Below are 57,671 nucleotides of genomic sequence, written 5' to 3' on the forward strand. Positions count from 1 at the left end.
TAATTTCGCCATTTTCATCTGGGTCTGTGGAAGTTAAACCACTAAGAGTTACAGTATCCTTATAAACTGAGGGCAAGTTTGCAGGAGCAACTTGAGTAACAACAGCAAGAGGAAGCTGATTATTAGAGGCAATGAAAACACTCAAGTCGTCATTCACTAAACTGCCATCTGAGGTTTGATAGCTAACTCTTAATACCAGTTCACTGTCAGACTTTACATCTGGTGCAGTAATGGTTTGTTCAGCCCCTTCAAGCGGAAACACATCTATAATAGGGCCACTTACACGCTGCCAAGTAAATGTACCATCTGCAGGAGAGCCTTTTGCAGAAATAGTAAACTCTGATTTTTCTACAACTTGAAGATCGTTACCTGCAAATACTGATGTTTTTATATCACTGTTATCAGCACCGCCTCCCCCTCCGCATGCAGCCAAAAGCAAACATGACATAAGTGGTATTAACGAAATTGCTTTCATACTCAGCACCTTTTTGTCTTAAAATTATCTAATAAAACTATTAAGCAAAAAAAATGCCATTATAAATTATAAATAACTATCTTGATGAATACGAACAAATAATTTAGTGCCAACTTTACTGTAATCTACTTTATATTCGCGGCCATCTAAGGATTGAATAAACAACAATTGTTTTTCTTCGCTAAATACATCAGCACTAGTAATATAAATAACATCGAGGTAACGCTCTTTTGCATCTCGGCGGTTTTTTGGCAGTTCTTCTTTAAATGGCTCAAGACCATTGCTTGTTACTTTAATTTTAGGGTGAGTCTCACCATTAACAATCACTAAATCTAGTTTTCTGTCTTTATGTATTATGGTGTTTCGACCACTTTTAATGAAAGATCTGTTTTGGCTCATAGTTATTCCTAATCCCGCAGTGAGTGCTTATATTATTATTCACACTGCGACTTTATAAACTGAGAGGGATCGCGCTTCCATTTATTTAAATTTGCGCTAAATTCCCAAATATCACTTTCTATTACACTCGCTGGTAACAGTAAGTCATACCCTGTTAAAAGCTGAAGATGCTTAGCCCTATTAGCAAACATCGCTATGAGCCCATTATAGTCAATTCCTTTTTTTGACCTATATTTATTATCTTCAACTAACCATTCTGATGGGCAATGCCCATTTTTGCAATTTTTTTGAACAACTTGCATAAAGAAATGTCGCTGCTCTATCAACAATTTACCCGCAATTCTTGGAGCTAAAGCAGACAAGAATGAATCTATATCATTTAACTTAATACCAATCGCATTAAGCTCAAGGTAATCAATGCCATTATCAACCTTAGGTATACCACAATGGTGCAAATTCTCTGGATGTAAATGCCATTGTCCATACTTATGCTGATATATTAATTGCTGCTCAGTTAAAATAATACTATAAAAAGGTTCTTGTGTTTTAAAAAAGCCAATTAAAATTGCAGCAATACATAAACTTACTAAAAAAATTTCGATAATACTTATTTCGCCTGGGCGTAATAAATTAAACAGCATGATAATAATCAAGCCAATGCTGCCGACCACTAATATTTCAATTCCATTTTTAGCGCCTTGCGCTCGGTATTTTAGTATTTGTTTATTTATATTAGCCATACTGAAAAAACGCCATATAAAATATAAACATAATAATAGCCCACAATACTAACTTTCTCAGCGTTAAACAGCGTTTGCATGATGTTTTAAAGCTCATCAATTAACTCCCATTATTACTGTTAAATATGCGCAATGACTAAGTATCAGTTATTTTTACGCTTAACGCACAAATTAATGAGATACATAACCGCCTTTTTTTGTCCTGATTTCGTACAATACTTATAATCTATTTTCAGGTATGAAAACAATGCACTCTAAACAATCAGGTAAAGCCTTATTTCCATTTATTATTTCGTTACTAATAATTTTTAGCGTTTATTTGTATTTTCCTGCATCACAGGGCGAGCAAGCCAATTACTCGGCAATGACAACGCAAGTCTCTGCCCACACGGTAAGATCGCAAGAAAACGCAATTATGATTGAAGCCATTGGCAGTGCTCGTGCTAATCAGGCTATCTACATTAAAAGCGCCCAAAACGATTATGTCACTAGCATTTACTTTGAAGATGGCGACTTGGTCAGCAAAGGACAAAAATTAGTACAACTGCAAAACCAACAAGAACAATTTGCAGTAAAAGAACTTAGCATTAATTTACAAGAAGAAAAACGTCAATTAGCCAGGCTAACCGAGCTTTCTCGCTCACAAGCGACGGCCAAGACATTACTTGAAGAACAACTCGCTCGCGTTGATGCCAGCGAAGCCCAACTTGAAAGTGCCAAAACCAAACTGAATGAAATGGCTATTACCGCGCCTTTTTCTGGGTTACTGGGTAAACGCGAAATATCGGTGGGTGCTTATGTCAATAACAGTACCGTGATCACAACCCTCGATGACATTAGTATTATAAAAGTTGATTTTAAAGTGCCTGAAAAGTATTTAGCTCAATTGAAAAACGGAATGATTGTTCGCACTCAAAACGATGCTTATCCTGATCAAACCTTCAGCGGTAAAGTAACCCATATAAGCTCACGTATCGACTCAATCACTCGCAGTGTAGAAGTAACAGCCAGTTTTGCTAATAAATCGGGTTTACTTCGCCCAGGTATGTTGCTTAATACCGCTTTAGAACTGAGCAGTAACCAAGCGCTGATGGTGCCTGAAAAGGCCATTATTCCTCTGCAAGATAAGCATTACGTTTTTCAAATTGAAGATGGCATAGCAAACCGTAAAGAAGTACATGTTGCAAGTAGAAATAATGGCTGGGTTGCGATAGACAAAGGGTTAAGTAATGGCGAGCAAATTGTTACCGAGGGAATAATTAAAATTCGCTCAGGTAGTAAAGTAAGCGTTAAGGGGTAACACGTGAAAATTACCGATACTAGCGTCAAACGCCCCGTTTTTGCGATTGTTATTAACTTACTGTTACTCACTTTTGGCTTAGTTGCTTTTAGCATGTTGCCTTTGCGTGAGTATCCAGATATTGAAACACCGATTGTAAATATTAGTACTGAATATACCGGTGCATCTGCCGAAATTATTGAAACAAAAATAACGCAAGTTATTGAAAACCGTATTTCGGGCATTGAAGGTATTAAAAGTATTAACTCATCGAGTCGTAATGGCCGCTCAAACATTACCATTGAGTTTAATATTAGCCGCGACATAGATGATGCCTCCAACGATGTGCGTGAACGTGTAGCGCGTGCACTTGATAGCCTACCCGAACAAGTGCGTCCTCCTGAAGTATCAAAATCAAATAGTGACGAAAGCCCTATCGCGTGGTTTGTACTTAACAGCGAAACCATGGATTCATTGCAACTTTCTGATTATGCACAGCGTTTTATTGTAGACCGATTAGCCGTTGTTGATGGCGTATCGAACGTGCGCATTGGGGGGGAGCGAAAGTATGCCATGAAAGTATGGCTTAACCGCCAAGCGATGGCCGCCCGTGGCATTACCTCCAGTGATATTGAGCAAACACTGCGTAGTGAAAATGTAGAACTTCCGGCCGGTGAAATTGAATCAGTTGATCGTGATTTTACCGTTCGCACTGCCCGCAGCTATAAAAACCAACGTGATTTTCAAAACCTAGTTATTAAACGAGGTGAAGATGGTTATTTAGTGCGTCTAGGCGAAGTGGCTGACGTAAAACTAGAAGCCGCCGATGATGAAAGTTTATTCCGAGGAAATGGCCGTAATATGATTGGTATGGGTATTGTTAAACAAGCCAAAGCCAATACCCTAACTGTGGTTGATAACGCCCGCAGTGAACTGGAAAAAATAAAACGTAATTTACCTGAAGGCACCACCATAGAAGACAGTTATGATTCTTCGGTATTTATTAAAGAGTCAATTAATGAGGTTTATAAAACTTTAGCAATTTCTATGGGGTTAGTCGTGCTTATTATCTTTATATTTTTAGGTAACATTCGCGCCACTCTTATTCCCGCGGTCACCGTACCGGTCGCCCTAGTCAGTAGTTTTATGTTTTTATTAGCAATGGGTTATTCAATTAACTTATTAACTCTACTAGCACTGGTGTTAGCAATAGGCTTAGTGGTCGATGATGCCATTGTAATGCTAGAGAACATTCACCGCCGCATAGAACTTGGGGAGCCGCCTTTATTGGCAGCTTACCGCGGCGCACGTGAGGTGGGCTTTGCAATTATAGCCACCACCTTAGTGCTTATATCCGTGTTTGTACCATTAGTGTTTATGGAAGGACGAATTGGCGCACTATTTACAGAGTTTGCTATGGCGGTAAGTGCTGCCGTGTTTTTCTCCAGCATTACTGCGTTGACACTCTCTCCGGCGCTGTGTTCAAAAGTGTTAAAGGCCTCTGAAAAAGAAAGTAAGTTTAGCCAAGTTATGGACCGTTTTTTTACTAAATTAGAAAATGGATACCGTAACGCTTTAGCGTCAAACATGACCCGTAAATGGGGCTTAATGCTGAGCTTAGTTTTGGCTGGGTTTGTTAGTTATTCATTATTTTTACAAATACCCTCAGAGCTCACGCCAAAAGAAGATCGTGGCACCTTCTTTGTGCTTATGAATGGCCCTGAAGGGGCAAGTTATGAAAATAACGCAGCTAATATGGCAAAAATTGAAGAGCGCTTAATGCCTTATTCTGAATCTGGCGAACTAAGTCGAGTGCTTGTTCGAGTCCCAGGTTGGGGGGGCAGTGGCGGCGTGGCTATTGTTGGCATGGCTGATTGGGATAAGCGCAAACGCTCAACATGGGAAGTCATGGATGAAATAAGCGGCAAAATGCAAGAGGTCACCGACGTACGTGCATTTGCTATTATGCGCCGTGGTATTGGCGGAGGTGGTTCATCTCGCCCTATTGAATTTGTTTTGCAAGGTAATGATTATGCTCAGCTAGCTGATTGGCGCGATAGAATTATTAAACGCGCTGAGAAAAACCCTGGATTAGTGCGTATTGATCATGATTATAAAGAAACCTTCCCTCAGTTTTTAGTCAGTATTGATAAAAATAAAGCCGCTGATTTAGGCGTATCAGTCTCTGATGTGGGTCGTACACTTGAAACCATGCTTGGCCAACGCCGTGTAACCACCTTTATTGACCGCGGTGAAGAATACGATGTAATTTTAAAGGGCACAAAACAAGACTTTGCCAACCCGACTGATATTTCAAATATATACCTAAAATCACGTAGCGGAGAACTTATTCCTCTCGATAGCCTTATTAGCTTAAAAGAAGAAGCCACCGCCTCGCGTTTAAACCGCTATAACCGAATGCGTGCAATTACTTTAAGTGCCAACCTCGCTGATGGTTACACGTTAGAACAAGCACTAAACTTTTTAAACAAGGTTGCCACAGAGGAAAACGACATTGATGGTGCCATTGACTATAAAGGTGAGTCGCAATTGTTTTATGAAGGTGCCTCAGCCATGACCTATGTGTTTGTGTTGGCATTGACCGTGACCTTTTTAGTACTGGCAGCTCAGTTTGAAAGTTTTATGCATCCATTTGTTATTATGTTAACTGTGCCACTTGGTTTAATGGGTGCCATGTTTGGGCTGTGGAGTATGGGGTTAACGCTTAATATATACAGCCAAATAGGTATTGTTATGCTCATAGGGTTAAGTGCTAAAAACGGTATACTGATTGTTGAATTTACCAACCAGTTACGTGATAAAGGCGTAGAATTTAGTGAGGCCATTTTACAAGCGGCTACACAGCGTTTGCGCCCTATTATTATGACTTCCCTAACAACGGTTATGAGTGCCGTACCTTTGGTGTTGGCTTCCGGTCCAGGCTCGGAAAGTAGAATGGTAATTGGTGTGGTGGTATTTACTGGCGTAACGGTGGCAACCATACTAACTCTGTTTGTAGTGCCAGCGGCCTATTACGCACTAGCGCGAAACACACAATCACCTGAGTTTTTACAACAAAAACTTGATAAGCAAGCCGCTGAAAAACCGCTTAAAGAGATCTAAGTCACTTAGAGCGTCGTAACTAGCTGTTACGGCGCTTTATTCAGTGCGCATATCCCTAACAATTGAGGAAGTACTTATGAGTTCGACCACACAAGTAGCAACACTTGGCGGCGGCTGTTTTTGGTGTATTGATGCAGCATTTAGGCGTGTAAAAGGTGTACTCAGTGTTTGCTCTGGTTATACTGGTGGACATACTGATAACCCAACCTACAAAACTATTTGCACTGGCAACAGTGGCCATGCAGAGGTAATTAAGGTTGAATTTGATGCCAGTGTTATCGGCTTTAAAACCTTACTCGCGATGTTTTTTACCCTACACGATGCCACCCAGTTAAATCGCCAAGGTAACGATATAGGCACTCAATACCGCAGCGTTGTGTATTATCATAATGAGCAACAACAAGTACAAACACAGGCCGTTATTGCAGAGCTGCAAAGCCATGTTAGCGAACCTATAGTGACTGAGGTGAGCCCAGCAACCACTTTTTACCCCGCAGAGCACTACCATCAGGACTATTACAATGAAAATCCTGAGCAGGGCTATTGCAGTATTTTAATTGCACCCAAATTACATAAGTTTGAAACCGAATTTAGCGAGTTTTTAAGTGAGTAAAATGCTTTAAAGCTCTAACCAAATAGCCCAGCAATTTGCTGGGCTATTTGATTTTCGGCAACTAAAAGTGATAATTAAAACTGGTAATTTGCCCCTACAAAGAAAGTTCTTCCTGCGCTGTTATAACCTAATAGCTCACCACTGGCAGCAAACCCTGTTGCTGCAGTAAAATATTCTTTATCAGTAATATTCTCTATTCGAGCAGCTAACGACAAATTATCTAGCAACTGGTAATTGGCTGCTATATTAAATATCGTATAAGCAGCGAGCTCCGAGTCATAATACGCAATCGAAGGACGCGATGAGCGATATTGCATATCCAAGCTGGCATCAAAATCACCCCATGTTTTAGCGAGTTGATAATTAAACGATTCAGAAGGTCTACGTGGTAAATCGGTATTCGTTTTTTCATCTGTAGCGTCTAAAAAGCTAACATTAACCGAGTGTTCAAAGCCTAACGCTGAAAACTCAGCCGATAACTCTATCCCCTGCATAGATACTTTATCTATGTTAGTGGCAATATATTTACCTGAGTCTGCATCATAATTATTACTAATCAAATTATTGATACGGTTATCGAAAATAGCAATATCATAACGGCCCCATTGGGTTTCTAAAGTTATACCAAGCTCATTATTTAACGCTTCTTCAGGTTTAATATTATTGTTTGGTAAATAGTACGGACTGTTAGTCACAAACGCATTAATTAACGAAGGAGCTCTAAATGCAGTACCGTGATTTAAACGTAGTGTTACATAGCTATTTGCTTTGTAACCAAGTCCTGTACTGTAAGTGTTTGCACGGCCATGGAAGTCATAATCATCGGTTCTAACAACAGCATTTGCTAACCATTTGTTATGGCTATAAAACGCGCCTATAAACAACGCCTTATTATCGCGTTTTTCTTCTGATGACGTTGCTGACGAGTTTGATAAATCCTCAGATAAATAATTAAAGCCACCCGATAGTTCAAGTTCTTGAGTAAGGGTATAAACCCCTCGATATTCAAACTCAACACGCTCAGTGCTATACACTTGCTGCACATCGGTACCTGTTTGGGTATTTTCTTCTTGCGAAACGCTCACCGAAGTACTTTGGCTATATATATCTGAGGCTTTGTTCCAGCCTAGCTTAGCGGTGTAATTTTCAAAGTCGTAGGCATCGTTACCCCATGCATTATCATATTGTGCTTCGCCTTCACTATACTGAGATTGCAGGCTCAATTGGCCTAGTTCAGCAAGCTTATAAGCTAAATTAAAGCCAATGTTTTTATTTTTGTAGCCATCATCATCATGATCTTTTGTGTACTCAGCCGCTGAATCTTTGCCAGTAACATCAAAACCATCCGTCTCTTCATAGCCTAAATTATAATTAAAGCTAAGTGCCTCTTTTACAAGCCCGCCAGCAAGCTGATAATTACTGTAACTATGGCTGCCTAAAGTAGCTGAAAGTATATTATTTGAGGCTTTACGGGTGATAATATTAATTACTCCGGCTACCGCATCAGAGCCATAAATAGCAGCTCTTGCCCCTTTAATAACTTCAACACGCTCGATACTGTTAACTGGAATATTCGTCAGTGACACACTACCTGAGCTTGCATCACTCACTCTTACGCCATCAACCAATACTAAGGTATATTTAGCACTGGCACCGCGAAAAAATATATCTGCTTTTTGACCTAACCCACCATTACGAACAATATCTATCCCAGCTATGGTATTTAATATTGCAGGTAAGTCTCGATAATTCGCTTTTTCAATATCAGCGCGCTCGATAACTGCCACACTTGCCAATACATCATTTATAGGTTGTTCGAACTTATTAGCGGTTACTGTTATTGTTTCGATTGGTTGTTCTGCAGCAGATACAGAAATAGATAATGCAGCCGAAATGGCCACACCCAGTGCGGTTTTATTTAACATCATGTCCCCTATCTTTGCCCACCGCAAAGATGTTAGTAAGTAAGATTAAATCAAGGCCGGTCTCCGGACTCAGTTACCATAATTTAATACAGCATAACTTTACCGTTGCGGGGGCAGTGTTGGGATTGACTTCATCAATGAAAACGCACCAACTTCCCGATTATCCTACTAAAAAAATCACATCATTGAAGTGTTTAGCAAGCACCTTGAAAATAGGCTGCTATTGTTATCTGTTTACTAAAAAAAGTCAACGGACGTCTAAACATCTAAAAACTGAGGTTCGGGGTTCGGGGTTCGGGGTTCGGGGTTCGGGGTTCGGGGTTCGGGGTTCGGGGTTCGGTGTTCGGTGTTCGGTGTTCGGTGTTCGGTGTTCGGTGTTCGGTGTTCGGTGTTCGGTGTTCGGTGTTCGGTGTTCGGTGTTCGGTGTTCGGTAATTATCATAGATTTAAAAATAAAAAAGCCAAACAATATAATTTGTTTGGCTTTATACGCATTCCTTTGAGCTTAGCACCTATACTGCCATGCTCGAGGCAATAAATTAATCGCGGAAGTTTTTAAACTGAAATGGTTGACCTAAATCAGCAGTGCGTACAACTTGCATAGCCGCTTGTAAGTCATCACGCTTTTTACCTGTTACGCGAACTTCTTCACCTTGAATGGCCGCTTGTACTTTTACTTTAGAGTCTTTGATGGCTTTTACTACTTTTTTAGCCATGTCTTTTTCGATACCCTGTTTAAGTGCAACGTTACGAAAAACATTTTTGCCCGCACGAGAAATATCTTGTAGCTCTAAGCTTGCAACATCCATCCCACGCTTAGAGATTTTACTCGCTAAAATATCAAATAACTGCATTACCTGAGCATCTGCTTCAGCTTTTAATTTAATTGTTTTATCATTTAGTTCTATTGAGGCATCAACGCCTCTAAAATCAAATCGCGTTTCTAGTTCACGGTTGGCGTTATCAACCGCATTTTTTGCTTCGTTCATTTCTACTTCAGATACAATATCAAATGAAGGCATAGCGTTCTCCTAACTATCTAATCTTAATTTTATGCCGCAATTATAACGTTAAAATGATAAATCTTTACATTTTTCTGCATTTTGTTCAGGTGCGATACTAAATTAGTTTGATATACTGAGGCTTCTTTTTTATACGATTTTAGGAATTTTCGTGACAAGGCGTGTTTACCAAGCAATTTTTTTAATTAGTATTGTTGCGTTTACCTTCTTATTTGCTAAAGAGGTAAAGGGCGCGGCAAACTTATTTCCGCATGTTGATAAAGTAGCGCATTTTGGTATCTTCTTTTTACTTGCCATTATTATGGATAAAGCGTTTAAACTCCCATTATATGCACAAATACTATTACTCGCTGGTTACGGTGCAGCAATAGAAATTATGCAAGATAGCCTTCCTTACAGACAAGCATCACTGGCCGATTTTGTTGCCGATTTTATTGGTGCAGCGAGCTACTTTTTAGCTAAAGCCCTGTTAACACTGCGTAAAAAGAAGCATTATGGCTAACATACTTGTTGTAGGTGATGGCGCTATTGGCTTGTTATTTAGCCATTTTTTAGCCAAGCATCACGCTATATATATACTTACTCGAAAAGGCACAGTTAATACTCGCTTTTACAGCCACAGTAACGCTGCGTCTGAAAAAATTAACGCCACTTTTATCTCACAAGAGCAGTTATCTCAAACTCCTGAATTTGATATTGTTTTATTCACGGTAAAAGCGTTTGCAGTGCAACAAGCCTATGCTCAAGTAAAACCTTATCTAGGCAATAATACCCATATTATACTGAGTCATAATGGCATGGGTAATGTTGAACAATTAAATGAACAACTAACAAAGCAGCAGTCATTGTACTTTTTAACCACCAGCATGGCTGGATTTAAGTCAAACCCTAATATTGTGCAACATACCGGAAACGGGCAAAGTGTATTAGGGGGCTGTAATCAACTAGCTATTCAAAATATTCAACAGCTTAGTGCGCAATTACACACTATTCCGCAGTTAATTGTCAGTAACAATATTGAACAACTACGGTTTGAAAAGCTACTGGTTAATATTGCAATAAATCCATTAACCGCTCACCACAATATAAAAAATGGTCAGTTACGTGCACCGCAATACAGTAGTGCAATTATTAATTTATTAGCTGAGGCGTGCCACATTGCAACCGCGCTAAAACTCAATATTAAGCTTATAGATGCCCTAGAGCGGGCTTACAAAGTAATGAGTTTAACTGCCGAAAATTACTCTTCGATGCATCAAGATGTAATGCACAATAGACAAACAGAGATCATGGCGATTTGTGGCTATATAAGTGAGCAAGGAAAACTGCACCATATTGCAACACCTTATAATGACGCCTTACTTGCTAAAATTTTGGCAAAAAAAAAGCGCGGACTAAATCCGCGCATCTAATATATTAAGCCATTAAGGACGATATACTCTAACAGTGGTAAAGCCTTCTTCGTGAAGAATAAGCGCTTGTAATTGGCTCATTACTCCTTTTTGGCAATATAAGTAATAATCTTTACCTTTAGGTAAATCGCCAAACTTTGTTGCTAAGCGGAAAAACGGTAAGTGGATAACTTCAATACCTTCAATTTCCAGCGGCGCCGCATCTTCTTCTTCAGGCGAGCGAATATCAACAACAACCGCTCCTTCAGGTAACTCTGTAACTGATTCTGCCTCTTTAAGCTCTTGCTTAGCCTCAACATCAATATCGCGCACATCCATAACACGGGCGTTATCAATAACGGTATCTAACACATCAAAGTCAAACTTTTCTTCTTCTGCTTTAATTACTTCAATTTTGGCTTTAACTGTCGGCTTTTTAGAGATCACACCGCAGTATTCGGGCATCGTCTCTGCCATTTCTGCAGTGCCTATTTGGCGCGCTATATTGATGATTTCTTGCTTATCATGCTGGATAAGTGGGCGTAAAATGAGCGTTTCGGTTACGCGGTCAATCACACTTAAGTTAGCTAAGGTTTGACTAGACACCTGACCTATACTTTCACCCGTAACCAATGCTTGAATATTTAGTTTTTCAGCGACGGCACTACCCGCTCGCATCATCATACGTTTAAGGACAACGCCCATTTGGCTGTTCTCAACATTTTCTAAGATTTCAGCAACCACTGGCTCAAAATCAACAGTAATAAACTTAACTTTATGAGTAGAGCTGTATTGTTTCCATAGATAGTAACTCGCTTGTTTAACCCCAATTTCATGAGCAGCGCCACCTAAGTTAAAGAATAAAAAGTGCGTGCGAGCCCCTTTACGGATCATTTGATAACTGGCAACGCCAGAATCAAACCCACCAGACATAAGCGATAATACATCGTCTTGTGTTGGCAGTGGGAAGCCCGCCATCCCTAAATGGGTTTGCGTTACTATGTAGGCTTTTTCGTCTTTAATTTCTAAACGAATAGTCACTTCTGGGCGACTTAGCTTTACTCGAGCCCCTTCAACATGTTGATTAAGCCCACCACCGACGTAACGCTCTAGTTCAGTTGAAGTAAAATCATGTTGACCTATGCGCTTAGCACGCACACAAAAGGTTTTACCAATAATAGTGTGACCAACTAACGCAATGGTTTTTTGATAAATGTCATCAAGGGTTTTAAAGTCTGTTTCGGTCACTTCAATAAACTGTACGATGCCGGGAATACGCTGCAAGCTATCAATAAAATCAATACGAGTTTGAGCATCGTCAAGTTTTGTAACAACTGAAATGTTATCCCAGTTATTACGCACTTGTACTTTTTCGTCAACACGACGCAATACAATTTTAATGTTATTTTCTAACACTTTGGTAAAGCGTTTACGGACTGAACGGCTTTTGATGGCTATTTCAGGGTGAAGTTTGACGATAAATTTAAGCATAGTTCAACTCTTAGACTGCGGGAATTCGCGCACCCAGGCATTGGGCGCGGCGGATTATAGCAAAAAATTTAACGCCTAGGAACTAACCAACCCGATGGGGCTAAGGATTCTGGGGGGCAGCATTTGCTAAAAGTGCGTACTTGTCTCTTAACTGATTAATTTTATTTGCGCTTTTTTCTGTACTGTAAGCCTTAAATAAAGTCAGTACTTTTACAATGCCAGGGTAAATATCTTGCTCAACCAGCACACCACTTAGTCTTCTTGCTTTCATATAGGGTGTCCAAAAGCTAACCGTTAATTTTAGCGTATGAGCAAGTTCAATGGCATCTTGTTCATCAATGGCAATAATTTCACTATCCCGCAAGGCCAAAATGATGTTACGTACCTGCTCAAGTAATTCCTGCTGAAAATCAATGTAACCCTGTTTTAAATGGCTATCGCGAGCAAGAATATCACCAAGGTTGTCGTAAAAAAAATGATAGCGCCACATTAATTCAAATAGCGAATCTAAATAAGGACCTAGGCGTTCAAAAGCATCGTCGCCTTGATCGACCGGCTTAAAATGGGTGCTTAAATGATCACGATAAAGTGCAAATATATGACGAATAATGTCTTCTTTATTTTTAAAGTGGTAGTACAGATTACCCGGACTCATGCCCAAACTCGATGCGATATGATTAGTAGATATTGCTCTTTCACCATGTTCATTAAACAATGAAATACTGGTTTGAATTATTTTATCCTTGGTATTCATATACTCATTACTCAATTTTCGAAAATAGGATGCTGCATTAAAATAATCCGCCTAGTATAAACAAATCATTGCATTTGTAACACTGCGCAGCTGCAGTTATATACAATTTACTTACAAGGCTGCTTTACACACTAAACACTGCTACACTACGGCTAAAAATAATAACACAGTAAATATTATGAAAGTGACCGCAATCTACCCAGGCACATTTGACCCTCTTACCAACGGCCACACTGATTTAATTCAGCGTGCGGCTAAGATGTTTGATACCGTTATTGTGGCTATTGCTCATAACCCAAGTAAAAAACCATGTTTTACTTTAGAAGAACGCGTTGATTTAGCAAATGAAATTTTAAGCCATTTAGATAATGTAAAAGTCATTGGCTTTTCGGGGCTACTAGCAGATCTGGCTCGTGACCATAACGCAAATGTATTGATTAGAGGTATAAGAGCGGTTTCTGATTTTGATTATGAATTTCAGCTTGCGAATATGAACCGTCGTTTAAACCCTGATTTAGAAAGCGTATTTTTAACGCCCGCCGAGCGCAATACTTTTATATCATCTACACTAGTAAAAGAAGTAGCACGCCATAACGGGGATGTGAGTGAGTTTGTTGACACCATAGTAATGAAAGCCCTGCAATCAAGGCTTGGGAAAACTAAGTATTAAAGGTAACACCTAGCGTATCATTTCATCGCGCTAGGTAGCTTCACTCTTGCTGGAAACAGAACGTTCTTAAGCCTCACTAAACCCAAAAAATCTTTATTGATAAAGAAGATAGCTATCATCATGAAATCCATCAGATTAATTCCCAAAGAATAAAATGACCAGAACCACCATGGTGAGCTGTTACTAAAAACAAGTACATCTAGATGCATGCCAAAAAATAACAGTGAGTTTATGCTTAACCCTAATAATAGATAAGTAGATATAACATTTTTAGTTAAGAAGTTGCTTACAACCAAAATAACCAAAATTGTTACTAAATCAAAAAGTAATAATTTCATATAAGAAATATTTTGGATATCAATGAACAGGCTTGAAGAGTATGAAACCGACATTATTAGCGACAGCCATAAAGCCTCTTTTTTGGGTTTATTTATACTCGTGACTAATGAGTATAAAAAAGCCATTAAAAAGCCCCACTGAACAAATGCGCCGAGGTAAAGAGATACATATGGACTGAGCAAGAAGTCATCCATTTGAAAGACCGCTTATATCTATTAGTGTAATGGTCTTTCTATATCGATTTATATTTACGGGATCTATGTTTATTACCAAAGAAGCTATCATTAATATGTCAATTAAATTTATAGAAATAGAGTAAAAACTCCAAAACCACCACTCTTGAGTATTCCCTAAAATGTATAAATCATAATAAATAAAACCAACTAATACACTATTTATGGTTAAGCCTACAATGATGAAATATGCAGGTAAAGAGAGAGTGACGAAAGCTTTTTTAATCGCAAGAATAATAAAAGCAATAGTGAAAAAATCGTAAACTATCCAATTGAGATAAACATGTTTTACTATGTAAAAATAATCACTTAATACATATGAGCACAGCATTATTGCAGCTAAATATAGGGAGGATTTATGTGGGATATTTATACTTTTTACAAAACAATACAGGAAAGCCATTAAAAAGCCCCACTGTATGAGTGCGCTTACATATTCACCAAGGGTATAGCTTATATACATGTTTATGAGAAATTGTTTTCAGGTTGAATACTTGAGCCTTTGAAGAATTTGTTTTTTAATTTATGAAGACCAAGGAAGTCTCTATCTACAATTAAAACTACGATCATTATCAGATCGATAATGTTCACGCCAAAAGTATACACATCCCAAAGAATCCAAGAGACTCTATTTCCCTCGATATAAATATCATAGTGCATTGCTATGCTCAATATAGAGTTAATTATCAAGCCTGTTATTAAGTATATAAATGAAGGTGTGGTTTTTTTCTGAATAAAAAAGACTGAAATCAAGAAAAGGATAGTTACATAGTCGTAAATCGTCCAATCGAGGTAAACCGATGTACCTATTGATAGCCATGTAAAGAAATAGTCCGACGTTGCATAGGAAGCCATCATTATGAATGAACTGAGTAATAAGGTCGTATTTCTTTTAACGTCAATTGTATAAACAAAAACGTTAAAAAAAAATGCCATCAAAAATCCCCACGAAGAAAATGCGGAGAGTGAAAAAAAACCAAAAAACTCAGTTAAAAACATTCATACCTTCATTATTTTTTACTTAGGCTTAAGAGGAGGAAGAATTACTACGCCACCACGTTGAAGATCTGTACCGCTAGCCGCAGCCATCGCTTCTTGAGAGATACTTACTGTATCAGATTGTAGGGTTTTAGGGCTAGCAGTTTGTTCCATTGCAGGCTTTAATTGTTGCGTTTTATTGTATGCTTGCATTTGTACTTGGCTGTTCGCTGAAATTTGCATGTGATTAATCCTTTTGAGTATTAAATTTATTATTGGCGTAAATTTAAATCACACCACCTAGAGCAGTTACTAAATAACTGCGGTAACGTATTGCCTTCGTTGATTAGTTAACTCAACAACACGCTACAGAATAATAAGAGCAAACGATATGCCAACTTTAAATTCATAGCATATTAATTTAAAACATCACTTTATTTTACTCAAAAAAAAACGCATCGGGGTCACCGTGCGTTTTTTATCCTAGGGATTGCTCAAGCCACGTTTTTACAGGGGATCTCCATGCTATTACTTGGCTTTAACATATATTCCATTGCGACTTCATCACAGTTTTCTTTGCGTAAACATAGCTCGCAATCTTTCATTACTTTTTCAGGTAGGCTCTCTTTATTACAGAAACTAAACCGCTGATTTTCGAAAAAGTCAGGTACACGAGTCAGAACGATGACACGGTTGAGTGCCAATTTTTTGGCTTTCACTAATAAGTGTTCAACCAGTTCTCGTCCCTGCCCCGTTACTGCGCTTTTAGGATCAATACCTAATGAACGTATTTCAGCTAATCCTGTGTCGTAAATATAAAGTGAAGCACAACCCGATACCTGACCGTCTATCTCGGTTACGGCAAACTCATTAATTGAGTGCACCATGTCACTTTTAGCGCGCGGTAAGTTTTCGCCGACTGTTGCCCAGTGTTGTACGAGTTTAGCGATTGCTTCCACGTCATCTAGGTTTGCATCACGAACTGTTATTTGCTGTTTTTTTTTCGCGTCTTTCACCGCTTTACTTACTTGTTCTAATGAAGTTCCACCAAGTGCTTGACGTGCTTTAATACAGGCATCAATTTCAAGTACCGGATACACATCATCTTCAAACACTGGATTTACTGATTTATATTGCTCAAGTGAAAGCTCCTCTAACGTTTTACCTTCACTAATAGCTAATTGCACCAACACCCCAACAATATGATGCCCTTCTCTAAACGGTACACCTTTAGCGACTAAGTAATCAGCAAGTTCGGTTGCATTAGCGTGGCCACCTTTTGCCGCTGCAAGGGTTTTATCTGCTTTCACTTTTATGCCTTTAATACACGCTTGTGCCATATGAATACACGCAAGCCATGTTGGCATGGCATCAAAAATGCCTTCTTTGTCTTCTTGCATGTCTTTATTATAAGCAAGAGGCAGTGCTTTTAAGGTCATCATCATTGCGCTAAACGCACCAAACACCCGGCCAGTTTTACCACGAATTAGCTCTAATGCATCTGGGTTTTTTTTCTGTGGCATCAAAGATGAGCCCGATGTAACATTATCGGCCAGTTCAATAAAGCCAGCTTCTCCCGAGTTATAAAAAATCAGGTCTTCAGACATGCGCGATAAGTGGATCATAGAGATAGACGCACAGCTTAATAGCTCAACCACAAAGTCACGATCAGATACGCCATCTAAACTATTTTTAGTCGCGCCTGTAAACCCTAACCCTTGTGCAAGTGCGTGACGGTCAATCGGGTATGCAGTGCCTGCAAGAGCGCCACTGCCGAGTGGGCAGTAGTTCATTCTTGCTTGGGCATCTTGTAATCGGCTTTCATCACGCTCAAGCATTTCTACATAAGCCATACACCAATGGCTAAATAACACCGGTTGTGCACGTTGTAAGTGGGTATAACCTGGTAATATTGTGCCAAGCTCACGTTCAGCCAAGCTAATAAATTCAGCTTTTAGTTGTGCAATCGCTTTTAAGATATGATCGGCAGTATCGCGACACCATAATCTAAAGTCGGTAGCAACTTGGTCGTTACGGCTTCGGCCTGTGTGTAATTTTTTAGCTAAATCACCCACTTTTTCAATTAGCGCGGCTTCAACATGTGAGTGAATATCCTCAGCACCTGAGGTGGCAACAGCGTGTGGATCTGCTTTTACCTCTTCAAGTAATTCATATAATGCCGATACCAGCTTTTGGTGTTCGTCATTAGATAACACGTTCACTTGTTCAAGTGCGCCAGCCCATGCAACAGAGCCAATTATATCTTGCTCTGCTAATTGATAATCGAAGGGAAGTGAATCGTTAAACTGTTTAAACGCTTCATCTGGACCCGTAGAAAAACGTCCGCCCCATAATGCCATGAAATTTCTCCAAACCCGATAATAGCCCCTTAATTCCAAGGGGCATAAAAAATTACTTTTTAGCTAATGCTGAAATTCTGCTTGATAGTGAGAATAAACGAATAAAGCCTTCTGCGTGCGATTGGTCATAAACATCGTCTTCACCAAAAGTAGCAAAATCTTCGCTGTATAAACTGTTAGGTGACTTTTTCTGAACCGCTGTTACTTGCCCTTTGTAAAGTTTAAGTACCACTTCACCTGTCGCTAACGTAGAAAGCGCTTCTGCACCGGCTAAAATAGAATCTTTAAGCGGCGTAAACCAACGACCGTCGTAGACTAAATGCGAAAATTCACCACCGAGCACCTCTTTCCATTTACGGCTCGCTTTATCAAGAACGAGCTCATCAATTGCTTGCAGCGCAGCCATGATCACTGTACCGCCTGGTGTTTCGTAACAACCGCGTGATTTCATGCCCACTAAACGGTTTTCTACAATATCAACACGACCAACACCATGCGGGGCAGCTATGTCGTTTAGTTTAACTAAACAGTCGTAAGGCTTTAATTGTTCGCCGTTCACAGCAACCACTTCACCTTCTACAACTGATAAAGTGACATGCTCAGCTTTATCGGGCGCTTGCTCTGGTGAATTAGTCCAGGTCCATACTTGCTCACTTGGCTCACACCAAGGGTCTTCAAGCTCGCCGCCTTCGTGAGAGATATGCCATGCGTTAGCATCACGACTGTAAATTTTAGTTGCTGATGCAGAACACGGAATATCACGCTCGGCTAGGTAATCAAGCAATGATTCACGACTTGATAAATCCCACTCACGCCATGGCGCAATCACCTTTAAATCAGGAGCCAGTGCTGCAAAACATGACTCAAAACGTACTTGGTCGTTACCTTTACCCGTACAGCCATGAGAAAGTGCATCTGCCCCCACTTTACGGGCAATTTCAACTTGGGCTTTAGCGATGATTGGACGTGCCATAGAAGTACCTAGCAAGTAGGTTCCTTCGTATATAGAGCCTGTTTTAAGTGTTGGGTAAATGTAATCACTTACCATTTCATCTTTCAAATCAACCACGTAACACTCAGATGCACCCGATGCAATGGCTTTCGCTTCTACGCCTTCAAGTTCTTCTGCGCCCTGGCCAACATCGGCAACAAAGGCAATAACTTCACAGCCGTAGTTCTCTTTTAACCATGGCACGATAGCTGATGTATCAAGACCACCTGAATAGGCTAAAACGACTTTTTTAATTGAACTCATAGGTGTTCCTTAACAAAATTTGGATTTAACAATGTAACTAATAGCGCATTTTGCGCATGCATGCGGTTTTCTGCTTGCTGTATAATTTTTGATGCAGGGCCATCCATTACCTCAGAAGTAATTTCAAACTCACGGTGTGCCGGTTGGCAATGTAATACCGTAGTTGCACCGGTTTTTTCTAACAATGCCTGGTTTAATTGATAAGGCATGTATTTTTCTTTCACTTGCTCAAGAGGAGTTGTATCCCCCATAGATACCCAGGTATCGGCGTAAACAACATTAGCGCCTACTGCAGCCTCAACCCTGTCACTTACCATTACAGAAGCGCCATTCATAGCTGCTATTTGCTCTGCTTGTTTAAGTATTTGCGAATCAGGTGAGCTGCCTTTTGGTGTTACAGCGACAAAGTCTGTTCCTAAAGTAGCGGCTAATAGCATTAATGAGTGCGTTACATTATTGCCCTCACCTAGGTAGGCAAGCTTTAACTGGCTAACATCACCGTGTACTTCTTGTAGCGTTAAAAAATCAGCTAATGCTTGGCATGGATGATATAAATCACACAAACTATTAATCACAGGAACGGATGAATACTCACCGAGTATCGTTAACGTACTGTGCTGATTAACGCGGGCAACAATCCCATCGGCCCAAGTCGAAATATTTAAGGCAAAATCTTTTATTGATTCGCGGGCGCCCATTGCACCATTTTGTTGATCAAGATAAACCGCATGGCCCCCTAAACGGTTTATACCAATATCAAATGAAAGGCGAGTACGTAAACTTTGCTTTTCGAACAGAGTAACCACTGACTTACCAGCTAGTACTTGGTTATATTTACTCGGGCTTTCTTTAATATCTTGCGCTAACTTTAATAAATTTAGTGCGCCTTGTTGGTCTAATTCTAGACCCGTTATAAAATCTTTAAACATGTTCAACCTATGGTGTTACTTTAGTTCCGACATGCTCGCCTTGCAGCAAAGCAGTTAAGTTTTCTGGCTTTTGCCAGCTGGAAATGTACACACCGCGTCGTAAATGTTGGGCAGCGTGAAGACTGGTCTTAACTTTGACCTCCATCCCACCCACAATTACTCCCTCTGTAATTAAAGTATCAATGTGTTTTGTGTCAAGTTGATGTAAAGGCTGCTTATTGGCATCAAGTACCGCCTCTACGTCCGTCATAAAAATAAGTTCTGCATTTAAATTATTTGCCATTGCGGCGGCTGCTTCATCGGCATTAACGTTGTACCAAAGCCCTTGCTCATCAAAACCGATGGAGCTGACTATAGGTAAACGCCCGCCACTGAGTAATTCATTAATAATAGAATCATTATTACTATGGCATTGACCTACTTGCCCTAGCGCTTTTAATTTTTGTGATGCTGTTATTCCTGCTTCATATAAACTCAAGCCAACAGGTTTGTGCCCAGCAGTCATTGCTTGCGCCATTAATTGTTTGTTTGCTGCTCCCGCTAATGCTCCTACAATATAAGGCATCTGTTCTTTAGGGCTGATTCGCAAACCTTGGTGTTTAGCACTGGCAAAACCGGCTTCTGCTAGCCAATGGTCAACTAATGAGCCACCGCCATGAACAATGACAAATTGTGCATCATGTTGTTCATTAAGAACCTCAAAAAGCGCTTTAGCGGCATTTTCAGTATTGAGTACTGCGCCACCGAGTTTAATAACCCACGTTTTACTGCTCATTTAAACGCTCCTACTAGACCTGTAGTGTGAGGCAAGCCCATTGACAAATTAATGCATTGCAGAGCCTGACCAGCCGCCCCTTTTAGTAAATTGTCAATCGCTGCCATCACTATTAATTGTGAGTCTTGCTGCTGCCACGCAATATCTACATAAGGTTGTTTGGCCACCCCTTTAATCGAGGGGATTTTGCCACCAAGCAATCGAATTAACGGCTCATCCGCTAATACTTGATACGCTTTAGTTACTTGCTCACTGGTCACACTCGGTTTTAGCTGTACATAAATGGTTTCTAAAATACCGCGAGGAAAATTACCTAAATGAGGGGTAAATAATACGTTATGACCAAGATGCTGCTGTATTTCAGGCCCATGACGATGGTTAAACAAACCATAGGGTGCAAGTGATACCTCGCAAAAATGCGTGCCAATACTTGCTTTACGACCAGCCCCAGTTACTCCCGATACAGCATTAATAATAATCCGCTCGTCACTAAGTAACCCAGCTTGCTGAAGAGGCTTTAATGCGTTTAATGCGGCAGTTGGGTAGCAGCCAGCTACAGCAACTAACTGCGCCTTTGCAATGGCCTCGCTATTCCACTCTGCAAGGCCATATGCAGCTTCTTTGAGGAGCTCTGGATGCTGGTGTTCAAAACCATAATAAGTGACGTAATCTTCATTACTTTCAAGACGGTAACCACCAGAGAGGTCAAATACCTTTTTGCCCATCGCTAAAAACTGAGGGGCTAAATCAACACTTACTTTATGGTCAGTGCATAAACACACATAGTCTGCTGAATGAGCTATATCACTCAATGCACTCTCATTAAGTGGTTGCAAAGGTAAGTCAAGTGACCCTAAGTGCTCAGGGTATAATTCACTGAGCAGTTTATGTTTATCTAAGCTTTGCGCTGATACATAACATGCTGATAATGTTAATGCTGGATGTTTGGCAATTAAGCTAGCCAATTCTGCGCCGCTGTAACCGCTGGCACCTATAATTACTACGTTCATTATTTACTCTTTATCTAAAATTAGTGACTACATTCCATGTTATTTACTTACACTAGGTTGCAACCTAGCTAAACTGATTAAATTAATGAGTGATAACTATCGTCGTATTATTTTCATGGCGTAACTTTAATATATTTATGCTTAAAAAGTGAATTGATATTCATCATAAATACTTTTATATTGTTATGCAATTAAATTGAATACTTATTTTGGATTTTTTTATGTCTCTGCCGTCATTTATCTCGATGTATCAGCAATTGATTGCTGCCCCCTCAATTAGCGCTATTGAAGAGCATTTGTGTATGAGCAATAAAAGCGTTATTGAACTACTCGCTCAGTGGTGTGAAAGCTTAGGTTTTACCTGTGAAATAATAGAGTTAGAAGGTGGTAAAGGCCGCTACAACTTATTAGCAAAACGCGGACAAGGCGATGGCGGGTTAATGCTTGCGGGGCACACCGATACAGTGCCATTTGATGATAGCCGCTGGAATCAAAACCCATTTAAATTAACTGAACTTGATAACAAATTATATGGTTTAGGCAGTATTGATATGAAAGGCTTTTTTGCTTTTGTACTGCAAGCTATTAGTGAGCTTGATGAAAAGCAACAAACTCAACCTATTTTAATATTAGCGACCGCCGATGAAGAAACCACTATGGCTGGCGCACAGCAAATTTGTAAGCACCCAAATTTAAAGCCAAGTCGCTGTATTATTGGTGAGCCAACAGATATGACCCCCGTATTTACCCATAAAGGTCATATGAGTACAGCAATCAGAGTCGTTGGTCGCTCAGGACATAGCTCTGATCCCGAACGGGGTCTTAATGCCATCGAAGTAATGCATAAAGTGATTACAAAATTACTGATCTTAAAAGAACAACTCAAGAATAAATATTCAATAAACCACTTTGAAATTCCTTATCCAACACTCAACTTAGGCAATATTCATGGGGGTGACAATGCCAACCGAATTTGTGGCTGCTGTGAAATGCACATTGATATGCGCCCTCTCCCCGGTTTAAGCGTGCAAGAGCTTCAAGCACTGGTACTTGATGCAACTTACGATATAAACCAGCAATACCCTAACTCTGTGAGCGTAATTGATTTGCATGAGCCAATTCCAGCATTTACGGGAAGCACAGATAGCGCGTTAGTCAAATTAGCCGAAAATATAGCAGGGCAAAAAGCAGTGGCTGTTAACTACTGTACCGAAGCGCCATTTATACAGCAACTCGGTTGTGAAACCATCGTAATGGGACCAGGCTCTATTAACCAAGCGCATCAGCCCGATGAGTTTTTAGCAATGGAAAAAATCAAACCTTCTCAACAAATTATCAGCAACCTTATAAAGGCGAGTTGCTTTTAATCAGCAACAAAAAAGACGCTTAATCGCGTCTTTTTTATAGCATTTATGGTTACATATATTTTCGTAAATACTTTTTAAATACAGGGTCGGTTTGAGCTAGTTCTTTCTGCTCTTCTAATATCTCTTTTAATATTGCACCTGATGTAAGCGGATTTGCAAGTACCACTCTAAATACCACGGTTGGTTGGTTATCATATTGAACTGGCGTTAAACGTGTACGCGATACAAACGATCGACCTGATTCACGCTGACGTTTTTGCATGCTTGCAGTAAAACGATTAAGCGCGGCAAAAATGTCTAAACGGGTTTGTGCATCAGCTTGGGCTATCGCGTGTTTAATTTGTTTTGGTACATAGCGATAGGTCAGTAAGCAAAGTTCTGGCTCTGATATTAACTCAAAATCTTCATCTGCATTTATCAAATCAGCAAAGTAACGGGCTTTTTTAATACTGCGATCGATAAGCATTTCATAGCCTTTACGACCAATAACACGTAAGCAAGCATGCACTAACATCGCCATTCCAGGGCGACTCCCCTCAAGCGTATGGCTACCTAAGTCTTTAGAGCCTTTACGTAAAATATATTCAGCATGATGCTCTATGGCATCGGTAGCAGCAGGGTCTTTAAATAAGACTAAACCGGCCCCCATCGGCACATACATTTGCTTATGCGCATCAATGGTGATTGAATCTGCATGCTCAATACCTTTTAATAAATGCCTATGGGTATTAGACAGTAAGGTGGCTCCCCCCCATGCCGCATCAACATGAAAGTGACAATTAATTTCTTGTGCTAAATTAGCCATGTCTTCAAGTGGGTCAATATTACCGGTTTCTGTGGTTCCTGCGACCCCAACAATTGCCATCACTTTAATGCCTTGCGCTTCAAGCTCTAGCGCTTTTTCTCGCATAGCATCTACATCTACTTTATTATCAGCCGATGTTTTAATACCAATTAAATTCTCACGGCCAATACCTAGTAAATCTACCGATTTGCCTAACGAGTAATGACCTCGCTCAGAGATTAAAACCGCCAGTCCTTTGTAACCATAGTGGAGCATTCCCGCCACTAAACCTTGTGCAGCAATGCCTTTAAAGTTGCCATCCGCTTTTAATAAGCGGTTGCGGGCTATCCAAAGTGCAGTAATATTCGCCACGGTGCCGCCAGAGCAAAATGCCCCTAACGAAGTTTTTGCACTGTGCATCCATTTAGAATAAAAACCATCACTTTGGCCATAAGCTAAATGATGCATCATCCCTAAAACTTGACGTTCTAATGGGGTAAACGCTTTCGAGGTTTCAATTTTTACTAGGTTTTGATTTAACCCAACCATTAATTTCGATAACGGTAGTAAAAAATGAGGCAGAGCCGATGTCATATGGCCAATAAAGCTTGGCGCTGCGGTATGAACAGAATGAGCAACCAGCTGCTCCATAATATCTTGAGCATAGCAAGACACAAACGTCGGTTCTTCAGGGATTGCCGCCGATTGAAAATCTTTTTCTATTTCATGTAATGGTTTTTCAATTGCCGCGATATTTTCGTTTAAGAAACCTGCTAAATTACTCGAAATTTCAAGCTCTATTTTGCTCAAAGTTGAGTCTGGCGCCTCTGGAACGGTGAATATCCGTTTAAGGCTTTCTTTAGAGGCGACGGCACAACGCTTTTGATCCATCTTCATACCTAGTGTGTGACTAAAACACCTGTTAGTTTGTAAAACACGCTAATTTAAGTTGTTTTTAAGTAACGGCATTTCTAAAAAATTGCGCTAACTTTACTGCAATATGACAAAAATGTCTCGTTTTAAGCCATAAAAGACAATACTAAATAGATAACATTTCACTATTTTTTAAATTTAGTACAAAGGGTAATTAAAATATTGGGCATTTATAATTTTTAAGTATAATAAAATCAACAAAAATAAGGATAATACATGCTCAAAGGAAATCTAAAATTAACACGGTTGGCACTTGGGACCGTCTTTTTTTTGGTCAGCTTAATCATTTATGGTTACTACACTTACTCTGCCATTCAAAGTGATGTAATGCGCAGCATTGACAATCGCTTAATAAATGCCGCCACCAGCGTAAAATATATTTTAGGTAGTGATTACCACGACAAAACACCGCAAGAAATCAGCTTTGCAAGCTATCAAAATAAGGCCGAGCAACTTTCTGCTTTAGCCAATGATTTAAATATAAATTCTTTATATTCAATGATATTAATTGATGAAAATATTTATTTTACTGCCTCCAGTTACACCCAAGATGATCAAAATAACGGTAAAGTCACCCAGTATTTAGATCTTTACCCTGAAGCGACGCCAATTAATATGGCGGCATTTTTATCAACGGCCCCTATTTTTGAAGTGTCAACGGCGCATCGAGGTCATTCTAAAACGGTGTATATTCCTCATATAGCAAAAAATGGCAGAACCTATTTAACTGCAGCTGATATTAGCGTCGATAAAATCAATACGGCTTTAATAACACGTTTGAATCAAGCCCTGCTTCATTTTAGTTGCGTACTGTTCATATTGTTACTGGTTTATATTCTTTATTGTTTTGGGGTACGCCGCTCACTAATGAGGGATCATGCTACGGGGTTTGAAAATCATATTGCCCTGGAAAAGCAGCTAAAAAAAAGTAATGAGCATCATCTACAAATCGCGATTATTTTGGTTAACGAAATTGATAGTATCAGTCGCTTTTTTGGCACAAAAACAGCCGATGAAGTGATGAAAAAACTACTCAGTCACTTTAAGCAGCAAAACCGTCTGCAATCACGTATTTATCGTATTGCGACCAACAAGCTGGCCATTTTAACCAGTAAAGAAACACCTTTTGATGAGCTTTACAGCATTATTCAATCCCATAATAAAAATACACCTTTTATTACAGACCCATTTATTTATATTACGCTCAACGCTGGAGTGGCAAGAGGGAATAAGTCATTACTGCTTAAGAATGCCCACATTGCTTTGCTGCAATCAAGGCAAGGCGTTCAACCAATAGTTAACTACTCAGAAGCGATTAACGACGCTAAATCTCTGTATTTATACAATGTAGAAATAGCAAAAGAAATTCGTGAAGCATTTGATGCCCATCGCGTTGTTCCTTATTTTCAACCTGTTATAGATACCAATACCAATGCCATTATTAGGTATGACTGCTCACCAAGAATAGTGACCTCACATGGGGAGATTTTAACCCCTGATACCTTTTCTAATGCAGTAAATAGGCTGCGTATGGATGGGGTGTTAACACGTACCTTATTTACTCAATGTATTTCGCGCTTTCGCAAATCAGCAATCAGCTGGGGGTTAACTGTGTGCGCTGAAAATATTGCAGATCCCACTATTTATGAGCACATAGCGTATGAGCTTCATCGCTACCCCAACCCTGAAAACATTACTATTTCAATATTAGAGTCGCAGGTCATTACACACTACTATGAAATAAAATCATTTATTGCGATGGTGAAAAGTAAAGGGGCAAAAATAGTGATGCATTGTTGGGGTAATGAGTTTATTAATACGCTCAATACGTTAAAGATTGAGGTAGATGGCATTAAACTCGATGGTGCGATCACCAAGCAGCTGGTGAATGATGAAAATACGTCGCTATTTATTGTCTATATTGCTGATATAGCCCAGCAGCTTGAACTTGAATTGGTTGTTGAAGCGGTAGAAAATAACACGATTGCCGAACTACTTAATAAACTAAATGTGACGCTGATGCAAGGTAGTTACCTTGGTAAACCAACGCCACATGTGACTCACTTTAAACAGCAATTAGCTATTTAAGATTTATAACAAGCCGGTGGCTTTGCTGGCCACTGGCCCAGTACTTACGTTCAAAAGGGGTAATTGCTTCGTCTGACTCAAACAATCCGGTTTGACATGGATGCCCCGCTAATTCAAGCGCTCTGGCAAACTCTTTAACATAAATATCCCAATTACTGCGCACCTCAAGTAAACCGCCTAACTTTACAATAAATGGGAATATAGCCGCCCCATGCCAGCGCCTCTGTATGTGTTTAGACTTAGGCCAAGGGTTAGGGTAAAGCAAATAGTGATGCGTAGGCTGCCAATTAGCAGCCACCGCTAAACGCCAAAAGTCATTTAAGTCAGCTTGCACTAAAATGTATTGACCACTTTCACTTTGTTTATATTCAACATCATGCTTATCAAGTCGATGAGATGACTTATCAATGCCTATGACTAACGCTTCAGGATGACGTTTTGCTAAATTAGCGGTGCTCTCCCCGACCCCACAACAGGAATCTAAAATAAGCGGCCCATTAAAGGCTTGCACTTTAGCATTAACTTCATCAAATGCGGTTTGCGTATGCGTTGCAATTGGCTTTTTAAACTCAGCCTGTAAGTGTTTATTAACTATTTCATCAAGCTTTTCATGAAGTCCCGCTTGATTAGATACAATACTACGTGAATTTGCATCGCTCATTAGTGTCTTAGCCCCACACCTTTTTTAATTAGCGTCAGTGCTAAAGTAAATAGGACGCTGATAAACACCAACAACACACCCATTGCGACCGATAAATCTACATCCGAAACACCTAAAAACCCATATCTAAATGCGTTAACCATATAAATAATTGGGTTTATTTGCGACACCATTTGCCAAAAATCAGGCAGTAAAGTGATTGAATAAAACACCCCGCCTAAATAGGTCAACGGCGTTAAAATAAAGGTCGGGATAATACTTATGTCATCAAAGCTGTTTGCATAAATAGCGTTAATTAACCCGCCTAAGGCAAACACCGCCGAGGTGAGAATAACAGTGGCTATAATCACAAAAATATTATGTATTTGTATATCTACAAAAAATAAAGAAACGCACGTTACGATAAAACCAACCATAATGCCACGGGTCATACCTCCGCCCATATAACCCAGTACAATGATGTAATTAGGCACAGGTGCAACTAATAACTCTTCAATACTTTTTTGAAACTTAGTTGAGTAAAAGCTCGAAGCCACATTCGAGTAAGAGTTTGTTATAACTGACATCATAATAAGGCCAGGAACAATAAACTCCATATAACTAAAGCCGCCCATATCGCCAATACGCGAGCCAATTAAATTCCCAAAAATAACAAAATATAAACTCATAGTAATCGCTGGCGGCACTAAGGTTTGCACCCAAATACGCAAAAAGCGAATACACTCTTTAATCCAAATACTTTTTAAGGCTACGCCATATTTAAACATTTATTCGCCCCGCCCTTGCTCTAATAAACCTACAAATAATTCTTCTAATCGATTCGCTTTATTACGCATGCTTAGCACAGTATTACCTTGTTCGGTTAACGCGCTAAATACAGCATTGAGCCCTTGTGATTTAGCCACCTCAACTTCAATGGTGTGATCATCAGTCATGGTGAAATTATACCCTTCAATCGCCACCGGATTGGTAGGCTGTTTTAAATCCAATACAAAGGTTTCTTTGTCTAATTTAGCTAACAAGGCTTTTATGGTGGTATTTTCAACTATGCGACCGGTATCAATTATAGCGATGTTTTTACACAGTAATTCGGCTTCTTCAAGGTAGTGAGTGGTTAAAATAATGGTCACACCTTGTTCGTTAATTTGCCTTAAAAAGTCCCACATTGATCGGCGAAGCTCTATATCAACCCCCGCTGTTGGCTCATCTAAAATAAGTAATTTGGGCTCATGCATTAAGGCGCGTGCAATCATTAAACGGCGTTTCATACCACCAGACAAGGTACGCGCTTGCTTATCTTTTTTCTCGATTAATCCAAGCTGCGCTAAGTATTTATCTGCACGTTTATGTGCTTCGCCGCGAGGAACACCATAATAACCTGCTTGATTAACGAGTATTTGGCTTAGGGTTTCAAACTGGCTAAAGTTAAACTCTTGCGGCACTAAACCTAAATTGGCTTTCGCCGCTTCTAGGTCGGTATCAATATTGTGGCCAAATACTTCAACTTTGCCTTTGGTCTTATTTACCAGTGAAGAAATTACCCCAATAGTGGTTGATTTACCCGCCCCATTCGGGCCCAGTAATGCAAAAAAGTCACCTTCGTGAACTTGTAAATCAACCCCTTTAACTGCCTCTACCCCATTTTTGTAAACCTTGGTAAGGCCTTCAATATTTAAAGCAATATTTTGCTTATTCATTTTTTACCCTCACCATAACCCCAACGCTTTGTGAGGTTATGTTCAATATTTAAATGATCTAAAATTCGCGCCACCATAAAGTCAACCAAGTCTTCTATGCTTTGTGGTTGATGATAAAACCCAGGTGCTGCAGGCATAATTGTTACACCTAAACGCGATAATTTAAGCATGTTTTCTAAATGAATTTCGCTAAATGGCGTTTCGCGTGGCACTAAAATAAGCTGGCCTCGCTCCTTTATCACCACATCGGCGGCGCGCTCTAATAAATTATCTGATGCGCCGACTGCAATCGCAGACACAGATCCTGCGCTACATGGACATACTATCATTTTTTTCGGTGCTGCTGAGCCCGAAGCCACAGGACTAAACCAGTTATCTTTGCCAAATACCTTTAATTGCTCAGGCTTGGCGTTATATAACAGGCTTAATTGCTCTGTGGCCTTGTCTTCATTTGCTGATAGTTTAACATTTGATTCGGTATCAAAAACTACCCGCGCGGCACTTGAAATAAGCACATACACTTGAAACTGCTGCTCAAGCAACACCTCTAATAACCTTAGTCCGTAAGGCGCGCCTGATGCACCACTAAATGCTAAAGTGATTTTATCTTTAAATTGCACATTATTCTCCGCTGTATTTATTGGCCAAGCCATCAACAAGTTGTTGATGAAGGCCATTAAAACCACCATTACTCATAATTAAAACATGTTGATTTGGCTCAATACTTTCAAGCACTGTTTCGATAATGGCGATTGTAGAATCAAAACACTGCATACCGGCTTTTTCTGCTTGCTCCTTGAGCGACCAGCTTAAGTTTTCTGGTTCAAACAGTAGCACCTCATCCGCATCGCGTAATGAATCTAGCAATGTAAATTGATGAACTCCCATTTTCATGGTGTTAGAACGCGGCTCTAAAATCGCAATAATTTTGTCATTGCCCACTTTGGCGCGCAGCCCCGCAAGCGTTGTTTGTATCGCGGTAGGATGATGGGCAAAATCATCATACACTTTAATGTTATTTATATCCGCTTTAAGCTCCATACGCCTTTTTGGGCTGATAAATTCGCCTAAAGCCGCAATACTGTGCTCAATAGCAATTCCTACATGGCGCGCTGCTGCAATGGCCATCATGGCATTTTTAACGTTATGCTCACCAATTGCCTGCCAGTTAACTACACCTTGCAGCTGAGTGTTTAATAACACATTAAATTGAGAACCATCCGCTTTAAGTAGCTGATAATCCCAATCATTGCCTAATGTTTCGCTCTCGCTCCACAGCCCTTTTGCTATAACATCGCTCAGAGCCTCATCATCTTTTGGCCACAATACTTTCCCGCTTTGCGGTAGTGTACGTATCAAATGGTGAAATTGTTTTTTAATCGCATTTAAATCTTCAAAAATATCAGCATGATCAAATTCTAAATTATTTAAAATCAGTGTACGCGGCAGGTAATGAACAAACTTACTGCGTTTATCAAAAAATGCAGTGTCGTATTCATCGGCTTCTATTACAAAAAATGGCGTTTGCCCAACCCGAGCCGAAAGACCAAAATTTTGCACAATACCACCAATTAAAAAGCCTGGTTTTAAACCTGCATATTCTAATATCCATGCAAGCATACTTGCTGTGGTCGTTTTTCCATGAGTACCTGCTACAGCGAGTACCCACGAATCTTGTAGTAAGTTATGTTTTAGCCACTCAGGTCCTGAAGTATAAGGCAGGCTCTTATCGAGTACATATTCAACACACGGATTACCACGGCTCATAGCATTACCTATGACGACGATGTCGGGTGCCGGTTCTAGTTGAGATACGTCATAGCCTTGGGTTAGCTCGATTCCCAACTCTTCTAATTGGGTACTCATTGGTGGGTAAACATTTTGATCTGAGCCTGTCACTTTATGACCAAGCGATTTAGCAATGGCCGCAATACCGCCCATAAAGGTGCCGCAAATGCCTAATATATGAATATGCATAACTTTTTAATCCTTTGGTACTTCGCACGTCTGTGAAGTTTAATGGCGTTATAATGCCAAATTTTAGGCTTGATGACTATGTGCGTCTCGTCAATTCATTGATGCTAAAACAGCGCTAAAAAATAAAAAAGCCCTCCTACCTAAGTAAGAGGGCTTGCTGGTAATAAGCTAAATTACAGCGTCAAAAATACAATTAAGCCAACACCAAGTAAAAGTCTGTAAATTACAAACGGCAGCATACCCATTCGTTCAATCACTTTTAAGAACATGAATATACAAGCGTACGCTGATAAAAATGAAAGGACGACACCTAAAATTAAAGTGTTCCAATCAACTACATGGTCGCCTAAAGCCAACTCTATTGTGTAGTAAAGACCCATCATAGAAATAATAGGGATTGCGAGTAAAAACGAAAAGCGCGCAGCGCTTTGTTTATTCATGCCCAGCAATAAGCCCGCTGTCATGGTAATGCCTGAGCGAGACGTTCCTGGGATCATAGCCACCGCTTGAGCAAAGCCAATAAGCAACGCTGTTTTCCAGTTAAGCTGGTAAATTGTTTTCATTTGCTTACCTTTGGCATCAGCGTACCAAAGTAATAAACCAAAAATAATAGTCGTAGCAGCTATAACCCAGGCACTGCGCAGGTACAACTCAACAACATCTTTTAGTAATAAGCCTAATAACGCTGCAGGTACAGTGCCCAGTATAATCCACCAGCCAAGTTTACTATCGTCGGTGGTGCCTTGAGCGCCAAACGATTTAAACCATGCGCTAAGAATATCAGACACTTCTTTACGAAAATAAATAACAACGGCTATTAAAGTACCAACATGAACAGCGACATCAAAAGCTAGTCCTTGATCTTGCCAACCTAAGATTTGTGAAGGAAGAATTAAGTGGGCTGAACTTGAAATAGGTAAAAACTCAGTAAATCCTTGTATCAAGGCTAAAACAATTATTTCTATAATACTCATGGGTTAGTAAACTCCACCTTCCATAGTTTTTGTTGAGGGTTGTTATATGCATTCCAAATTTGGGCAATCGTTTGTTTTGCTACCGGATGATAAAAATCAGGAGCCACCTCTGCTAAAGGCTGTAATACAAAGGCATTTTTGGTAATTTCGTCACGTGGTAGTTGAGCTGGGCTCTCGCAAATGACATCATCGTAAAAGAGTAAATCGAGATCCAAGGTGCGCGGGCTAAATTTTTTATCATTTGCTTTGCGACCATTATCGCGCTCTATTTGTTTTAATAACGCACACACATCTTCAAGCGCCATATCGGTAGTGGCAGCAAGTACTGAGTTGTAAAAGTTATTACCGGCAAAACCCACCGCTTCACTTTCAAATACCGAAGAATGTTGGGGATTTTTAAAGTGTTTATTTAACGCCACTAAAGCACGCCTGATATGCTCTGCTTTATTAATATTTGACCCTAAACTAATAAATATTTGCGCCATTTAAGCAATAGCCTTGTTACGCGTTATTTCTACACCGACGGTTTGCGCTTGTGCAACTGCAGCGGGCTTACTTACTTTTATTGTCACTTGCGGGGTATTAAATTCGGTTAAAATGATTTGCGCTAATTGCTCTACCAGTGTTTCTAAAAGCTCTACCGGTTTAGCCGTACTGTGTTCGATAACACGCTCACTTACCTTAGCGTAATCCAGTGCCAAGTTAATATCGTCGTTTTGCGCTGCGGGCTTGATGTCGCTTAGCATTTCAATATCAAAGTACAGGCTTTGTTTACTTTTCTTTTCAAAATCATACACCCCGATAATCGTTTCGACATGCAATTGTGATATAAATACCTTGTCCATTGATACTCCAAATGACTGTAACAAGTCACTGAGTTAATTACATATTGTATCAATCAAATTAATACTGTATATACTTTAATCAGTGTTTAAATATACTAAAATTACTTCTACAATAGAATAGTTACAAAATTGCGAGTAATTTAAGAAGCCCGTAAATTTTGACGCCAATAATAGCTTAAAAGTAATGATTAAAAAATAAGGAAGCGCGTGTTAGTCATTTTAATGTTTGTATTAGCCTATTTGCTCGGCTCGATTTCATCGGCCATTTTAGTGTCGCGGCTATTCAAACTTCCCGATCCACGCACAAATGGCTCCAATAACCCAGGAGCAACCAATGTCTACCGTTTAGGCGGCGCTCTCCCCGCATGCTTAGTTTTAATATTTGATATTTTAAAGGGCACTATCCCTGTTTGGGGCGCTTACTTTTTAAAACTTGAGCCGCTAGAGCTTGGTTTAATTGCGGTTGCAGCATGTTTAGGGCACATGTACCCATTATTTTTTAGTTTTAAAGGGGGTAAAGCGGTCGCAACAGCATTTGGCTCGTTACTGCCGATAGGACTCTCTTTAGGTGGGTTATTGATTGGTACTTGGCTGATTATTGTCGCGATTACCCGCTACTCATCCCTTGCAGCGTTAGTAGCTGTAACGCTAGCACCTTTATATACATGGTGGATAAAGCCGTTATATACCTTACCCGTGACCTTTATTACGCTACTGATCATTATTAGGCATCGCACTAATATTGTGCGTTTATTTAAGGGTGAAGAACCAAAAGTAGGGACTAAACAAGCCCCTACAGATGATAAGAAGTAATAACTAACCTAGGTTCTGGTTAACTATATTGCTTCTAGGCTATCGATTGGCCAGCGCGGTTTAGTTTTCATATCAAGCGAAGCAAACTGTCCCGCTTTTAAACGCTGCATACCAGCATAAGCAATCATTGCGCCATTGTCGGTACAAAACTCAGTGCGTGGGTAATACACTTCGCCCTTCATACCTTGCATCACACGCTCTAGTTGCAAACGTAGTTGCGTATTAGCACTTACACCACCGGCTATTACTAAACGTTTAATACCCGTTTGTTTTAGTGCTCGCTTACACTTAATCACTAAAGTATCTATAACAGCTGTTTGAAATGCATGGGCAATATCAGCTTTAGTTTGCTCGTCACTATCATTTTCACGAATAGCAATCGAAGCGGCGGTTTTTAGGCCACTAAAGCTAAAATCAAGACCAGGCTTATCAGTCATTGGGCGCGGAAAAACAAACCGTTTGGCAACACCTTGCTCAGCCATTTTAGCTAAACGAGGACCGCCAGGGTAATCAAGCCCAAGTAATTTAGCAGTTTTATCAAATGCTTCACCTGCAGCGTCATCTACCGACTCACCCAATACTTCGTATTGGCCAATGCCCGCAACCTTTACCATCATGGTATGACCGCCAGATACGAGTAAAGCAATAAATGGAAATTCGGGAACGTTTTCCTCAAGCATTGGCGCTAATAAATGCCCTTCCATGTGATGCACTGCCACCGCAGGAATATCCCAACCATACGCTAAAGAGCGACCAATTGAGGTACCTACTAACAAAGCCCCTACTAAACCAGGTCCTGCGGTGTAGGCAATACCGTCTAAATCTTCAGGTCCACAGCCAGCTTGTGCAAATGCCGCATCAATAAGCGGCAATGTTTTACGTACATGATCGCGAGATGCAAGCTCAGGTACCACACCACCGTAATCAGCATGTACTTTTACTTGGCTATATAATTGATGAGCCAGTAGCCCTTTTTCATCATCATAAATAGCAATACCAGTTTCATCGCATGATGATTCAATGCCTAAAATTCGCATTGTTAATTCTCCTGCCACCTAACAAGGTGTTTAAAACAAATAACTTAAAGTGCTAAACCAATGTTAGTTTGGCCATCAGCAAGGACATGCTTTTTCAATGCTTTTACATTTTCAGCAGTAATACGCCCCATAGCTTCTACAAAATCAATTAGTTCACCTAATACCTCTATTTCGTATTGCATTAGTGGGTGTTCACGCACTGCTTTATTATCAGCAACATCCCCTTCAACCGTCATTTGATACTCAATAAAGCGAGCCACAGTAGCCTGCGATATTTTACTCACATTAACAAACTCTTGCTCATCTTGTGCTAAAAGGCCATGCATTAAGCTCAATAATGAAGTTGCAGCGTCAATGGCAGGGTAAGTACCAAACATATCAAAATCAGCAAGTTCAGGTACATTAGGCTCAATTTTTTCGACTTGCTTTTCTAAATCAATTTTACTTTTAGGAAAGAGTATTTTTTCCCAACATACATTTAAAGCATTGCGTAAAATAACCTCATCGCCAAAGCCGGTAGCCTCACTAAATAGCCCATAATTAGGCAACATACGTTCTATTAACGCACTGGCCAATACCGCTTTTTGTAGGTAATTTAATTCTCTAATACGCTGAAAATTATTCGCTTTTGTCATTCTTTAAAGTCCCACATGACCAACAAAAATCAAATGTTGATCCATTATGCTCATTACAGTTAGGGCACACCCAATCTGGAGCGGATTGTTTTACTTGCTGATAGTTTACCAATATTTCACGTGCATGGCGCTCTTTTATCGCATAAACCTGCACACTTACTTGTGTTTGTTCAAATGGGATCTCGCCCATTGCGCCTTGCAGCATTTCACCTTTTATTTGGCACTCAATTCCCGCATTAAGAATCAGTCCTTTTATTATATTGGCCTCTAAACTATTTTCTGCGTTATAAAGCGTCACCCAATCAAATGATGTTATATTTGAATCGCTATTATTAATATTTTGCAATATCCACCTCATTTACTTTATGTGTACAATTTGCCTGCGTAACCTAAAGCAAATAATATGATTTAAGGACACATTATGACGCTAACTACCCCAGGTTTACTTTTTCCAGCAATCTCGTTGTTGTTACTCGCCTATACAAACCGATTTTTAGTGCTAGCGCAACTAATACGAGAATTGAATGCTCGTGAAGGTGAGTCTATTCGTCCTGTTGTGGTGGCGCAAATAACCAACCTTAGAAAGCGAATAAAACTAATAAGGACCATGCAAGTATACGGAGTGGCTGCTTTTTTATTATGTACGCTATCTATGTTTGCATTATTTATAGAATTTAATACCACGGGTATTATTTTATTTGGGGTCAGTTTAAGCTGCTTGAGCTTATCTTTGCTTACTTCATTATTTGAAATTCATATTTCTTGTGATGCCATCGAAATTGAATTACAAAACATTGAAAATAAGCCTTTAAGTAACCGAGTTAGTAAAAACTTTATTGAGCCTAACCCTAAAAGCAAAAACAGCGATTAACCAATCGAGACTTTAGTAAAGTTGTTATAAAATTGCATAAACTTGGTCAATAATAAAGCCCTACAGTTATTTAACATTACCCAAAGGTATAACAACTTTTAGCAACTATTCTCTTTAAATACGATGAAAAGAAAGTTAATCTAAGGAGGTGGTTAAAAACATTATTTCAACTGATCTGTAGGGATATAAAGTCAGTATTTAATCTGCAATTCCCCTAGCTTACCTATAAAAAAGGACTGTATAGTGAGATTTGAACAATTAGAACAGTTTGTAGCGCTTGGCCTACTTCGTCATTTTAGGCAAGCTGCAGAACAAACCCAAATTAGCACATCTGCGTTAACTCGTAGTATTCAAACTCTTGAAACAGAGCTTGGCTACGAACTTGTTACCCGCTCTACTCGCTCGGTTAAATTAACTCAAGCAGGCGAACTTTTCCTCGACTTTGCAAAAAATACCCTCAATGAGCTAGAGCAAATAAAGCATCGCGCTTTTCAGTCAATTAATGGCACTGAAGAGAAAAAGCTAGTTATTGGTTACACCACAACAACCAGCAGCATAGTACCAATTACCTGCGGTGAATTTTTAAGCCAATATCCTCACATTAAAATCGAAATGCAGCTACAAAATAAAACTGAGCTTCATAGAAAGTTACTTCAAGGTGAAATAGACATTAGTGTATGCTCGCAAATAGTCAATAGTATTGGTAGCGACATACAATTACCTGATCAGCTTATTTTATTTTGTTCAAAACAACATCCTTTAGCAAATAAAAGCGATATTAGTAAAAAAGAGCTCGAAAGCTATCCAATGTTCAGTTGTTTTTCACAGTCAAAACAAGTGCAATCAATGCTTAATGAAGTAATAGACTCGCTAAATAAAGCTTCAACGATTAAAGTAGGTAGTATTGATCAGGTAATGGCTGGACTTGAAAAGTCAGATCATTTTGCCATTGCCGGTATTGAACACACCAGCTCTGTGGCAGAAAACCATAACTTAATCCAGCTTAAAACGAATAACGATATTAGCCATGAACAACTTGTGGTGCAAACAAGCCAGCAGATAGAGGCTGGTGAGCATGTTGACCACCTACTCTCGCTAATTAAGAAAGTTTCAAGAGCATAAAAAATGACTCCATGCGTTTTATAACAACTATAAATTAGTGGCATTAAAGTTTTTTTTCACTACACTAACGCTCCCTTATATTATGACTAGCGTTAATGAAAAACTTTACAGCTGCTGAAATTTACCTAGAGCACATTGAAACGCATGGCTATGCCATTATTGAAAACGCCATTGATAGTGACTTAATATCCGAGTTGATGGCTGATTGCTATAGAATAAATCCTCACTTTAGCCTTGCCGGTATTGGACGATTAAACAATTTACAAATTGATGACTCCGTTCGTAAAGATAAAACCTACTGGTTTGATGGCAGCTCAAATGCACAGCTTAGCTATCAACAAATAATGGAAGCTGTTCGCACTACCCTTAATCGTAACTTTTTCATGGGCTTGTTTGATTATGAGTGTCACTATGCAAAGTATACGCAGGGTGATTTTTACAAAAAACATGTAGATGCGTTCAAAGGTCGTTCAAATCGAGTTTTTACCACCGTATTGTACTTAAACTCTCCTAAGAAAGGCGGGGAGCTGGTTATTTACAAGCCTAAAAGTAAAGACATAGAAGTGGTTATAAAACCCACTGCAGGCACTTTGGTATTATTTGAAAGCGAACGCTTTGTGCATGAAGTACTTCCTGCTGTTGATAACCGCTATTCGATTGCTGGTTGGTTCAGAAAAAATGCGTCAATTAGTGGTATTATCGACCCACCCCGTTAAGAAAAAACGGGGTAAGAAAATAATAAGCCTATAAATACAGTAAGTCCCACATAATGATTATTCAAAAACGCTTTAAAACAGGCATCTCGTTGACGTAAATGAATCAAACGCTGTTGATACAATAATAAAGCCGCAGCAACCGCTAACCCTAGCCAAAAGCTTGCTCCAACTTGGCTAATAAAGCCGATCAATGTCATTAATACTAAGAATATAATGTTAAGCAACCCAATAATATGGCGGTCATAACTGGCGAATAAAATAGCGGTTGATTTTACTCCTATTTTTAAATCATCATCTCTATCAACCATGGCGTACATAGTGTCATAAGCCACCGTCCAGCAAATATTGGCAATAAATAGCAGCCATGCCTGCACGGGTAGAGAGTTTATTGATGCCATAAATGCCATAGGAATTGCCCAACCAAAAGCAGCCCCTAATACAACCTGTGGAAGTTGTGTGTAACGTTTCATAAAGGGATAACAAAACGCGAGCCCAAGCGCCCCAAACGATAACAATATAGTATTGGTATTTAGCATTATTACTAAAATAAAAGCGATGCTAACCAGCAGCAAAAACAAACTAATTGCTTCCCCACTACTCACAGCCCCAGTTGCTAAAGGGCGCTGACAGGTTCGTTTTACTGAGCCATCTATTTTTCTGTCAGCAAAATCATTGATAACGCATCCTGCGCTGCGCATAACTATTACCCCAAGGGTAAACACAATGAAGTTTGTTAGGCTTGGTATCCCCTCATTTGCTATCCACAGCGCCCAATAAGTTGGCCAAAGTAATAATAAGGTGCCTATGGGCTTATCTATTCGCATTAACTGAACGTAATACGGTACATGGTTTACCGATAAAGGGGCTAGTTTCATGAGTATAAATAGGCTCCTGGTAAAAAAACTTCACAAACTAAAAATTTGTAGTCATGCAAAGAGAACACGCTTCGTCGCCCTAATAATATGTGTATGGGTAAATTAAGTTCGCTCACCAGTGATTGCAATGAGTGGTTATCATCAAAGCGAGCAATTTCAATATCAGTGCGCTTTAACGCAGGATCTTGAAATATGACATCACCCAACGGACGTTCCCCCATATTATGCAGCTGATTATTTGTATTGTTGTTTGATATTGGCAACCAGCTTTGAGCATATACAACCGGTTTGTCATCACACAACAATAGAACTTCACGGTTAAGTACAGTGTTCACCTCATTACTTAATAAAGCTTGCTGAGGTTGCGAGAGGTTAACTTTTTGCTCACTCAACACTTTTACAGCAAAACGCTGAGACTGGCTTTTTAATTTAGCCGTTAAAGAATGCGGTTCAAATAGCCACTCTTGCTCAGCGCTAGATAAGCCACTGACTTGAGCGGTACTCTGCCAATCAGCAGATAAAGAAAGAGGAAACGTAATCACAATAGCTCTACTTGATAAAAATCAGCAAGATCATAACATTGCTAAGAGATTTGAAAAAGCGCGATTTACTTACTGCCAAGCACACCCTGTTATTATAAAAAGCTAATCAACATTTGACTCTCGCTATTGCCTATCCCAAACTTGAGTATAGAGTGCCTTTACATAGCTCAACAAATAACAGCATCTTACTGTATCTTATTTATTAATAAGTATAAACTATTTGTAACCAGTTTACGGAAACGCTTTTGAAATGAAAAAAACAGTATTTACAGGCCTTTTTATTCTTTTAGTCAGCTTAACCAGCTTATCAGCACGTGCTGAGTCTACTGTGGGTTATTTTGGGTTTGAGCCAGATATTATTACCAACTACATTGGCCCATCGAGTAAAAAAATGGGCTATGTACGTGTCACTGTTGATTTAATGCTTAATAAAACATCAGATATTGCAATCGTGGAACACCACACGCCGTTACTTCGTGATGCGTTAGTTGAGATATTATCTAAAGAGCATGAAAATAAAATAAAATCTTTAACAGGACGCGAGCAAATACGCCTTAAAAGCGTAGAAAAACTAAAGAGCCTTCTTAAAGAAGAAACAGGACATGAGATCATCCGTGATCTCTTATTTACTAAATATTTATATCATTAGGCACTTTTTGTTTTAAAAAGCTGAGCGGTATAGGCAAAAGCCATACCGCTAACGAGCCCACCTAAGTGTGCCCAATTAGCCATTCCAACAAATAATACATCTGCAAAACCAAGTACTAACCATACCAGCATAAATCCAACAATTGCGGTTGTAACCAGTGCAGGCTGTTTAGGGTTAAGGGTGCTGTAAATCCAACAAAAGCCTAACAACCCATATACAACACCGCTAAGCCCACCAAAGTTAGGACCGACCATTAAGTACTGTGCCCAATTACTTATTAAAGCGGTAATTAAAAAAAGTCCGATTAGACTCGATTTACCACATTGCTTTTCAATATTGTCACCCAGTGAAACCCACCAGATTAAGTTAAATACAATATGCATGGCGCTAAAATGCACAATAGCCGGGGTTAACCAAGTAAGTGGTGACGCAGGGTTAAACTGCAACGCCATGTAAATAGGTTCAAACGCACCAAATAAAAAAGCAATATAAACAACAATACTGAGAATGCTAACACTTTGATTAAGCCAACTTAAGGCTTTAAAACGGGCAACTAAATTAAGCGACTGGCCTTGATATTTTAATGGTGACTGCGTAGTACCTACTTGCCATGATGCTTGTTGATAACGTTCATGATTAGGGTTTTTAGCAAATTCGTTCCATAAAGGCTGCACTGCATGAAAGTCTTCAGGTGCCACACTAATGACAAGCGTATGGCCATCCTCAGTACGAATTTGCCCTGAAAGCCCTTGGCTTTTTAGGTAATCTATAAAGCCCTGTGCAGCACGGGGGTTAGTTAGACTGCCTAGCTCTATCATCGTGCTACTTTATCCTTGTAAGCGGCTTCCCATGCAGTAAAACCACCATCCATGCTGTAAACATCTTCAAAGCCTTGCTCTACTAAGTAGCTGGCAGCACCTTGTGAACTCATGCCGTGATAACAAACAATAATAATCGGCTGGTCAAACTCTTTTTCCATCATAAATTGGGCGATATTTGCATTTGAAAGTGCTTCAGAACCTGGAATGTGCCCTGCCTGATACGAATTAGGATCGCGAATATCGGCAATCACCACATCTTCTTTGTCTAGTAGTTCGAGGGTTTGTGCGATTGATATATGTTTAAATGCCATAGTACTCTCTTATAATTACAAAAAAGGCGACAAATGCCGCCTTTAATTCTCTTAACAAGGGGATAATTAATCCCAGTTAAGAATTACTTTACCCGATTGGCCTGAAATCATCATATCAAAGCCAGCTTGGAAGTCATCAATTGAATACTGATGAGTAATAATTGGTTTTAAATCAAGCCCTGATTGAATCAAGCTGGCCATTTTGTACCAAGTTTCAAACATCTCACGACCGTAAATACCTTTAATCACTAAGCCTTTAAAAATAACTTGATTCCAATCGACCGCCATATCTGAAGGTGGAATACCTAACATGGCAATTTTGCCGCCATGATTCATGTTATTTAGCATGGTATTAAATGCACTTGGTACACCTGACATCTCTAGGCCAATATCAAAGCCTTCGGTCATACCTAGCTCTTTAGCTACATCTTCGAGTTTTTCATTCGCGACGTTTACAGCACGCGTTGCGCCCATTTTGCGTGCTAAATCTAGGCGGTATTCATTTACGTCGGTAATAACCACATGGCGTGCACCCACATGTTTAGCTACAGCTGCAGCCATAATACCAATAGGGCCTGCACCGGTGATTAATACATCTTCACCCACTAAATCGAACGATAAAGCCGTGTGTACTGCATTACCAAACGGGTCAAAAATAGAGGCAAGTTCATCGCTAATGTTATCTGGAATTTTAAATGCATTAAATGCTGGGATCACTAAGTACTCAGCAAATGCACCTTCGCGATTAACACCCACACCGGTTGTATTACGGCATAAGTGAACGCGTCCAGCACGACAGTTACGACAATGACCACAGGTTATATGACCTTCACCCGAAACACGGTCGCCAACTTCAAAACCGCGAACTTCTTGGCCCATGTCAATTACTTCACCCACGTATTCGTGGCCAACCACCATAGGCGTAGGAATAGTGTTTTGTGCCCACTCATCCCACTTATAAATATGAACATCGGTACCACAAATGGCTGTTTTACGAATTTTAATTAACAGATCGTTATGACCCACTTCAGGCTTTGGCGCATCTGTCATCCAAATGCCCGGCTCTGCTTTTAACTTTGATAATGCTTTCATAATCCACACTCAATTAAAAAATCGCGACTTTAGCCGCGATTTAACAAGAAAATTAAATAACACCAATCTCTTTACCAATACGGGTAAAGGCTGCAATGGCTGTATCAAGCTGTTCTTTGCTATGCGCTGCAGAAATTTGGGTACGAATACGCGCCTGACCTTTTGGTACAACAGGGAATGAAAAGCCAGTTACATAAATCCCTTCGGCCAAAAGCTTATCAGCCATAAGTGACGCTACTTTGGCGTCTCCCAGCATCACAGGAATAATCGCATGATCTTTACCTGCACAAGTAAAGCCTGCCGCTTCCATCTGCTCGCGGAAGTATTTAGCGTTTGACCATAGCTTAGCGCGAAGCTCACCGCCATTTTCAAGCATTTCTAACACTTTGATTGACGCCGTTACGATTGAAGGCGCCAATGAATTTGAGAATAAGTATGGACGTGAACGCTGACGAAGCCACTCAACAATTTCTTTTTTACCTGAAGTGTAACCACCAGAAGCTCCACCAAGCGCTTTACCTAAGGTACCGGTAATAATATCGACACGGTCGAGTACATTACAGTACTCAGGTGTACCTTTACCATTTTCGCCAACAAAACCAACGGCATGTGAGTCATCAACCATAACAAGCGCGTCATATTTATCGGCTAAATCACACACGGCTTCTAAATTACAAATAACGCCATCCATTGAGAACACGCCATCAGTAGCAATTAGTTTAGTTTTAGCTCCAGCTTCATCGGCTGCAATTAATTGCTTTTCTAAATCTGCCATATCATTATTTGCATAACGGAAACGCTTTGCTTTACATAAACGTACACCATCAATAATAGAAGCATGATTTAATGAATCAGAAATAATCGCATCGTCTGCACCTAGAATAGTTTCAAACAAGCCCGTATTCGCATCAAAACATGATGAATACAAAATGGTGTCTTCAGTTTCTAAAAATTGACTGATTTTTTTCTCAAGCGTTTTATGAATATCTTGGGTACCACAAATAAAACGCACAGACGCAACACCAAAACCATGGTCATCTAAGCCTTGTTGGGCAGCTGCAATTAGCTCTGGGCTATTAGCTAAACCTAAGTAGTTGTTAGCACAAAAGTTAATAACCTTATCACCTGATGCCACTTCAATTTGAGCTTGCTGCTGTGAAGTGATAACACGTTCATTTTTGTACAAACCTTCCGCTTTAACGTCTTCGATTTGCTGTTGTAATTGGCTAAAAAAAGCAGATGCTCTCATCTGTGATCTCCATTTGGTTGAACGGGTTAAACAGCAGACACGTTGCTGCTATTTATAATGCGGGTATTGTAAAAGTTTAAGCGCCAAATTGCACTGTTTGTCATTGGTCGTAAATTAGCTAACTGGCAGGAAAAGCTGCCAGTTTACGGGCATGAGGTATGCACTAAATCAGACCAGCGAGCAGAACAGGAAGCTCCTTGATTGAATCACAAACATAGTCAGCAGACTTTACGGCTTGCTCATCAACTGTTTTCCCAGAACGTACCAATATTTTAGTACGGATATTAGCGCTCATAGCAGCTTGCATATCACCTCGCTTGTCCCCCACCATCACACTAAGTGCAGGGTCAATATGATGATCTTTTATTCCTTGCAGTAACATTCCTGGCGCTGGCTTTCTGCAATCGCACTCTTTTAAATAATCTGGTAATGCATTTTTAGGATGATGAGGACAAAAATAAACATCAGTAATTTCAATTTGATGATGACTAAACTGCGCTTTCATCCATGTGCTAAGGGCAAAAAAATCAGCTTCTGAGTAATAACCTCGACCAATACCTGATTGGTTGGTTACAACAATTATTTTATAGCCCGCGTCATAAAATACTTTACACGTTGAAAACACACCCTCTATAAATTCAAACTCTTCGCTTTTAAATACATAGCCATGATCAACATTGACTACACCATCGCGGTCTAAAAAAAGCGCCTTATTTGTGTGTTTACCATTCATAATAACGACTCTTTTTTAACAACATGGTCAAACATTTCTTTTACTGCATCCGTAGTTATTTGACTCATTAAATCATCGCCCTTAACCCGAGTGCCCCAAGGTAATTGCTCGGCGGTTTTACCAGTTTGCTTTAATAAGTTTTGGTGATAAACCTCAACCACGTAATCTTGATATAAATAAGGCCCCGTTCGCGCTGGGTTTGAATGCGCATACAAGCCAATAACCGGTGTGCCCACAGTCACCGCCATATGAGCTGGGCCTGTATCGGGTGCCAGTACTAAGTCTGCACGCTTAAGTACGCACAATAATTCTTTGAGTTTTGTTTTACCCACCAAGTTCAGAATGGGTGAATCAGAGTGTTTAATGATATTATTTGCTAAATTAATTTCCAGCTCAGTAGGCCCACCGGTTAGCACCACTTTAAAACCTTGCGCATTGGCATAATCAGCAAGCGCAGCATAGCGTTCGGCTAACCAGTTACGCTGTGCTTTACTTGCTGCTGGCGAAATAACAAATAGCTTAGTTGATAAATAATCGTCACCTAACAGCTCATCAGCTTTAGCTTGATCTTTGTCGGTGTAGGGCATATTCCAAACAGGGACATAATCATCAACACCAATCGCTTGAGCAAAGCCTTTAAAACCCTCTAAAACATGCGCCTGAGATTGGGCTTTAATACGTTTATTAATAAATAAACTATGCAGTTCTTTTGAACGAGCCCAATCAAAACCAATTTTAACTTTGGCAGGAATACAGCGAGCGACAAAACCAGCTCTTAAAGCCACTTGCATGTTAAGCAGTACGTCAAAACACTGCCCTTTAAAGGTTTGCTTTAACTGTTTTAGTGCCGCCTTACCTTGTTTTTTATCAAATACAACAAGCTCAACGCCTGGTAAGTCAGCTAACAGCATCGCCTCGACCTTCCCTATCACCCAAGTGATCTTAGCATTTGGATGCGCTTTTTGAATTGCTTGTACCGCACTCACTGCATGGCATACATCACCAATAGCAGAAAGACGTAAAATACAAATTGATGTGTAAGTAGGCGCTGAAGTCACACGTTTCCTTGGGAGTAAAATAGTTAAACCCGATCTTAAATTATAATCGCGTCATTGCAAGTACTTATCCTTAGACTTAAAACACGTTAATATGTGCACATATTAAAGCGAATCCTATGAGCTATGTTTAATCAACACGTCAAAAATAACCATGTCATTTTGAGCCATCCTCAATATAGCACCGAAATAGAGTTAGATTGGTTTAACCCCGACTTCTGGCAGCAACAGCAAAAAATTGTTGGCGCTAAAAAGGGGCGTGCAACTGCTTGGTTTTTTAAACACGCAGATTTAACGGCTGTATTGCGCCATTATTGGCGTGGCGGCCTCATAGGCAAGCTACTTAGTGACCAATATTTATATTGGGGACTAGAGCATACGCGTGTTTATCAAGAATTTAGCTTAATGACGCAATTAATAGAGTTAGGTTTAAATGTACCAAAGCCCATTGCAGCTAAAGTGAGCCGACATGGTTTTATTTACCGAGGTGATATTATTACTGAAGCAGTAAGCGGCGCTAAAAGTGTATTAGATGTTCTGATTGAGCGCCCCTTAAGTGATATTGAGATAAAAAAAGTAGCACAAACCATTGCCCAGTTTCATAATAAAGGGGTGTATCACGCTGATTTAAATATTAATAATATTTTATTTGATGACTCTGGCGACGTTTATATTATCGACTTTGACCGTGGCGAAATAAAAGTGCCCAATAAAAAATGGCAACAAAGCAACATGTCTCGCTTACAACGCTCCTTTTTAAAAGAGCAAAGCCGCAATAGCCACTTTCATTGGCAGCAAAACGATTGGCAAACATTACGCAATCAATACAACCAAAAGCTCGAATTCTAAAAAACTTGTTAAATCAAGCTCCTAAAAACTAAATTATTAATAACTAATGAGTCTTATTAAACAGCATGTTTTTCAAACCTTGTGTAATAATGTCAAAACTGTGGATTGTTTCTAAAGTAGAATACTTATCAATAATATATTTATAACGAGACTCTGTAAGTAACGTTTGCACTTTTTCACTTATATCAACAATATCAAGCTGTGCCTGATAAGCCACTTCAGTGCGAGTACAACGGGTAAGACGCTCACCTTGATCTTTTGAAATAGCACACGCAATTGTGGGGGTTTGCAAGGCAATAGCTTGGAGTAAAGTATCACCCGCGCTTAATAATGCAACCTTGGCCTGACTTAGTAAGGCTAAAAATTCAGCTCCCCCTTGGCTTGGCAAACAAATTAACTCATCGCTTTTAGGTAACGATTTAGTGTAATTAGGACCAAATACCACTACACCTTTTAAGCCTGTTTGCTTAGCAATAATAAGCCCTGCTTGAAAATATAAATCTGCGCAATTCACGCCATTAACTGTATGCCCACCAGAGCCCGCGTTAACAATAAAGAATTCTTTCTCTTTCAAGTGATAACGGGTTAGTGCATCGGATTTTTGCTGTGCTGATGCAAACACTGTAAACGGCCCAACATTAGCAGGGTAAGCCAGGGGCAGCATGCTCAATTTTAGCTTTTCATACCACGAAAGAGGGTCAATACAGTAATCAGGCTGAACAACCCAATGAGTATCAATAAGGCCCGCTCTATTAAGCTTTAAACCTTTTGCTCGCTTTTTTGCATGCTGTGAAATAAAAACAACTTTAGCACCCACTTTTTTTGCCGCTTTCATTTGTTCGGCTCGTCCTGCGCAATCAAATAGCACCATATCTGGTTTGTATTGTTCAATGAACTGACATACATGCGTATTTTCTTTTGTTGCCGATTGATTTAACAATAAGGTAGGAAATGGGCAGTTTTTAGCATAAGCCGTGTGCTTATTTAAAATGAAATGAATATCTAACGAATTGTCATACTCCGAGGTAAGGGTATTAGCTAGCTGTAACGAGCGCATATATTCACCAATACCTTCGGGCGATGACACGGGAATAAATAAAAGTCGTTTGTTGCTCATTACTATCTCTTTTTTTTCTTTGCAACGAGTATATCAACGAGATCATTTTTCCGATAGAGCTACAATGTTTTAATCTATAGTGGTATTTTAAATTTATCTTGGCTGATTTAATTACTGCAATAAAGAGCGCAGATTGCTAAACTTGTCGGCAATTTCAATCATAAGGATCTGAGCTTTGCGAAACAAAATTTTTATACTTTCTTCGCTTTTTTGTGCCGTAACGACAACCGTAAATGCTGAACCTTGGGTAAAGCCTGATGACTATGCTCTTAGAGCAGATATACAACAGCTTGCCGATTCAGGTATAATTTTAGCGCCCGTAACAACATATCCATTAATGTGGAAAAGCTTTATTAATGATGTTAACAATACTTCGCTAGAACAATTACCCCCTCAACTGCAAGATGCGTTATTACGTGTAAAACATCGTTATAAGTCAGAAAATAGCGGTTCGCATAGTGTACAGCTTTCGGCATTTGCCAGCTCAGATCCTCTTGTAGCCACTAGCTTTGGTGCCACCAATAGCCAAGAATCAGAGTTAACTGCTGCCTACGCTTATTTAGGACATAACTTTGCAGCTAAAATAGCGATTAATCATCGTAATGATGGCAAAAACTGCTTAGTCGACGGTAAAACAACTGATGATATAGCTCAAAACGAGCAAGCACTAACTGACTGTAATGATACCTCTCTAGATGACAGCTATTTAGCATATCGTATGGGTAATTGGATTGTAAGAGCGGGTGCCGTTGAGCAATTTTGGGGGCCGGGTGTTGATAACAGCTTAATTATGTCTGGTAATTCAAAGCCACTTCCCGCAATAAGTCTCAGCAGAGAACAAAGTAGCGCGTTCGAAACGCCTTGGCTTAGCTGGATTGGTCAGTGGAGCTTTACTGCACAAATGGCTAAGCTTGAATCAACCCGAGTTGTACCTGATGCATTATTATGGAGTACTCGTTTAAACCTTCGTCCAATTCAACAATTAGAAATTGGCTTTAGTTGGTCAGCACAGTGGGCTGGCAAAGGACAACCTAGTTCAGCAGGCGACTTTTTTGATTTAATAACCGGCGGAGGTGAATGTGTTGATGGTACCAATGATTGCGATGGTGAGCTCATTACTCGTTTAGGTAATCAACTCGCGGGTTTTGATATTCGTTGGTCGGACACTTTGTTTGATCAACCTTATGCGGTATATGCAAGCACGATTGGTGAAGATACCAGTGGCGGTATTAAGCCAGTAGACAGAGGTTATCTTGGTGGAATACAAACCACGACTCGCATTTATAATCAGAATATTTTATTTAACCTAGAATACACTGATACCGGCGTAGCGTGTTCTGCCACATCAGCAACTGAAAACTGCTTCTATGAGCACAGTATTTATAATTCAGGGTATCGTTACCATGGTCGCCCTATCGGCTCTACCTATGATAATGATGCGCAATCGCTAGTGTTAACCGTACTTGGGCAACTCTCAAGCGGAACTGACTGGCAAGTAAAATTACGTGATGTAGACTACAATAGCGACAACCGTGACAGATCCCCAAATAACCCAGACTTAGGTAACTCGATTACCAAAACAGCATTTAGCTCTAAACAGCTTGAAGTACGTTACAGAATGCTTGCCATGGGGGGGCGCTTAACCCTTGGCGGATTTGCCTCTAATAACGATGGAGCAGAAAACGATACGTCTGCATTTGCAAAGTTCGAATATAACTTTTAGTTTTGCAAGCATTAAAAAAAGGAGGATAAACCAAAGTTTATCCCCTTTTTTGATTTCATTAGGGCCTGTTGACCTTTGCGGATTAATGTTTGTTCAAACTAGGGGCAGTTTAATCGCGGCGCGAGGTTTGTAACCTAGCGGGCTAAGTAAAAACCGAGCAACAAAGAGTAAATTGCCCCTAGGCAGAACCCTTTGGGCAGCGCCTGTTTGGCATTAATGCTACGTTATCGCCTATTAATGGGGAATAACCACACCACATAGACTCTGCCTTGCCTAAATACCAAACAGACTGCTGCAAATTTAATCTTCAAAGATTAACAGGCCCTTAAACTAGCTTTTTATTTTGCTAATCACTTTTGATGTAGAGCAACCATCTAAAAACTCAAGCACTTCTACTTTTCCGCCATGACGCAACACATGCTCAGCACCAGCAATTTGCTCAACGGTGTAATCACCACCTTTAACAAGAATATCTGGGCTAATTTGTTCAATTAACTTTGCCGGTGTGTCATTTTCATCTTCACTGCCAAACGGAATAACCCAATCAACAGAAGCTAATGCACTTAGTACCATAGCACGCTCATCTAATGGGTTAATTGGGCGCTCAGGACCTTTTAAACGGGCAATAGATTCATCGTTATTTAAACCAACCACTAATCTATCACCACGCGCTTTAGCTTGCGCTAAATAGCGCACATGGCCTGCATGCAAAATATCAAAACAACCATTAGTAAATACAATGGTTTCTCCATTTTGCTTTGCAAATTCAATATGCTGTAATACATCATCAAATGGGGTTTGATAATGCTCGCCAGTGGTTTGTAAGTATTGACCTAACTTGCGGCTCAACTCTTCAGGAGAAACAGTAGCCGCTCCCAATTTACTTACTGCAATACCGGCTGCTAAGTTTGCAATTTCGACTGCATCTTTGGCGGTCATACCCGCACCTAGCATTACTGCTAATGTAGCAATAACAGTATCGCCCGCACCGGTTACATCGCTTACTTCAAGTTGTTGCGCTGCAAAGTCATGCTTTTGCGTTGCATCAATTAGCGACATCCCCTGTTCTGAGCGCGTTAGTAGCATGGCGTTTATACCCGCATCACTAATCAGGGTACGCGCGCTGCTAGCAAGCAACTCTTCTGAACCAACCTGACCACCTGCTAATTTAAACTCATTTAAATTAGGGGTTATGTAATCAGCTCCGCGGTACAACTCTAAATCAGATGATTTAGGGTCAACAAGCACGGTTTTTCCTGCTTTTTTAGCAACCGAAATCATTTTTTGGATTAGCGCGAGTGAGCCCTTGTTGTAATCAGAAAATACAATAAAGTCGTAATCACTCAGCACCAGCTCTAATCGATTTAATAACAACTGGCTATGAGACTCATTAAAAGCCTCTTCTAAATCTAAACGCACAACTTGTTGATGACGACTGATCACCCGCATTTTAGAAATAGTCGGCAAATCGCATACACTCACAAGCTGTGAATTTATTTTTTCACCCTCTAGAATGTTTTCTAAAATTTGTCCGCTTTCATCCTCGCCAATTAGGCCAAGTAAACCCACTTTGCCATCTAGTCGGGCTATATTTTTAGCTACATTAGCGGCACCACCAGCTTTGTCTTCAAATTTACTGACTTTTACAACGGGTACTGGTGCCTCCGGCGAAATACGGCCAGAATCACCATACCAGTAGCGGTCGAGCATAACGTCGCCAACCACTAAAATACGCGCTGCTGATAAGTTTTTTAATAGCGATAAATCCATTACTGCTGCTCCGCAACAACCATATCCATGGCTTCACACAGCCAATGGCCAATAAACATGTGCGCCTCTTGAATACGGGCTGTTTCATCATTTTTAATAATAATAGGTAACTTGGCGATGTCTTTTACCTTACCTCCATCGCGACCTGTAAATGCAACAGTGAATGCTCCTATTTTATTAGCGGCTTCTAACGCTAAATTAATATTATTACTGGTGCCCGATGTGGTTAAGCCAATTACAATATCTTCAGGTTTACATAGCGCCTGTACTTGGCGTTCAAATACCGTATCAAAATGATAGTCATTACTGTGCGCTGTTAAAATAGAGGTGTCTGTGGTTAGAGCAATAGACGCTAACGGCCCTCGCTCTAACTTATAACGTACCACAAACTCTGCAGCCAAATGCTGAGCATCAGCCGCACTGCCGCCATTGCCAAACCAAACAACCTTACCACCAGCTTGTAAAGCACTATGACATGCTTCTAACAACTGCATTACCTCTTGATGATACGCCTCCATGTTTTCGAACAATACTTGGTGGCGATTTAAACTTTCTAGGTAGCTAGTTGCCACTGAATCTATAATTGACATGAGATATTCCTCTTGGAACTGAAATGGCAGGAAAAATTAATTTCATTATTCCATAATTTTATAGCCAAATCACCTCTATATAACTAAATTAAAGCACGGGCAGAAAGTTATTATTCAGATAAAGAAGGGTTTTAACGTTGTTACCTTTTTCAGGTAGCTATTTTATATTTGTGTATTTAGAAAAAAACGATTTCACGCTAAACTAGCGCCACTTTCATTTACATAAAGCAACAGTATGGCACGCATTTTTTATTCACTCGCATTAATTATTATTAGCCCACTGATTGTATTTTACTTATATGTACTAAGAGGTAAAAAAAACGCAGGATATCGCGCTCACTTTAAGGAACGTTTTGGCTTCATAAGTCGCGCTTTATTTTCAAATAGCAACAAACCGGTTGTATTTCATTGTGCTTCTGTGGGCGAGGTGTTAGCTGCTACCCCTTTAATTAAAGCCCTACAACATGAACAACCGCAGTTAAATATTTTAATTACCTGCAATACCCCCACAGGACGAGAGCAAGTTACCGCTCAGTTTAAACAAAGCGTTGCTGTTAGTTATTTACCCATTGATTTTCCTATGGCCACCACTCGCTTTTTAAAACGAGTAAAACCGCAATTACTCTGTATTTTAGAAACTGAACTCTGGCCGAACTTAATGGCTAATGCGCACAAACAAAATATACCTGTATTGGTAGTTAACGCACGACTATCTGAAAAGTCACAGCAAGGCTACGAAAAAGTGGCCCAGCTAACTCGCAGTATCATGCAATCAATTACCGCACTTGCAAGTCATGACAAAACAGATGCAAATCGCTTTATTGAATTAGGACTACCCGCTAAAAAAAGCCATGTAACGGGATCTATAAAATTTGATATTACCCCAACCACTGCGCAACTCAATAAAGTCGCCTCTTTACAGCAAGATTATAAAAAAGCAGAACGCTTTATATGGGTTGCAGGTTCTACACACCCCATAGAGCATGAGTTTATTTTAGCAGCCCACCAGCAAATACTAGAAACACATCCTGACGCTTTACTGATCATTGCGCCACGTCATCCCGAACAATTTGATAAAGTTGCAGAGTTGCTGACTCACTCGAATCTAAGCTTTAGTCGTCGCAGTCAAAAAAGTTACAACAATGAACAAGTTGTATTAGCCGACACATTAGGTGAATTACAATATCTATACGGTGCCGCTAATATTAGTTTTATCGGTGGCAGTTTAATTAGTCGTGGTGGCCATAACCCATTAGAGTCCGCAGCTTTTTCAGTGGGTGTACTTACCGGCCCTCATACCTACAACTTTGACCATGTTTACCCTGAACTTATTAAACTCAAAGGCGCCCATGTGGTTGAAAATACTGACGAACTGGTGCTTGCATTGCTTCGCTTAATTAAAAACACCAAAGCGTGTGATATTCTTGGCAGTAAAGCAGCTCAGTGCGTTGCTAAAAACCAAGGCGCTATTGCCAAAACGCTTGCCATTATAACTCCTTATTTAGAGCCAAAATCGTGACCAACTTAGCTATATCTCAAACCCGTGAATGGGTAAGCGCTGTGATTGTAAAATACAATTTTTGTCCATTTGCTCGTAAAGAAGTTGAAAATAACTGTATTCACTACACTGTTAGTAATGCCTCAAAAATTGATGATGCTGTAATGGATATGCTTGAGCAATGCACCCAGCTTGACCGGGATCCTCAGCGTGAAACCACTTTATTAATATTTGATAATGGCTTTACTGATTTTGAAGATTTTTTAGACCTTGTTGACTTAGCCAATGCGCTATTAGTTGCACAAGGATTTGAGGGAAAGTACCAAATTGCAAACTTTCATCCTGACTATGTTTTTGCTGATAGTGATGAAGATGACGCTGCAAATTATACTAACCGCTCGCCCTTTCCTACTTTACACTTAATACGTGAGGCAAGTATGAGCGCGGCGCTAGATGAATACAATGAGCCAGAGTCAATTCCTGAACACAATATCAACTTAGCGCGCCGAAAAGGCATTCACTTTTGGCAGCAGCTACTTGAAAATTGCAAAAAACCGAGCGCATAAGTGAAGTGACCCCCAATAGTTGGACATTCCAATTACTGGGGGTCTTTTTATGTCCAAACATCATCGAGCTTTTAAGCTCAAAATAGCAGAGCTCGCTTTGTCTGAAAGCTCTTCGACAGTAAGCAACAGATTTAATGTTACAGATAGGCAGGTCCGATATTGGACCGCTATTTATCGAATTCATGGCGCTGAAAGCTTCAGGTCTGTTCACAAACCTTATTCTCAAGCATTTAAGGTAGAAGTGTTAAAAACGATGACAGCAAACAGTTGGTCACTCGGTTATACCAGTGCTTTTTTCGATTTATCGTCCCCTGGCATTCTTTTTCAATGGCAAAAGCTTTATGCTCGTGATGGTATATCACGTCTCAAACCACAAATAAAAGGTAGGCCAGTCATGACTAATAATTCTTCTTCATCAAAACCAGTAGAGCAAATGACTGAGGAGGAGTTACGAGAAGAATTAGCATACTTACGAGCAGAGAATGATGTGCTAAAAAAGTTAGAAGCCTTGGCTCAAGCCAGAAAGAAAAAAGCAAAGACAAGACGATAGTCGTCGAAGAGTTCAAGGCAAAACATAGCTTACGACACCTTTTAAAGGCTACAGGGCTGCCAAAGAGTGTTTACTATTATCATCGCACTACTTGTAAGCAACCCTGTGCAAGCAATGATTTACTGGTAAAAATACGTGATATCTATCACGCGCATAAAGGACGATATGGCTATCGCAGAATTACGAGTGCTCTGAGAACAATGGGGGTACTTGTTAATCATAAGCGCGTTCAACGGCTGATGAATGAGTTAGGCCTCAAGTCAAAAGTAAGGCCTAAGCGTTATAAATCCTATAAAGGTGAAGTGGGTAAAATCGCAGAAAATACGCTTAACCGTGAGTTTAGTGCGCAGAAGCCAAATCAAAAATGGGTGACGGATGTGACAGAGTTTAAAGTGAATAATGAGAAGGTATATCTATCGCCTATGATTGACCTATTCAACCAAGAGGTAATCAGTTACGAAGTCAGAAAATCCGTTGCACTCCCTTTGGTAACTGACATGCTTAAAACAGCAACTGCTAGGTTGAAGCCAAATGAAAAGCCAGTTGTACACTCAGATCAAGGGTGGCAATATCAAAACAAACAATATCAAAATCATCTCAAGGAAAAAGGGTTGCAACAAAGTATGTCTAGAAAAGGAAATTGTTTAGATAATGCGGTTGCTGAGAACTTCTTCGGCATATTGAAGAGTGAGATGTACCACAACGAAACGTTTAAAGACGTGAATGAGCTTATTGAAAACATCAAAGAATATATCGACTATTACAACAACGAGCGTATTAAGCTGAAACTAAAAGGCCTGAGTCCGATACAGTATCGAAATCAGGCCTTGGCAGCCGCTTAAAAATGAGTCCAACTTTATGGGGTCACTTCATAAGCTCGGTTTTTGGTTTTTAAGGTAGTGTTTAGAAATCTGTGTCATTTCAGTAATATTAAGAAAACAGGAGTGACACATGACTCAATCTTTCGACTTCAACAAAGCATTAGCTGAACTTCAATCTGGTAAAGGGTTAACTGGTGAAGATGGTGTTTTAACACCGCTAATTAAACAATTAACTGAAGCTGCACTCAGAGCAGAGCTAGAGCAGCATCTAGAATCTGATCTGCAACCAAACCGTAAGAACGGCACTAGCAAAAAAACCGTTAAATCATCTGTAGGTCAATTTGAACTTGAAACACCAAGAGACCGCGCTGGCTCCTTTGAACCGCAACTCGTTAAGAAAAACCAAACTAAGTTAACGCCAGAAATTGACCAAAAAGTCCTATCTATGTTTGCGTTAGGCATGAGCTATCGTGATATTCGCAGTCACATTCAAGAAATGTATGGCATTGAAGTATCAGAAGCCACAATAACCGCTGTGACTGACCAGCTAATACCAGAGCTTAAAGCGTGGCAATCTCGCAGTCTTGATGCGTTGTATCCATTTATCTGGCTTGACGCTATTCACTATAAAATCAAGGAAAATGGTCGCTACGTTAGCAAAGCGGTTTATACTGTGCTGGGTATTAATATTGAAGGCCGTAAAGAATTACTTGGCCTCTACGTATCAGAAAGCGAAGGTGCTAACTACTGGTTATCAGTGCTGACCGATTTACATAATCGTGGCGTATCCGATATTTTAATCGCCTGTGTTGATGGACTAAAAGGTTTCCCTGAAGCCATTGGCACTATCTATCCTGAAACAGAGGTTCAACAGTGCGTTATTCATCAAATTCGTAACTCGATGAAGTACGTAGCCTCTAAGCACCAAAAAGCCTTTATGGCTGACTTAAAACCCGTTTATCGTGCAGCAACTAAAGATGCCGCAGAAGCAGCACTGGATGAGCTAGATGATAAATGGGGCAAGCTATATCCCATTGTTATCGACTCTTGGCGTCGTAAATGGACGAACCTGTCGGTTTACTTCAAGTACCCAGATTACGTGCGAAAAGCCATTTATACCACCAATGCTATCGAGGCGGTTCACCGCCAGTTTAGGAAATTGACCAAGACTAAAGGCGCATTCCCGAATGAAAATAGCTTGATGAAATTATTGTATGCAGGCATATTGAACGCCTCGAAGAAATGGACAATGCCAATCCACAGTTGGAACCTGACATTGTCGCAATTAGCCATTCACTTCGAAGGTAGGTTAGATGGCGTGATAGATATTTAGCAATTTAGGCTGACACAGAATTCTGAACGCCCTCGTTTTTAATAATGCACAGAGTTATTTTTTAACCCACTCACCATTAACTTCAACGAAATGCCCTGCTTGGGTTTTTTCAATGGTTTTTGCCGCCGCTAGTGCTTCTACTTGAGCAAGTGACAAGTTGTTCTTTTTCGCAAGTTTTAAATATTGTGCTTTGCGCTTTGCGTTAATTTCATCAACAACCGCTTTAGCCTCTGCATTTTGTACAACCAAACCTAAATAACCTGAGCTATCTTCACCCACAAGCCCTTGGTTTTTAGCATCATCTAAACTGATTGCCCAAGCAGAAAATGACAATAAAGCGGCACTTAAAAGTGTGATCACGTTTAACTTTTTATTTTTTAATAAACTCATAATTGCTCCTTAGAATAACTCACTGTCATCGCCAAATAAATCATCTAGCTCTTTATCAACCTTTACGCGAATTTCATGATCAACCTTCACATTTAAATTAATGGTGATAGGCTCTTTCGCTGCCACTTCAACGCGGTGCGTACATGCACTAAGCAACCCCAGTGCTGTAAGTATTATCAGCCATTTAGTCATTTTTAGTTCCTTTTGTTGAATACTCTTGTTCAACTTTTTGAGTAATTTCATCACTTAAGCGCAATGCTCTTAAGAGTGTAAAAACATTTTCTTCATGGTTGTAATTAAAGTTAACTTGCTGCGCCTGTTCCTTATTGTATCCCTTTAAGTTTACACCTAAATAAAGCCAACCGTCAGGCTTTAAGTCAACACTACTGTTTAAGCTCTGAATGTCTAAATCCTCTAATAAGCTTAAAATCGGGCCCAGCTCTTGTTGCTGAGCTTTAACTGCATCAAAAGCAGCATTATCAGTAATAACTAGCTTACCTGTCCCTTGGTTAGATAACTCACCGGATTTTACCGAAATACCTTGTTGATCTATGTAAACGGGTAAGCGGCCATTCACTCGACCTGTTAGTGTAATGCCTGATTTATCATCTAAGGTAATAAGTTTACTCGCATCAATATTTTCAAATGTGGCCAATGAACGCTGCGCTTTTTCCGTCACTTTGTAGCTATCCAAAGCAAAACGACCACCCAGTACATCTGCCGTTATTCTTTCAGCGCGAGCAATAGAGTTCTCAACACTAAAATTACCGACAATGTTACTCACAACAGCACCTGCTCGTAGCTCATTTAATTCAAATGTAGTAGGACCCACATTAAGCTGCCCTGAATTATAAGAG

59 protein-coding genes and 1 riboswitch (2 of these 60 cut by a window edge) are annotated in these 57,671 nt (G+C 39.9%); of the genes, 20 read left to right on the forward strand and 39 right to left on the reverse strand.

Annotated features, from left to right (window positions below):
• The 3 genes from BG00_RS00260 to BG00_RS00270 all read right to left on the reverse strand — a co-directional run.
• Positions 1 to 475: the start of an Lcl C-terminal domain-containing protein gene (locus BG00_RS00260; RefSeq protein WP_036979711.1), read on the reverse strand. The gene continues 1,172 nt to the left of window position 1, outside the view; 475 of the gene's 1,647 nt are visible here — the first part of the coding sequence; its start codon is at positions 473 to 475; the stop codon falls past the left edge of the window.
• Positions 476 to 541: 66 nt separating this feature from the next.
• Positions 542 to 874 (reverse strand): hypothetical protein, encoded by a 333-nt coding sequence (locus BG00_RS00265; protein WP_036979714.1) that lies wholly within the window; start codon positions 872 to 874, stop codon positions 542 to 544.
• A 35-nt stretch (positions 875 to 909) separates the two neighbouring features.
• The gene (locus tag BG00_RS00270) at positions 910 to 1,614 is read right to left on the reverse strand and encodes a DUF2982 domain-containing protein (protein ID WP_036979717.1); all 705 of its coding nucleotides are present in this window, start codon (positions 1,612 to 1,614) and stop codon (positions 910 to 912) included.
• A gap of 247 nt (positions 1,615 to 1,861) precedes the next feature.
• Here BG00_RS00270 and BG00_RS00275 point away from each other — a divergent pair, with 247 nt between their 5' ends.
• From BG00_RS00275 to msrA, 3 genes are all read left to right on the forward strand, one after another.
• Positions 1,862 to 2,914: an efflux RND transporter periplasmic adaptor subunit gene (locus BG00_RS00275; RefSeq protein WP_036979719.1), complete on the forward strand. Its 1,053-nt coding sequence runs from the start codon at positions 1,862 to 1,864 to the stop codon at positions 2,912 to 2,914.
• Positions 2,915 to 2,917: 3 nt separating this feature from the next.
• The gene (locus BG00_RS00280) at positions 2,918 to 6,016 is read left to right on the forward strand and encodes an efflux RND transporter permease subunit (protein WP_036979722.1); all 3,099 of its coding nucleotides are present in this window, start codon (positions 2,918 to 2,920) and stop codon (positions 6,014 to 6,016) included.
• Between the two features lie 76 nt (positions 6,017 to 6,092).
• Positions 6,093 to 6,629 carry a peptide-methionine (S)-S-oxide reductase MsrA gene (msrA, locus tag BG00_RS00285; protein WP_036979725.1) on the forward strand — a complete coding sequence of 179 codons (537 nt, stop codon included), beginning with the start codon at positions 6,093 to 6,095 and terminating at the stop codon, positions 6,627 to 6,629.
• Between the two features lie 74 nt (positions 6,630 to 6,703).
• Here msrA and BG00_RS00290 read toward each other — a convergent pair whose 3' ends face one another.
• Positions 6,704 to 8,554: a TonB-dependent receptor domain-containing protein gene (locus BG00_RS00290; RefSeq protein WP_036979727.1), complete on the reverse strand. Its 1,851-nt coding sequence runs from the start codon at positions 8,552 to 8,554 to the stop codon at positions 6,704 to 6,706.
• 37 nt (positions 8,555 to 8,591) lie between these two features.
• Positions 8,592 to 8,778: riboswitch (cobalamin riboswitch) on the reverse strand.
• Between the two features lie 314 nt (positions 8,779 to 9,092).
• On the reverse strand, positions 9,093 to 9,575 hold the full coding sequence (locus BG00_RS00295) for a YajQ family cyclic di-GMP-binding protein (protein ID WP_013464315.1): 483 nt from the start codon (positions 9,573 to 9,575) through the stop codon (positions 9,093 to 9,095).
• A gap of 151 nt (positions 9,576 to 9,726) precedes the next feature.
• On the opposite strand from BG00_RS00295, the gene BG00_RS00300 reads away from it, so the two are divergent.
• Both BG00_RS00300 and BG00_RS00305 read left to right on the forward strand, forming a co-directional pair.
• A complete protein-coding gene (locus tag BG00_RS00300; RefSeq protein ID WP_008466003.1) occupies positions 9,727 to 10,077 on the forward strand; it encodes a VanZ family protein in 351 nt (116 codons plus the stop codon).
• Entirely contained in the window at positions 10,070 to 10,987 is a 918-nt protein-coding gene (locus BG00_RS00305; protein ID WP_036979730.1) for a ketopantoate reductase family protein, read from the forward strand. Before BG00_RS00300 ends, BG00_RS00305 begins: the two co-directional genes overlap by 8 nt.
• Before the next feature lie 12 nt (positions 10,988 to 10,999).
• Here BG00_RS00305 and thiI read toward each other — a convergent pair whose 3' ends face one another.
• The gene (gene thiI, locus BG00_RS00310) at positions 11,000 to 12,457 is read right to left on the reverse strand and encodes a tRNA uracil 4-sulfurtransferase ThiI (protein WP_036979733.1); all 1,458 of its coding nucleotides are present in this window, start codon (positions 12,455 to 12,457) and stop codon (positions 11,000 to 11,002) included.
• Between the two features lie 100 nt (positions 12,458 to 12,557).
• The gene (locus BG00_RS00315; RefSeq protein ID WP_036979735.1) at positions 12,558 to 13,211 is read right to left on the reverse strand and encodes a TetR/AcrR family transcriptional regulator; all 654 of its coding nucleotides are present in this window, start codon (positions 13,209 to 13,211) and stop codon (positions 12,558 to 12,560) included.
• 178 nt (positions 13,212 to 13,389) lie between these two features.
• Here BG00_RS00315 and coaD point away from each other — a divergent pair, with 178 nt between their 5' ends.
• On the forward strand, positions 13,390 to 13,881 hold the full coding sequence (coaD, locus tag BG00_RS00320; RefSeq protein ID WP_036979737.1) for a pantetheine-phosphate adenylyltransferase: 492 nt from the start codon (positions 13,390 to 13,392) through the stop codon (positions 13,879 to 13,881).
• 1,589 nt (positions 13,882 to 15,470) lie between these two features.
• Here the strand turns inward: coaD and BG00_RS00340 are convergent.
• The 6 genes from BG00_RS00340 to argC form a co-directional block, all read right to left on the reverse strand.
• A complete protein-coding gene (locus tag BG00_RS00340; protein WP_036979747.1) occupies positions 15,471 to 15,674 on the reverse strand; it encodes a hypothetical protein in 204 nt (67 codons plus the stop codon).
• Between the two features lie 251 nt (positions 15,675 to 15,925).
• Positions 15,926 to 17,791 carry an argininosuccinate lyase gene (argH, locus tag BG00_RS00345; RefSeq protein ID WP_036979750.1) on the reverse strand — a complete coding sequence of 622 codons (1,866 nt, stop codon included), beginning with the start codon at positions 17,789 to 17,791 and terminating at the stop codon, positions 15,926 to 15,928.
• A 52-nt stretch (positions 17,792 to 17,843) separates the two neighbouring features.
• Positions 17,844 to 19,046, reverse strand: a complete 1,203-nt coding sequence (locus BG00_RS00350; RefSeq protein ID WP_036979753.1) for an argininosuccinate synthase — start codon at positions 19,044 to 19,046, stop codon at positions 17,844 to 17,846.
• Positions 19,043 to 19,975 (reverse strand): ornithine carbamoyltransferase, encoded by a 933-nt coding sequence (locus BG00_RS00355; protein ID WP_036979755.1) that lies wholly within the window; start codon positions 19,973 to 19,975, stop codon positions 19,043 to 19,045. Before BG00_RS00355 ends, BG00_RS00350 begins: the two co-directional genes overlap by 4 nt.
• A gap of 7 nt (positions 19,976 to 19,982) precedes the next feature.
• Complete coding sequence (gene argB, locus BG00_RS00360; protein WP_036979757.1) at positions 19,983 to 20,750, reverse strand: acetylglutamate kinase; 768 nt, start codon at positions 20,748 to 20,750, stop codon at positions 19,983 to 19,985.
• Positions 20,747 to 21,760 (reverse strand): N-acetyl-gamma-glutamyl-phosphate reductase, encoded by a 1,014-nt coding sequence (gene argC / locus BG00_RS00365; protein WP_036979761.1) that lies wholly within the window; start codon positions 21,758 to 21,760, stop codon positions 20,747 to 20,749. The genes argB and argC overlap by 4 nt, the downstream gene beginning before the upstream one ends.
• A 221-nt stretch (positions 21,761 to 21,981) precedes the next feature.
• Here argC and argE point away from each other — a divergent pair, with 221 nt between their 5' ends.
• Positions 21,982 to 23,127, forward strand: a complete 1,146-nt coding sequence (gene argE / locus BG00_RS00370; RefSeq protein WP_036979763.1) for an acetylornithine deacetylase — start codon at positions 21,982 to 21,984, stop codon at positions 23,125 to 23,127.
• A 49-nt stretch (positions 23,128 to 23,176) separates the two neighbouring features.
• On the opposite strand, the gene panP is transcribed toward argE, so the two are convergent.
• Positions 23,177 to 24,802 (reverse strand): pyridoxal-dependent aspartate 1-decarboxylase PanP, encoded by a 1,626-nt coding sequence (gene panP / locus BG00_RS00375; protein WP_036979765.1) that lies wholly within the window; start codon positions 24,800 to 24,802, stop codon positions 23,177 to 23,179.
• 258 nt (positions 24,803 to 25,060) lie between these two features.
• Here panP and BG00_RS00380 point away from each other — a divergent pair, with 258 nt between their 5' ends.
• Positions 25,061 to 26,932 (forward strand): GGDEF domain-containing protein, encoded by a 1,872-nt coding sequence (locus tag BG00_RS00380; protein ID WP_036979767.1) that lies wholly within the window; start codon positions 25,061 to 25,063, stop codon positions 26,930 to 26,932.
• Here the strand turns inward: BG00_RS00380 and trmB are convergent.
• The 8 genes from trmB to folB all read right to left on the reverse strand — a co-directional run bounded on the left by trmB (position 26,925) and on the right by folB (position 33,086).
• Entirely contained in the window at positions 26,925 to 27,593 is a 669-nt protein-coding gene (gene trmB / locus BG00_RS00385; protein ID WP_036979770.1) for a tRNA (guanine(46)-N(7))-methyltransferase TrmB, read from the reverse strand. The genes BG00_RS00380 and trmB overlap by 8 nt on opposite strands.
• The gene (locus tag BG00_RS00390) at positions 27,593 to 28,360 is read right to left on the reverse strand and encodes an ABC transporter permease (protein ID WP_008466038.1); all 768 of its coding nucleotides are present in this window, start codon (positions 28,358 to 28,360) and stop codon (positions 27,593 to 27,595) included. The genes trmB and BG00_RS00390 overlap by 1 nt, the downstream gene beginning before the upstream one ends.
• Complete coding sequence (locus tag BG00_RS00395; RefSeq protein WP_036979773.1) at positions 28,361 to 29,290, reverse strand: ABC transporter ATP-binding protein; 930 nt, start codon at positions 29,288 to 29,290, stop codon at positions 28,361 to 28,363.
• The gene (locus BG00_RS00400) at positions 29,287 to 29,910 is read right to left on the reverse strand and encodes a flavin prenyltransferase UbiX (protein ID WP_036979775.1); all 624 of its coding nucleotides are present in this window, start codon (positions 29,908 to 29,910) and stop codon (positions 29,287 to 29,289) included. The genes BG00_RS00395 and BG00_RS00400 overlap by 4 nt, the downstream gene beginning before the upstream one ends.
• Before the next feature lies 1 nt (position 29,911).
• Positions 29,912 to 31,267 carry a UDP-N-acetylmuramate:L-alanyl-gamma-D-glutamyl-meso-diaminopimelate ligase gene (mpl, locus tag BG00_RS00405; protein WP_036979778.1) on the reverse strand — a complete coding sequence of 452 codons (1,356 nt, stop codon included), beginning with the start codon at positions 31,265 to 31,267 and terminating at the stop codon, positions 29,912 to 29,914.
• Positions 31,268 to 31,440: 173 nt separating this feature from the next.
• Positions 31,441 to 32,241 carry an undecaprenyl-diphosphate phosphatase gene (locus tag BG00_RS00410; protein ID WP_036979781.1) on the reverse strand — a complete coding sequence of 267 codons (801 nt, stop codon included), beginning with the start codon at positions 32,239 to 32,241 and terminating at the stop codon, positions 31,441 to 31,443.
• Positions 32,238 to 32,726: a 2-amino-4-hydroxy-6-hydroxymethyldihydropteridine diphosphokinase gene (gene folK / locus BG00_RS00415; protein ID WP_036979783.1), complete on the reverse strand. Its 489-nt coding sequence runs from the start codon at positions 32,724 to 32,726 to the stop codon at positions 32,238 to 32,240. The genes BG00_RS00410 and folK overlap by 4 nt, the downstream gene beginning before the upstream one ends.
• Positions 32,727 to 33,086, reverse strand: a complete 360-nt coding sequence (folB, locus tag BG00_RS00420; protein WP_036979785.1) for a dihydroneopterin aldolase — start codon at positions 33,084 to 33,086, stop codon at positions 32,727 to 32,729.
• Between the two features lie 207 nt (positions 33,087 to 33,293).
• Between folB and plsY the strand changes: the two genes are divergently transcribed.
• Positions 33,294 to 33,899 carry a glycerol-3-phosphate 1-O-acyltransferase PlsY gene (gene plsY / locus BG00_RS00425; protein ID WP_036979788.1) on the forward strand — a complete coding sequence of 202 codons (606 nt, stop codon included), beginning with the start codon at positions 33,294 to 33,296 and terminating at the stop codon, positions 33,897 to 33,899.
• Between the two features lie 23 nt (positions 33,900 to 33,922).
• On the opposite strand, the gene tsaD is transcribed toward plsY, so the two are convergent.
• Genes tsaD through BG00_RS00440 form a run of 3 tightly spaced genes read right to left on the reverse strand, consistent with a single transcriptional unit; the run spans position 33,923 to position 35,917 of the window.
• Positions 33,923 to 34,936 carry a tRNA (adenosine(37)-N6)-threonylcarbamoyltransferase complex transferase subunit TsaD gene (gene tsaD / locus BG00_RS00430; RefSeq protein WP_036979790.1) on the reverse strand — a complete coding sequence of 338 codons (1,014 nt, stop codon included), beginning with the start codon at positions 34,934 to 34,936 and terminating at the stop codon, positions 33,923 to 33,925.
• A 44-nt stretch (positions 34,937 to 34,980) separates the two neighbouring features.
• Positions 34,981 to 35,571: a YjaG family protein gene (locus tag BG00_RS00435; protein ID WP_036979791.1), complete on the reverse strand. Its 591-nt coding sequence runs from the start codon at positions 35,569 to 35,571 to the stop codon at positions 34,981 to 34,983.
• Positions 35,555 to 35,917 carry a putative signal transducing protein gene (locus BG00_RS00440; protein ID WP_010391010.1) on the reverse strand — a complete coding sequence of 121 codons (363 nt, stop codon included), beginning with the start codon at positions 35,915 to 35,917 and terminating at the stop codon, positions 35,555 to 35,557. Before BG00_RS00440 ends, BG00_RS00435 begins: the two co-directional genes overlap by 17 nt.
• A 75-nt stretch (positions 35,918 to 35,992) precedes the next feature.
• Here BG00_RS00440 and BG00_RS00445 point away from each other — a divergent pair, with 75 nt between their 5' ends.
• From BG00_RS00445 to BG00_RS00455, 3 genes are all read left to right on the forward strand, one after another.
• On the forward strand, positions 35,993 to 36,442 hold the full coding sequence (locus BG00_RS00445; protein WP_036979793.1) for a DUF2721 domain-containing protein: 450 nt from the start codon (positions 35,993 to 35,995) through the stop codon (positions 36,440 to 36,442).
• Positions 36,443 to 36,685: 243 nt separating this feature from the next.
• Positions 36,686 to 37,564, forward strand: a complete 879-nt coding sequence (locus BG00_RS00450; RefSeq protein ID WP_036979795.1) for a LysR family transcriptional regulator — start codon at positions 36,686 to 36,688, stop codon at positions 37,562 to 37,564.
• A 95-nt stretch (positions 37,565 to 37,659) separates the two neighbouring features.
• Positions 37,660 to 38,280 carry a 2OG-Fe(II) oxygenase gene (locus tag BG00_RS00455; protein ID WP_036979797.1) on the forward strand — a complete coding sequence of 207 codons (621 nt, stop codon included), beginning with the start codon at positions 37,660 to 37,662 and terminating at the stop codon, positions 38,278 to 38,280.
• On the opposite strand, the gene ubiA is transcribed toward BG00_RS00455, so the two are convergent.
• Both ubiA and BG00_RS00465 read right to left on the reverse strand, forming a co-directional pair.
• Positions 38,277 to 39,155 carry a 4-hydroxybenzoate octaprenyltransferase gene (gene ubiA, locus BG00_RS00460; RefSeq protein ID WP_036979798.1) on the reverse strand — a complete coding sequence of 293 codons (879 nt, stop codon included), beginning with the start codon at positions 39,153 to 39,155 and terminating at the stop codon, positions 38,277 to 38,279. The two genes, BG00_RS00455 and ubiA, sit on opposite strands and share 4 nt — an antisense overlap.
• Complete coding sequence (locus BG00_RS00465) at positions 39,152 to 39,697, reverse strand: chorismate--pyruvate lyase family protein (protein WP_036979802.1); 546 nt, start codon at positions 39,695 to 39,697, stop codon at positions 39,152 to 39,154. The genes ubiA and BG00_RS00465 overlap by 4 nt, the downstream gene beginning before the upstream one ends.
• 250 nt (positions 39,698 to 39,947) lie before the next feature.
• On the opposite strand from BG00_RS00465, the gene BG00_RS00470 reads away from it, so the two are divergent.
• Positions 39,948 to 40,346, forward strand: a complete 399-nt coding sequence (locus BG00_RS00470) for a flagellar basal body-associated protein FliL (protein ID WP_036979803.1) — start codon at positions 39,948 to 39,950, stop codon at positions 40,344 to 40,346.
• Here BG00_RS00470 and glpG read toward each other — a convergent pair.
• The 6 genes from glpG to BG00_RS00500 form a co-directional block, all read right to left on the reverse strand.
• The gene (glpG, locus tag BG00_RS00475; protein ID WP_036979805.1) at positions 40,343 to 41,164 is read right to left on the reverse strand and encodes a rhomboid family intramembrane serine protease GlpG; all 822 of its coding nucleotides are present in this window, start codon (positions 41,162 to 41,164) and stop codon (positions 40,343 to 40,345) included. The two genes, BG00_RS00470 and glpG, sit on opposite strands and share 4 nt — an antisense overlap.
• Positions 41,161 to 41,478, reverse strand: a complete 318-nt coding sequence (glpE, locus tag BG00_RS00480) for a thiosulfate sulfurtransferase GlpE (RefSeq protein ID WP_033104018.1) — start codon at positions 41,476 to 41,478, stop codon at positions 41,161 to 41,163. The genes glpG and glpE overlap by 4 nt, the downstream gene beginning before the upstream one ends.
• A gap of 66 nt (positions 41,479 to 41,544) precedes the next feature.
• Complete coding sequence (gene tdh / locus BG00_RS00485) at positions 41,545 to 42,570, reverse strand: L-threonine 3-dehydrogenase (RefSeq protein ID WP_036979807.1); 1,026 nt, start codon at positions 42,568 to 42,570, stop codon at positions 41,545 to 41,547.
• Between the two features lie 52 nt (positions 42,571 to 42,622).
• The gene (locus tag BG00_RS00490; protein WP_036979809.1) at positions 42,623 to 43,819 is read right to left on the reverse strand and encodes a glycine C-acetyltransferase; all 1,197 of its coding nucleotides are present in this window, start codon (positions 43,817 to 43,819) and stop codon (positions 42,623 to 42,625) included.
• Between the two features lie 163 nt (positions 43,820 to 43,982).
• Entirely contained in the window at positions 43,983 to 44,552 is a 570-nt protein-coding gene (gmhB, locus tag BG00_RS00495; protein ID WP_036979810.1) for a D-glycero-beta-D-manno-heptose 1,7-bisphosphate 7-phosphatase, read from the reverse strand.
• The gene (locus BG00_RS00500; protein WP_036979812.1) at positions 44,549 to 45,610 is read right to left on the reverse strand and encodes a glycosyltransferase family 9 protein; all 1,062 of its coding nucleotides are present in this window, start codon (positions 45,608 to 45,610) and stop codon (positions 44,549 to 44,551) included. Before BG00_RS00500 ends, gmhB begins: the two co-directional genes overlap by 4 nt.
• Positions 45,611 to 45,733: 123 nt before the next feature.
• Here BG00_RS00500 and BG00_RS00505 point away from each other — a divergent pair, with 123 nt between their 5' ends.
• Entirely contained in the window at positions 45,734 to 46,456 is a 723-nt protein-coding gene (locus BG00_RS00505) for a 3-deoxy-D-manno-octulosonic acid kinase (RefSeq protein ID WP_036979814.1), read from the forward strand.
• Positions 46,457 to 46,499: 43 nt separating this feature from the next.
• Here BG00_RS00505 and BG00_RS00510 read toward each other — a convergent pair whose 3' ends face one another.
• Entirely contained in the window at positions 46,500 to 47,573 is a 1,074-nt protein-coding gene (locus BG00_RS00510) for a hypothetical protein (protein WP_036979816.1), read from the reverse strand.
• A gap of 175 nt (positions 47,574 to 47,748) precedes the next feature.
• Here BG00_RS00510 and BG00_RS00515 point away from each other — a divergent pair, with 175 nt between their 5' ends.
• On the forward strand, positions 47,749 to 49,296 hold the full coding sequence (locus BG00_RS00515) for a capsule assembly Wzi family protein (RefSeq protein ID WP_036979818.1): 1,548 nt from the start codon (positions 47,749 to 47,751) through the stop codon (positions 49,294 to 49,296).
• 330 nt (positions 49,297 to 49,626) lie between these two features.
• On the opposite strand, the gene hldE is transcribed toward BG00_RS00515, so the two are convergent.
• A complete protein-coding gene (gene hldE, locus BG00_RS00520; protein WP_036979820.1) occupies positions 49,627 to 51,066 on the reverse strand; it encodes a bifunctional D-glycero-beta-D-manno-heptose-7-phosphate kinase/D-glycero-beta-D-manno-heptose 1-phosphate adenylyltransferase HldE in 1,440 nt (479 codons plus the stop codon).
• A complete protein-coding gene (locus BG00_RS00525) occupies positions 51,066 to 51,656 on the reverse strand; it encodes a D-sedoheptulose-7-phosphate isomerase (protein WP_036979823.1) in 591 nt (196 codons plus the stop codon). The genes hldE and BG00_RS00525 overlap by 1 nt, the downstream gene beginning before the upstream one ends.
• A gap of 235 nt (positions 51,657 to 51,891) precedes the next feature.
• On the opposite strand from BG00_RS00525, the gene waaA reads away from it, so the two are divergent.
• From waaA to BG00_RS00550, 5 genes are all read left to right on the forward strand, one after another.
• Positions 51,892 to 53,175, forward strand: coding sequence for a lipid IV(A) 3-deoxy-D-manno-octulosonic acid transferase (gene waaA, locus BG00_RS00530; RefSeq protein ID WP_036979824.1), 1,284 nt, complete (start codon positions 51,892 to 51,894; stop codon positions 53,173 to 53,175).
• The gene (locus BG00_RS00535; protein WP_036979827.1) at positions 53,172 to 53,720 is read left to right on the forward strand and encodes a DUF1415 domain-containing protein; all 549 of its coding nucleotides are present in this window, start codon (positions 53,172 to 53,174) and stop codon (positions 53,718 to 53,720) included. Before waaA ends, BG00_RS00535 begins: the two co-directional genes overlap by 4 nt.
• Before the next feature lie 49 nt (positions 53,721 to 53,769).
• Positions 53,770 to 54,270, forward strand: a complete 501-nt coding sequence (locus BG00_RS00540; protein WP_036979831.1) for a transposase — start codon at positions 53,770 to 53,772, stop codon at positions 54,268 to 54,270.
• Complete coding sequence (locus BG00_RS00545; protein ID WP_250653896.1) at positions 54,267 to 55,112, forward strand: IS3 family transposase; 846 nt, start codon at positions 54,267 to 54,269, stop codon at positions 55,110 to 55,112. The genes BG00_RS00540 and BG00_RS00545 overlap by 4 nt, the downstream gene beginning before the upstream one ends.
• 109 nt (positions 55,113 to 55,221) lie before the next feature.
• Positions 55,222 to 56,424: an IS256 family transposase gene (locus BG00_RS00550; RefSeq protein WP_036979834.1), complete on the forward strand. Its 1,203-nt coding sequence runs from the start codon at positions 55,222 to 55,224 to the stop codon at positions 56,422 to 56,424.
• Positions 56,425 to 56,478: 54 nt separating this feature from the next.
• Here BG00_RS00550 and BG00_RS00555 read toward each other — a convergent pair whose 3' ends face one another.
• The 3 genes in view from BG00_RS00555 to BG00_RS00565 are tightly spaced (at most 9 nt apart) and all read right to left on the reverse strand, a layout consistent with a single transcriptional unit that may run on beyond the window.
• Positions 56,479 to 56,814, reverse strand: coding sequence for a YdbL family probable chaperone protein (locus BG00_RS00555; RefSeq protein ID WP_008115577.1), 336 nt, complete (start codon positions 56,812 to 56,814; stop codon positions 56,479 to 56,481).
• A 9-nt stretch (positions 56,815 to 56,823) separates the two neighbouring features.
• Positions 56,824 to 57,006: a YnbE family lipoprotein gene (locus tag BG00_RS00560; RefSeq protein ID WP_036979837.1), complete on the reverse strand. Its 183-nt coding sequence runs from the start codon at positions 57,004 to 57,006 to the stop codon at positions 56,824 to 56,826.
• A protein-coding gene (locus BG00_RS00565) for an intermembrane phospholipid transport YdbH family protein (RefSeq protein WP_036979840.1) crosses the window boundary here: on the reverse strand, positions 56,999 to 57,671 show its end. 1,769 nt of this gene lie beyond the right edge of the window; the window shows 673 of its 2,442 coding nt (coding positions 1,770–2,442); its start codon lies beyond the right edge, outside the window — the gene reads right to left on this strand; its stop codon occupies positions 56,999 to 57,001. Before BG00_RS00565 ends, BG00_RS00560 begins: the two co-directional genes overlap by 8 nt.

It is taken from the genome of Pseudoalteromonas sp. SCSIO_11900, assembly GCF_000576475.1.
In the GTDB taxonomy this organism is placed as follows: Bacteria; Pseudomonadota; Gammaproteobacteria; order Enterobacterales; family Alteromonadaceae; genus Pseudoalteromonas; species Pseudoalteromonas tetraodonis.

Excerpts from the sequence above, each read along its gene's own strand:
- BG00_RS00525 (WP_036979823.1), bottom strand. The coding sequence starts at position 51,656 with ATGTCAATTATAGATTCAGTGGCAACTAGCTACCTAGAAAGTTTAAAT.
- glpG (WP_036979805.1), bottom strand. The coding sequence starts at position 41,164 with ATGATAGAGCTAGGCAGTCTAACTAACCCCCGTGCTGCACAGGGCTTT.
- BG00_RS00355 (WP_036979755.1), bottom strand. The coding sequence starts at position 19,975 with ATGTTTAAAGATTTTATAACGGGTCTAGAATTAGACCAACAAGGCGCA.
- coaD (WP_036979737.1), top strand. The coding sequence starts at position 13,390 with ATGAAAGTGACCGCAATCTACCCAGGCACATTTGACCCTCTTACCAAC.
- panP (WP_036979765.1), bottom strand. The coding sequence starts at position 24,802 with ATGGATCAAAAGCGTTGTGCCGTCGCCTCTAAAGAAAGCCTTAAACGG.
- BG00_RS00505 (WP_036979814.1), top strand. The coding sequence starts at position 45,734 with ATGTTTAATCAACACGTCAAAAATAACCATGTCATTTTGAGCCATCCT.
- BG00_RS00350 (WP_036979753.1), bottom strand. The coding sequence starts at position 19,046 with ATGAGTTCAATTAAAAAAGTCGTTTTAGCCTATTCAGGTGGTCTTGAT.
- BG00_RS00435 (WP_036979791.1), bottom strand. The coding sequence starts at position 35,571 with ATGACAAAAGCGAATAATTTTCAGCGTATTAGAGAATTAAATTACCTA.
- BG00_RS00380 (WP_036979767.1), top strand. The coding sequence starts at position 25,061 with ATGCTCAAAGGAAATCTAAAATTAACACGGTTGGCACTTGGGACCGTC.
- BG00_RS00470 (WP_036979803.1), top strand. The coding sequence starts at position 39,948 with ATGAAAAAAACAGTATTTACAGGCCTTTTTATTCTTTTAGTCAGCTTA.
- msrA (WP_036979725.1), top strand. The coding sequence starts at position 6,093 with ATGAGTTCGACCACACAAGTAGCAACACTTGGCGGCGGCTGTTTTTGG.
- argE (WP_036979763.1), top strand. The coding sequence starts at position 21,982 with ATGTCTCTGCCGTCATTTATCTCGATGTATCAGCAATTGATTGCTGCC.
- BG00_RS00315 (WP_036979735.1), bottom strand. The coding sequence starts at position 13,211 with ATGAATACCAAGGATAAAATAATTCAAACCAGTATTTCATTGTTTAAT.
- thiI (WP_036979733.1), bottom strand. The coding sequence starts at position 12,457 with ATGCTTAAATTTATCGTCAAACTTCACCCTGAAATAGCCATCAAAAGC.
- argC (WP_036979761.1), bottom strand. The coding sequence starts at position 21,760 with ATGAACGTAGTAATTATAGGTGCCAGCGGTTACAGCGGCGCAGAATTG.
- tsaD (WP_036979790.1), bottom strand. The coding sequence starts at position 34,936 with ATGCGAATTTTAGGCATTGAATCATCATGCGATGAAACTGGTATTGCT.
- BG00_RS00550 (WP_036979834.1), top strand. The coding sequence starts at position 55,222 with ATGACTCAATCTTTCGACTTCAACAAAGCATTAGCTGAACTTCAATCT.
- BG00_RS00295 (WP_013464315.1), bottom strand. The coding sequence starts at position 9,575 with ATGCCTTCATTTGATATTGTATCTGAAGTAGAAATGAACGAAGCAAAA.
- trmB (WP_036979770.1), bottom strand. The coding sequence starts at position 27,593 with ATGAGCGATGCAAATTCACGTAGTATTGTATCTAATCAAGCGGGACTT.
- glpE (WP_033104018.1), bottom strand. The coding sequence starts at position 41,478 with ATGGCATTTAAACATATATCAATCGCACAAACCCTCGAACTACTAGAC.
- argB (WP_036979757.1), bottom strand. The coding sequence starts at position 20,750 with ATGAGCAGTAAAACGTGGGTTATTAAACTCGGTGGCGCAGTACTCAAT.
- BG00_RS00560 (WP_036979837.1), bottom strand. The coding sequence starts at position 57,006 with ATGACTAAATGGCTGATAATACTTACAGCACTGGGGTTGCTTAGTGCA.
- BG00_RS00290 (WP_036979727.1), bottom strand. The coding sequence starts at position 8,554 with ATGTTAAATAAAACCGCACTGGGTGTGGCCATTTCGGCTGCATTATCT.
- BG00_RS00390 (WP_008466038.1), bottom strand. The coding sequence starts at position 28,360 with ATGTTTAAATATGGCGTAGCCTTAAAAAGTATTTGGATTAAAGAGTGT.
- waaA (WP_036979824.1), top strand. The coding sequence starts at position 51,892 with ATGGCACGCATTTTTTATTCACTCGCATTAATTATTATTAGCCCACTG.
- BG00_RS00555 (WP_008115577.1), bottom strand. The coding sequence starts at position 56,814 with ATGAGTTTATTAAAAAATAAAAAGTTAAACGTGATCACACTTTTAAGT.
- BG00_RS00265 (WP_036979714.1), bottom strand. The coding sequence starts at position 874 with ATGAGCCAAAACAGATCTTTCATTAAAAGTGGTCGAAACACCATAATA.
- BG00_RS00395 (WP_036979773.1), bottom strand. The coding sequence starts at position 29,290 with ATGAATAAGCAAAATATTGCTTTAAATATTGAAGGCCTTACCAAGGTT.
- mpl (WP_036979778.1), bottom strand. The coding sequence starts at position 31,267 with ATGCATATTCATATATTAGGCATTTGCGGCACCTTTATGGGCGGTATT.
- BG00_RS00540 (WP_036979831.1), top strand. The coding sequence starts at position 53,770 with ATGTCCAAACATCATCGAGCTTTTAAGCTCAAAATAGCAGAGCTCGCT.
- BG00_RS00410 (WP_036979781.1), bottom strand. The coding sequence starts at position 32,241 with ATGAGTATTATAGAAATAATTGTTTTAGCCTTGATACAAGGATTTACT.
- BG00_RS00275 (WP_036979719.1), top strand. The coding sequence starts at position 1,862 with ATGCACTCTAAACAATCAGGTAAAGCCTTATTTCCATTTATTATTTCG.
- BG00_RS00305 (WP_036979730.1), top strand. The coding sequence starts at position 10,070 with ATGGCTAACATACTTGTTGTAGGTGATGGCGCTATTGGCTTGTTATTT.
- BG00_RS00270 (WP_036979717.1), bottom strand. The coding sequence starts at position 1,614 with ATGGCTAATATAAATAAACAAATACTAAAATACCGAGCGCAAGGCGCT.
- argH (WP_036979750.1), bottom strand. The coding sequence starts at position 17,791 with ATGGCATTATGGGGCGGACGTTTTTCTACGGGTCCAGATGAAGCGTTT.
- gmhB (WP_036979810.1), bottom strand. The coding sequence starts at position 44,552 with ATGAATGGTAAACACACAAATAAGGCGCTTTTTTTAGACCGCGATGGT.
- ubiA (WP_036979798.1), bottom strand. The coding sequence starts at position 39,155 with ATGAAACTAGCCCCTTTATCGGTAAACCATGTACCGTATTACGTTCAG.
- BG00_RS00490 (WP_036979809.1), bottom strand. The coding sequence starts at position 43,819 with ATGAGAGCATCTGCTTTTTTTAGCCAATTACAACAGCAAATCGAAGAC.
- BG00_RS00445 (WP_036979793.1), top strand. The coding sequence starts at position 35,993 with ATGACGCTAACTACCCCAGGTTTACTTTTTCCAGCAATCTCGTTGTTG.
- folK (WP_036979783.1), bottom strand. The coding sequence starts at position 32,726 with ATGGCGCAAATATTTATTAGTTTAGGGTCAAATATTAATAAAGCAGAG.
- folB (WP_036979785.1), bottom strand. The coding sequence starts at position 33,086 with ATGGACAAGGTATTTATATCACAATTGCATGTCGAAACGATTATCGGG.
- hldE (WP_036979820.1), bottom strand. The coding sequence starts at position 51,066 with ATGGATTTATCGCTATTAAAAAACTTATCAGCAGCGCGTATTTTAGTG.
- BG00_RS00340 (WP_036979747.1), bottom strand. The coding sequence starts at position 15,674 with ATGCAAATTTCAGCGAACAGCCAAGTACAAATGCAAGCATACAATAAA.
- tdh (WP_036979807.1), bottom strand. The coding sequence starts at position 42,570 with ATGAAAGCATTATCAAAGTTAAAAGCAGAGCCGGGCATTTGGATGACA.
- BG00_RS00455 (WP_036979797.1), top strand. The coding sequence starts at position 37,660 with ATGAAAAACTTTACAGCTGCTGAAATTTACCTAGAGCACATTGAAACG.
- BG00_RS00510 (WP_036979816.1), bottom strand. The coding sequence starts at position 47,573 with ATGAGCAACAAACGACTTTTATTTATTCCCGTGTCATCGCCCGAAGGT.